Source organism: Gelidimonas denitrificans (genome assembly GCF_055694065.1).
Map to the genome: position 1 here is coordinate 285,412 of NZ_CM146350.1, position 56,392 is coordinate 341,803.

At 56.0% G+C, this 56,392-nt stretch carries 56 protein-coding genes and 1 tRNA gene (2 of these 57 running past the window's edge); 32 read left to right on the forward strand and 25 right to left on the reverse strand.

The features are described from left to right. From FKCLFG_RS01360 to FKCLFG_RS01380, 5 genes are all read left to right on the forward strand, one after another. Window positions 1–45, forward strand: the 3' portion of a protein-coding gene (locus tag FKCLFG_RS01360) for a DUF3025 domain-containing protein (protein WP_472614458.1). Its footprint begins 792 nt before the window's first position; 45 of the gene's 837 nt are visible here — the last part of the coding sequence; its start codon lies beyond the left edge, outside the window; its stop codon occupies window positions 43–45. 157 nt (window positions 46–202) lie between these two features. Then, entirely contained in the window at window positions 203–745 is a 543-nt protein-coding gene (locus tag FKCLFG_RS01365; RefSeq protein WP_472614459.1) for an iron transporter, read from the forward strand. Between the two features lie 59 nt (window positions 746–804). Continuing rightward, complete coding sequence (locus FKCLFG_RS01370; RefSeq protein ID WP_472614460.1) at window positions 805–1,137, forward strand: cupredoxin domain-containing protein; 333 nt, start codon at window positions 805–807, stop codon at window positions 1,135–1,137. A 30-nt stretch (window positions 1,138–1,167) separates the two neighbouring features. Beyond that, window positions 1,168–1,998, forward strand: a complete 831-nt coding sequence (locus FKCLFG_RS01375) for an FTR1 family iron permease (protein ID WP_472614461.1) — start codon at window positions 1,168–1,170, stop codon at window positions 1,996–1,998. Further along, window positions 1,995–3,368 (forward strand): 4Fe-4S binding protein, encoded by a 1,374-nt coding sequence (locus tag FKCLFG_RS01380; protein ID WP_472614462.1) that lies wholly within the window; start codon window positions 1,995–1,997, stop codon window positions 3,366–3,368. Before FKCLFG_RS01375 ends, FKCLFG_RS01380 begins: the two co-directional genes overlap by 4 nt. 101 nt (window positions 3,369–3,469) lie before the next feature. Here the strand turns inward: FKCLFG_RS01380 and FKCLFG_RS01385 are convergent, their stop codons facing one another. Then, window positions 3,470–3,973 (reverse strand): hypothetical protein, encoded by a 504-nt coding sequence (locus FKCLFG_RS01385; RefSeq protein ID WP_472614463.1) that lies wholly within the window; start codon window positions 3,971–3,973, stop codon window positions 3,470–3,472. Window positions 3,974–4,015: 42 nt separating this feature from the next. Here FKCLFG_RS01385 and FKCLFG_RS01390 point away from each other — a divergent pair, with 42 nt between their 5' ends. The 5 genes from FKCLFG_RS01390 to FKCLFG_RS01410 all read left to right on the forward strand — a co-directional run bounded on the left by FKCLFG_RS01390 (window position 4,016) and on the right by FKCLFG_RS01410 (window position 10,766). Beyond that, window positions 4,016–4,978, forward strand: a complete 963-nt coding sequence (locus FKCLFG_RS01390; protein WP_472614464.1) for a peptidoglycan DD-metalloendopeptidase family protein — start codon at window positions 4,016–4,018, stop codon at window positions 4,976–4,978. Window positions 4,979–5,173: 195 nt separating this feature from the next. Continuing rightward, on the forward strand, window positions 5,174–7,939 hold the full coding sequence (secA, locus tag FKCLFG_RS01395; RefSeq protein WP_472614465.1) for a preprotein translocase subunit SecA: 2,766 nt from the start codon (window positions 5,174–5,176) through the stop codon (window positions 7,937–7,939). Between the two features lie 173 nt (window positions 7,940–8,112). After that, window positions 8,113–9,351, forward strand: a complete 1,239-nt coding sequence (gene argJ / locus FKCLFG_RS01400) for a bifunctional glutamate N-acetyltransferase/amino-acid acetyltransferase ArgJ (protein WP_472614466.1) — start codon at window positions 8,113–8,115, stop codon at window positions 9,349–9,351. Between the two features lie 27 nt (window positions 9,352–9,378). Further along, the gene (locus FKCLFG_RS01405) at window positions 9,379–10,251 is read left to right on the forward strand and encodes an ATP-binding protein (RefSeq protein WP_472614467.1); all 873 of its coding nucleotides are present in this window, start codon (window positions 9,379–9,381) and stop codon (window positions 10,249–10,251) included. An 89-nt stretch (window positions 10,252–10,340) separates the two neighbouring features. Next, a complete protein-coding gene (locus FKCLFG_RS01410; protein ID WP_472614468.1) occupies window positions 10,341–10,766 on the forward strand; it encodes an NUDIX domain-containing protein in 426 nt (141 codons plus the stop codon). On the opposite strand, the gene FKCLFG_RS01415 is transcribed toward FKCLFG_RS01410, so the two are convergent. From FKCLFG_RS01415 to FKCLFG_RS01445, 7 genes are all read right to left on the reverse strand, one after another. Beyond that, the gene (locus FKCLFG_RS01415) at window positions 10,747–11,184 is read right to left on the reverse strand and encodes a methyltransferase family protein (protein ID WP_472614469.1); all 438 of its coding nucleotides are present in this window, start codon (window positions 11,182–11,184) and stop codon (window positions 10,747–10,749) included. The genes FKCLFG_RS01410 and FKCLFG_RS01415 overlap by 20 nt on opposite strands. Window positions 11,185–11,205: 21 nt before the next feature. Continuing rightward, complete coding sequence (gene yacG / locus FKCLFG_RS01420) at window positions 11,206–11,394, reverse strand: DNA gyrase inhibitor YacG (protein WP_472614470.1); 189 nt, start codon at window positions 11,392–11,394, stop codon at window positions 11,206–11,208. A gap of 12 nt (window positions 11,395–11,406) precedes the next feature. Further along, window positions 11,407–12,162 carry a cell division protein ZapD gene (zapD, locus tag FKCLFG_RS01425; RefSeq protein WP_472614471.1) on the reverse strand — a complete coding sequence of 252 codons (756 nt, stop codon included), beginning with the start codon at window positions 12,160–12,162 and terminating at the stop codon, window positions 11,407–11,409. Window positions 12,163–12,240: 78 nt separating this feature from the next. Next, entirely contained in the window at window positions 12,241–12,855 is a 615-nt protein-coding gene (gene coaE, locus FKCLFG_RS01430) for a dephospho-CoA kinase (RefSeq protein ID WP_472614472.1), read from the reverse strand. Window positions 12,856–12,882: 27 nt separating this feature from the next. Next, complete coding sequence (locus tag FKCLFG_RS01435; protein WP_472614473.1) at window positions 12,883–13,779, reverse strand: prepilin peptidase; 897 nt, start codon at window positions 13,777–13,779, stop codon at window positions 12,883–12,885. An 18-nt stretch (window positions 13,780–13,797) separates the two neighbouring features. Continuing rightward, a complete protein-coding gene (locus tag FKCLFG_RS01440; RefSeq protein ID WP_472614474.1) occupies window positions 13,798–13,950 on the reverse strand; it encodes a hypothetical protein in 153 nt (50 codons plus the stop codon). 207 nt (window positions 13,951–14,157) lie between these two features. After that, on the reverse strand, window positions 14,158–15,063 hold the full coding sequence (locus tag FKCLFG_RS01445) for a LysR family transcriptional regulator (RefSeq protein WP_472614475.1): 906 nt from the start codon (window positions 15,061–15,063) through the stop codon (window positions 14,158–14,160). A gap of 120 nt (window positions 15,064–15,183) precedes the next feature. Between FKCLFG_RS01445 and FKCLFG_RS01450 the strand changes: the two genes are divergently transcribed. The 3 genes from FKCLFG_RS01450 to FKCLFG_RS01460 are packed head-to-tail and all read left to right on the forward strand — an operon-like array spanning window position 15,184 to window position 18,158. After that, window positions 15,184–16,482 (forward strand): CitMHS family transporter, encoded by a 1,299-nt coding sequence (locus tag FKCLFG_RS01450; RefSeq protein WP_472614476.1) that lies wholly within the window; start codon window positions 15,184–15,186, stop codon window positions 16,480–16,482. A gap of 28 nt (window positions 16,483–16,510) precedes the next feature. Beyond that, a complete protein-coding gene (locus FKCLFG_RS01455; RefSeq protein ID WP_472614477.1) occupies window positions 16,511–17,848 on the forward strand; it encodes an acyclic terpene utilization AtuA family protein in 1,338 nt (445 codons plus the stop codon). Window position 17,849: 1 nt separating this feature from the next. Further along, window positions 17,850–18,158 carry an AtuA-related protein gene (locus FKCLFG_RS01460; RefSeq protein ID WP_472614478.1) on the forward strand — a complete coding sequence of 103 codons (309 nt, stop codon included), beginning with the start codon at window positions 17,850–17,852 and terminating at the stop codon, window positions 18,156–18,158. A gap of 240 nt (window positions 18,159–18,398) precedes the next feature. Here FKCLFG_RS01460 and FKCLFG_RS01465 read toward each other — a convergent pair whose 3' ends face one another. From FKCLFG_RS01465 to FKCLFG_RS01500, 8 genes are all read right to left on the reverse strand, one after another. Next, window positions 18,399–19,631 (reverse strand): type II secretion system F family protein, encoded by a 1,233-nt coding sequence (locus FKCLFG_RS01465; protein ID WP_472614479.1) that lies wholly within the window; start codon window positions 19,629–19,631, stop codon window positions 18,399–18,401. A gap of 15 nt (window positions 19,632–19,646) precedes the next feature. Beyond that, window positions 19,647–21,338 (reverse strand): type IV-A pilus assembly ATPase PilB, encoded by a 1,692-nt coding sequence (pilB, locus tag FKCLFG_RS01470; RefSeq protein WP_472614480.1) that lies wholly within the window; start codon window positions 21,336–21,338, stop codon window positions 19,647–19,649. A 175-nt stretch (window positions 21,339–21,513) separates the two neighbouring features. Further along, window positions 21,514–22,815, reverse strand: a complete 1,302-nt coding sequence (locus tag FKCLFG_RS01475) for an HlyC/CorC family transporter (protein ID WP_472614481.1) — start codon at window positions 22,813–22,815, stop codon at window positions 21,514–21,516. Between the two features lie 319 nt (window positions 22,816–23,134). After that, window positions 23,135–23,650, reverse strand: a complete 516-nt coding sequence (locus FKCLFG_RS01480; protein WP_472614482.1) for a DUF2062 domain-containing protein — start codon at window positions 23,648–23,650, stop codon at window positions 23,135–23,137. A gap of 476 nt (window positions 23,651–24,126) precedes the next feature. Next, window positions 24,127–24,807, reverse strand: a complete 681-nt coding sequence (locus tag FKCLFG_RS01485) for an HAD family hydrolase (protein WP_472614483.1) — start codon at window positions 24,805–24,807, stop codon at window positions 24,127–24,129. 59 nt (window positions 24,808–24,866) lie between these two features. Further along, window positions 24,867–25,562 (reverse strand): bifunctional 2-polyprenyl-6-hydroxyphenol methylase/3-demethylubiquinol 3-O-methyltransferase UbiG, encoded by a 696-nt coding sequence (ubiG, locus tag FKCLFG_RS01490; protein ID WP_472615896.1) that lies wholly within the window; start codon window positions 25,560–25,562, stop codon window positions 24,867–24,869. 138 nt (window positions 25,563–25,700) lie between these two features. Further along, window positions 25,701–26,345: an outer membrane protein OmpA gene (gene ompA / locus FKCLFG_RS01495; protein ID WP_472614484.1), complete on the reverse strand. Its 645-nt coding sequence runs from the start codon at window positions 26,343–26,345 to the stop codon at window positions 25,701–25,703. Window positions 26,346–26,631: 286 nt separating this feature from the next. Beyond that, window positions 26,632–27,312: an OmpA family protein gene (locus FKCLFG_RS01500; protein ID WP_472614485.1), complete on the reverse strand. Its 681-nt coding sequence runs from the start codon at window positions 27,310–27,312 to the stop codon at window positions 26,632–26,634. Window positions 27,313–27,557: 245 nt separating this feature from the next. On the opposite strand from FKCLFG_RS01500, the gene gyrA reads away from it, so the two are divergent. From gyrA to cysM, 15 genes are all read left to right on the forward strand, one after another. Further along, the gene (gyrA, locus tag FKCLFG_RS01505; RefSeq protein ID WP_472614486.1) at window positions 27,558–30,224 is read left to right on the forward strand and encodes a DNA gyrase subunit A; all 2,667 of its coding nucleotides are present in this window, start codon (window positions 27,558–27,560) and stop codon (window positions 30,222–30,224) included. Then, window positions 30,221–31,324 (forward strand): 3-phosphoserine/phosphohydroxythreonine transaminase, encoded by a 1,104-nt coding sequence (gene serC / locus FKCLFG_RS01510; RefSeq protein WP_472614487.1) that lies wholly within the window; start codon window positions 30,221–30,223, stop codon window positions 31,322–31,324. The genes gyrA and serC overlap by 4 nt, the downstream gene beginning before the upstream one ends. 52 nt (window positions 31,325–31,376) lie before the next feature. After that, window positions 31,377–32,450: a prephenate dehydratase gene (gene pheA / locus FKCLFG_RS01515; protein ID WP_472614488.1), complete on the forward strand. Its 1,074-nt coding sequence runs from the start codon at window positions 31,377–31,379 to the stop codon at window positions 32,448–32,450. Between the two features lie 23 nt (window positions 32,451–32,473). Next, a complete protein-coding gene (hisC, locus tag FKCLFG_RS01520; RefSeq protein WP_472614489.1) occupies window positions 32,474–33,598 on the forward strand; it encodes a histidinol-phosphate transaminase in 1,125 nt (374 codons plus the stop codon). 205 nt (window positions 33,599–33,803) lie between these two features. Then, window positions 33,804–34,715, forward strand: a complete 912-nt coding sequence (locus FKCLFG_RS01525; RefSeq protein ID WP_472614490.1) for a prephenate dehydrogenase — start codon at window positions 33,804–33,806, stop codon at window positions 34,713–34,715. 11 nt (window positions 34,716–34,726) lie between these two features. Further along, complete coding sequence (aroA, locus tag FKCLFG_RS01530; protein WP_472614491.1) at window positions 34,727–36,088, forward strand: 3-phosphoshikimate 1-carboxyvinyltransferase; 1,362 nt, start codon at window positions 34,727–34,729, stop codon at window positions 36,086–36,088. Window positions 36,089–36,202: 114 nt separating this feature from the next. Further along, on the forward strand, window positions 36,203–36,871 hold the full coding sequence (gene cmk, locus FKCLFG_RS01535) for a (d)CMP kinase (RefSeq protein WP_472614492.1): 669 nt from the start codon (window positions 36,203–36,205) through the stop codon (window positions 36,869–36,871). 200 nt (window positions 36,872–37,071) lie between these two features. Continuing rightward, on the forward strand, window positions 37,072–38,751 hold the full coding sequence (gene rpsA, locus FKCLFG_RS01540; protein ID WP_472615897.1) for a 30S ribosomal protein S1: 1,680 nt from the start codon (window positions 37,072–37,074) through the stop codon (window positions 38,749–38,751). A gap of 14 nt (window positions 38,752–38,765) precedes the next feature. Continuing rightward, window positions 38,766–39,071 (forward strand): integration host factor subunit beta, encoded by a 306-nt coding sequence (locus tag FKCLFG_RS01545; protein ID WP_472614493.1) that lies wholly within the window; start codon window positions 38,766–38,768, stop codon window positions 39,069–39,071. A gap of 121 nt (window positions 39,072–39,192) precedes the next feature. Next, a complete protein-coding gene (locus FKCLFG_RS01550) occupies window positions 39,193–39,507 on the forward strand; it encodes a LapA family protein (RefSeq protein ID WP_472614494.1) in 315 nt (104 codons plus the stop codon). A gap of 137 nt (window positions 39,508–39,644) precedes the next feature. Next, complete coding sequence (gene lapB / locus FKCLFG_RS01555) at window positions 39,645–40,820, forward strand: lipopolysaccharide assembly protein LapB (RefSeq protein WP_472614495.1); 1,176 nt, start codon at window positions 39,645–39,647, stop codon at window positions 40,818–40,820. Window positions 40,821–40,879: 59 nt separating this feature from the next. Then, window positions 40,880–41,077, forward strand: coding sequence for a hypothetical protein (locus FKCLFG_RS01560; protein ID WP_472614496.1), 198 nt, complete (start codon window positions 40,880–40,882; stop codon window positions 41,075–41,077). Next, window positions 41,074–42,015: a D-glycero-beta-D-manno-heptose-7-phosphate kinase gene (rfaE1, locus tag FKCLFG_RS01565; RefSeq protein ID WP_472614497.1), complete on the forward strand. Its 942-nt coding sequence runs from the start codon at window positions 41,074–41,076 to the stop codon at window positions 42,013–42,015. Before FKCLFG_RS01560 ends, rfaE1 begins: the two co-directional genes overlap by 4 nt. Before the next feature lie 117 nt (window positions 42,016–42,132). Then, window positions 42,133–42,567 carry a ComEA family DNA-binding protein gene (locus tag FKCLFG_RS01570; RefSeq protein ID WP_472614498.1) on the forward strand — a complete coding sequence of 145 codons (435 nt, stop codon included), beginning with the start codon at window positions 42,133–42,135 and terminating at the stop codon, window positions 42,565–42,567. Window positions 42,568–42,711: 144 nt separating this feature from the next. Next, window positions 42,712–43,614: a cysteine synthase CysM gene (gene cysM, locus FKCLFG_RS01575; protein ID WP_472614499.1), complete on the forward strand. Its 903-nt coding sequence runs from the start codon at window positions 42,712–42,714 to the stop codon at window positions 43,612–43,614. Between the two features lie 71 nt (window positions 43,615–43,685). On the opposite strand, the gene FKCLFG_RS01580 is transcribed toward cysM, so the two are convergent. Beyond that, window positions 43,686–44,009, reverse strand: coding sequence for a hypothetical protein (locus FKCLFG_RS01580; protein ID WP_472614500.1), 324 nt, complete (start codon window positions 44,007–44,009; stop codon window positions 43,686–43,688). A gap of 516 nt (window positions 44,010–44,525) precedes the next feature. Then, window positions 44,526–45,644, reverse strand: coding sequence for a lytic murein transglycosylase B (mltB, locus tag FKCLFG_RS01585; protein ID WP_472614501.1), 1,119 nt, complete (start codon window positions 45,642–45,644; stop codon window positions 44,526–44,528). 260 nt (window positions 45,645–45,904) lie between these two features. Here mltB and FKCLFG_RS01590 point away from each other — a divergent pair, with 260 nt between their 5' ends. The 3 genes from FKCLFG_RS01590 (at window position 45,905) to FKCLFG_RS01600 (ending at window position 48,750) form a co-directional block, all read left to right on the forward strand. Next, a complete protein-coding gene (locus tag FKCLFG_RS01590) occupies window positions 45,905–46,852 on the forward strand; it encodes a histone deacetylase family protein (RefSeq protein ID WP_472615898.1) in 948 nt (315 codons plus the stop codon). A gap of 57 nt (window positions 46,853–46,909) precedes the next feature. Continuing rightward, complete coding sequence (ylqF, locus tag FKCLFG_RS01595; RefSeq protein WP_472614502.1) at window positions 46,910–47,842, forward strand: ribosome biogenesis GTPase YlqF; 933 nt, start codon at window positions 46,910–46,912, stop codon at window positions 47,840–47,842. Window positions 47,843–47,958: 116 nt separating this feature from the next. Beyond that, window positions 47,959–48,750, forward strand: a complete 792-nt coding sequence (locus tag FKCLFG_RS01600) for an enoyl-CoA hydratase (protein WP_472614503.1) — start codon at window positions 47,959–47,961, stop codon at window positions 48,748–48,750. Between the two features lie 75 nt (window positions 48,751–48,825). Here the strand turns inward: FKCLFG_RS01600 and FKCLFG_RS01605 are convergent, their stop codons facing one another. The 5 genes from FKCLFG_RS01605 to groES all read right to left on the reverse strand — a co-directional run bounded on the left by FKCLFG_RS01605 (window position 48,826) and on the right by groES (window position 53,710). After that, complete coding sequence (locus tag FKCLFG_RS01605) at window positions 48,826–49,638, reverse strand: MetQ/NlpA family ABC transporter substrate-binding protein (RefSeq protein ID WP_472614504.1); 813 nt, start codon at window positions 49,636–49,638, stop codon at window positions 48,826–48,828. 58 nt (window positions 49,639–49,696) lie between these two features. Beyond that, a complete protein-coding gene (locus FKCLFG_RS01610; RefSeq protein ID WP_472614505.1) occupies window positions 49,697–50,350 on the reverse strand; it encodes a methionine ABC transporter permease in 654 nt (217 codons plus the stop codon). Continuing rightward, on the reverse strand, window positions 50,340–51,389 hold the full coding sequence (locus tag FKCLFG_RS01615) for a methionine ABC transporter ATP-binding protein (protein WP_472614506.1): 1,050 nt from the start codon (window positions 51,387–51,389) through the stop codon (window positions 50,340–50,342). The genes FKCLFG_RS01610 and FKCLFG_RS01615 overlap by 11 nt, the downstream gene beginning before the upstream one ends. 269 nt (window positions 51,390–51,658) lie before the next feature. Then, window positions 51,659–53,314: a chaperonin GroEL gene (groL, locus tag FKCLFG_RS01620; protein WP_472614507.1), complete on the reverse strand. Its 1,656-nt coding sequence runs from the start codon at window positions 53,312–53,314 to the stop codon at window positions 51,659–51,661. A gap of 105 nt (window positions 53,315–53,419) precedes the next feature. Beyond that, entirely contained in the window at window positions 53,420–53,710 is a 291-nt protein-coding gene (groES, locus tag FKCLFG_RS01625; RefSeq protein ID WP_472614508.1) for a co-chaperone GroES, read from the reverse strand. 316 nt (window positions 53,711–54,026) lie between these two features. Here groES and FKCLFG_RS01630 point away from each other — a divergent pair, with 316 nt between their 5' ends. Beyond that, the gene (locus tag FKCLFG_RS01630; protein WP_472614509.1) at window positions 54,027–55,394 is read left to right on the forward strand and encodes a sodium-dependent transporter; all 1,368 of its coding nucleotides are present in this window, start codon (window positions 54,027–54,029) and stop codon (window positions 55,392–55,394) included. A 109-nt stretch (window positions 55,395–55,503) separates the two neighbouring features. On the opposite strand, the gene FKCLFG_RS01635 is transcribed toward FKCLFG_RS01630, so the two are convergent. Together FKCLFG_RS01635 and FKCLFG_RS01640 are read right to left on the reverse strand one after the other, a co-directional pair. Then, window positions 55,504–55,580, reverse strand: a tRNA-Pro gene (locus tag FKCLFG_RS01635). Window positions 55,581–55,609: 29 nt separating this feature from the next. Then, window positions 55,610–56,392: the 3' portion of a polyprenyl synthetase family protein gene (locus tag FKCLFG_RS01640; RefSeq protein ID WP_472615899.1), read on the reverse strand. The gene runs 147 nt beyond the window's last position; only the last 783 of its 930 coding nucleotides appear in the window; its start codon lies off the right edge, out of view; its stop codon occupies window positions 55,610–55,612.

Here is a 56,392-nt window from a genome sequence, read left to right on the forward strand (position 1 = left end):
TTTTACGCCGATGCCAGCGTGTTTCGGCCTAAAAGACAACGCTGAATGTGTTTTGAGAGCATTGCAATTAACGCAAAATATTGTTGCGGCACTTAATCTTACGCAAGTTTTATGCATAAAAACATCAAATACAAATGAGAATGATTATCATTGTTGTGCTAGAATTCTCGCATTCGACCACCGCAATGAAAGCAAGCACCCTATGAAAAAATCCCTCGGCACTCTATTGTTCTCCAGTCTGGCATTGATCGTCAGCACCGCCCACGCGGCTGAAACACCGATTGGCAAGCACCAGATTCTGCACGGCATGGAAATCGGCGCAGTGTATTTGCAACCGATCAAGATGGATCCCGAGGGCATGATGGGCAAAGTCGAGGCTTCCGACATCCACCTCGAAGCCGATATCCATGCGGTCAAGGACAATCCGAACGCGTTTGCCGAAGGCGACTGGATGCCGTATCTGGTCGTGAAATACGAACTGAGCAAGGTCGGCAGCAACTTCAAGGCGGCTGGCGAAATGATGCCGATGCAGGCCAGCGACGGCCCGCACTACGGCGATAACGTGAAGCTGTCCGGCCCCGGCAAATACAAGCTGAAGCTGACCGTGTTGCCGCCTTCGGCCAATACCCACGCCCATTTCGGCCGCCATGTCGACAAGGAAACCGGCGTTGCGCCGTGGTTCAAGACCTTTGACCTGAATTACGATTTCACCTTTGCCGGCACCGGTAAAAAAGGCGGTTATTGATTCATCGATTGATCCATTCATGGCCGGATCGCTGACCCGGCCATGGTTGCGGGGGTGAGATGTTCAAAAAATTAAGTGTGTTTTGCTCGATCCTGTTGCTGGCAGGCGCGGCATCGGCAGGCGAGGATTTGCTGACTTTCGGTCTGAATTGCAACAACGGCGTTTTCACGCCGAAGGTGTTGCAGGTACCAGCCGGCAAGAAATTCAAGCTGGAAATTCATAACGTCGGCACCGAAGCGATCGAATTCGAGAGCAAGCAATTGCGCAAGGAAAAGGCGCTGAACCCGGGCGGAACCTCGTTTGTCGTGATTTACCCGCTGCAACCCGGCGAGTACAAGTATTTCGATGATTTTCATATCAGCGTGGGTCAGGGCAGCATCGTCGCAAAATAAGTTTTCCGATATTTATCCAATCCTCCAATCATGCAAAATTTTACGCAAATCCTGTTCGTGATGTGGCGCGAAACCGTCGAAGCGATGCTGGTGGTCGGCATCCTGTATGCGTGGCTGTCGCACAATCCAGCCGGCGCGCGCGGCCTGAAATATCTGTGGGGCGGCGTGCTGGCGGGTTTGGCCGGGGCTTTTTTGCTGGGGTTGGGGATCGGCGCGCTGGATGAAATCCTGTCGGATGAAGGGCATGCGTATTTCATGGCCGGCATGCTGCTGCTGGCGGCGGCGCTGATTGTCCAGATGGTGTTCTGGATGCGCCGCCATGGGCGACGTCTGAAGCGGGATATGGAGCAGGCGCTGGTTGCCAGCACGCAAACCGAAAACTGGTGGGGCGTGTTTTCGCTGGCGGCGATCGCGGTCGCGCGCGAGGGCAGCGAAGCGGTCGTGTTTGTATCGAGTCTGGCAATGGGCAGCAATGGCTTCGCCTCGGCCGCATTCTGGCTGGCGCTGGGTTTGGGCGCGGTGCTGGCGGGCGCCACCTTTGCGCTGCTGCAACTGGGCGGCAAGCTGATTTCATGGCGCGCATTTTTCCGCGTCACGGAAATCCTGTTGCTGCTGCTGGCATGCTCGCTGCTGTTGGGCGGGGTGGAAAAACTGATCGACGTGCAACTGCTGCCGGTGATCGTGGCGCAGGTCTGGGATACCAGCCGCTTGCTCGATGATGGCTCCATACTGGGCAGCCTGGTGTCGTCGTTCACCGGCTACCGGGCCCGTCCGGATTTGTTGAGCCTGCTCGTCTTCGCCGCTTACTGGCTGGCAATTCGCTGGATGCTGCGCGCCAGCCGTGGGGCGGCAACCGCATGAACGCCTTGGCGCTGGCCCCGCTGGGAAACTGGCTGCAAAGCCACGGTCGCCTGATCCGGCGCGTGCAGTGGGTGGTGGTGCTGTTTTACGTCGCGTTGCTGGTGGGGCCGGCGGTTTTGCCGCTGCCCGACGAGAGCGCGCACATCGTGAATAATCTGACTATTTTTGCCCAGTTCGTATTCTGGGGCATCTGGTGGCCGTTCGTGCTGCTCAGCATAGTGCTGGTCGGACGCGCCTGGTGCGGCGTGCTGTGCCCGGAGGGTTCCTTGACCGAATGGGCCAGCAGCAAAGGGCGCAACCGCGCCATTCCGCGCTGGATGCGCTGGGGCGGCTGGCCGTTCGTGGCGTTCAGCATGACCACGCTGTACGGCCAGATGGTCAGCGTGTATCAGTATCCGAAGGCGGTATTGCTGGTGCTGGGCGGCTCCACTGCGGCCGCCATCGTCATCGGTTATCTGTACGGACGCGAAAAGCGGGTTTGGTGCAAATACCTGTGTCCGGTCAATGGCGTGTTCGAGGTGCTCAGCAAGCTGGCGCCGATGCACAACAAGGTCGATGCCGAAGCATGGCGCAAGTCTTACCATAGCGTGACCAAGATTCCGCCGATCAATTGCGCGCCGCTGGTGGCAATGCGCCAGATGCAAGGTACCAGCGATTGCCACATGTGCGGGCGTTGCAGCGGTCATCGCGACGCCATTACGTTAAGCGCCCGGGCACCGAATCACGAGGTGGTCAAGCTGGGCGCGCAGCTGGCTACCGGCTGGCAAAGCGTGCTGATCCTGTTCGGGCTGCTCGGCATCGCGCTCGGAGCGTTCCAGTGGACAGTCAATCCGCATTTCATCCAGGTCAAGCAATTGGCCGCCGAATGGCTGATCGAGCGCGACATCCTGTGGCCGTTCGCCGAGAACGCGCCGTGGTGGCTGCTGACCAATTACCCGATGCAGCGCGACGTCTTTTCCTGGCTCGATGGCGCGCTGGTGACCGGCTACATTCTGGGCATGGGGGTGCTGATGGGTTGCGCGCTCTCTGCCATCGTCGGGCTGGCCAGCCGCCTGCTGGGGCCGTGGCAGCGCCAGCGTTTTTATCACTTGTGCCAGGCGCTGATTCCGCTGGCCGGTTGCGGCGTATTTCTCGGCCTGTCGGCGCTGACCGTCAACTTGCTCAAAAACGATGGCGTGCCGGTGTTCTGGATCAATGACCTGCGCTTGTTGCTGCTGATCGGCGCCAGCCTGTGGTCGTTCTGGCTGGCGATAGGGATTACCCGCCAGCACGCTGCTACCACGTCGCAGCGACTGGCGGCGCTGGGCGTCTTCGCACTGGCGCTGGCGCTGGTCGATATTAATTGGGTGCTGATGTTCTGGGTTTGGTAGTACTGGACGCCGTATTTTATTTTTTACCAATAAACATAGGCGGAAAACACGGCGTTTTTAGACATACCCGTCATATTTATTGATACTTGGCAAGGTGGCGATCAGTCGCGATTGCGCCGCGCCATGGCTTCGATGGCAGCTTTCAGAGCTGCGTTGCGGGGCGAATTTTCCAACGTATCGGCTAGCACCGCCAGCGCCGAACGGGCTGGTTCCGACAGTGTCGCTTGCTTGACCGGGGTGGCTTTTTCCAGACTTCTGACAACTTGCACTTTGAGGCGGATTGCGTTAACCTGCCAGCCGCGCTTTAGCAACAAAGCCTGTAGTTTCGGCAACTGTTGCTTGAGTTTTGCGGCCAGTGCGGCATTCGGCGTCGATAGCACCAACTGGCCGGATTCGAATTGCAGGATGGCGCAGGCTTCGAACATCGCCGGTAGCGCTGCTGCGCAATCTTTTTGCAGCGCCGCCATTCTGGTGGCGGTCGGCATCAGCGCGGCCATCTTGTCGTGCCCCCGCAAAAAGCCCATCGCATCTTGTGGCGCGCGCGTCGACTGCACCGGACGGGCGCTGCGCTGGTAAGGAGTATAGGAAGAGGAGGCTGACCGCATCCGCTGAACCTTACCATATCCGGCGCACCATAGAGGATCGATATGCAAGTCATTCTGTTGCACCCACGCCTGGCCCAGGCCAAATCCATTACCTTAACCAAAAAGCATTTGCTACTGGCAGTGTTGGGCTTTCTGACTGCCGTCGCAGTCGGTGCGGTTTTGCTGCAGGCGCTGACGTTGCGTTTGGCAGCCGATATTGCCTCCCCTTTTTTGCTGGGATTGACAGCGCAATCGGTGCCCGATCAGGCCAGCCGGCAAGACAAGTTTTTGAAGGAAAATCTGGCTTTCATGGCAGTACGGCTGGGCCAGATGCAGGCCCAGTTAGTGCGGCTCGATGCGCTCGGCGAGCGGGTGCAGGGCCTGGCCGGCGTCAAGCCGGAAGATTTCAACTTCAAGGCCTTGCCCGGTCGCGGCGGGGCGGCGCCGTCCAGCCTGGAACGGCAGGCCGGAGCGGATTTGAGCCTGACCGAATTCCAGAAATTGCTCGATGCGATGACAACCGACGTCGAGCATCGGGCCGATTACATGAATGTGCTGGAGTCGACCCTGATGGCCGACAAGATCCAGTCGAAACTGCTGCCCACCAACCAGCCAGTCAAGGTCAATTATGTCGCTTCCGGTTTCGGGGTGCGCTTCGATCCATTTAACGGGCGCAGCACCTTTCATGCGGGGATCGATTTCCCGGCCCCAACCGGCACGCCGATCGTGGCTGCGGCAGGCGGGGTGGTTATCGCTTCCGAGTTGCATAACGATTACGGCAATATGGTGGAGATCGACCACGGCAACGATATCGTCACCCGTTATGCGCATGCGTCGCGCCGCCTGGTGCAGATCGGCGACATCGTCAAGCGCGGCCAGCATGTGGCCGATATCGGCTCGACCGGCCGTTCTACCGGCGCCCATCTGCACTTCGAGGTGCGCGTCAAAGACGTGGCGCAAGACCCGAACAAGTTTCTGGCAGCCGGTGCCGATCTGGCGAAAGTGGTGGCGCTACGGGGGAAATGAGTTTGTGGTACCGATTTTCCTTTTGGACAAGGTCAATTGACCATTGTTTCCGCCCAGGTAAGCCCAATATGCGAAAAGTCGCATGCTAAAATCCGATGTTAAACATAGTCCGGCCCGATGCCAGCAGTTTTGCAGTGCCTATGCGCAGTGCAGATGCATCGAGTCATTTTTCCGGCGCTTTTTTAGAATCCAAGTATGTCATTACTGACCCAGATTTTCGGCAGTCGCAACCAGCGGCTGCTCAAGCAATACAAAAAAACCGTCCGTGAGATCAATGCGCTAGAAGCGGAGATGGAAAAACTCTCGGATGCGCAATTGCAAGCCAAGACCCCGGCCTTCAAAGAACGCATTGCCAGCGGCGAGAAAATCGACGCCCTGCTGCCGGAAGCGTTTGCGGTGTGCCGCGAAGCCAGCAAGCGGGTGCTCAAAATGCGCCATTTCGACGTCCAGTTGATCGGTGGGATGGTGATACACCAGGGCAAAATTGCAGAAATGGGCACCGGCGAGGGCAAAACCCTGATGTCGACTCTGGCGTCTTATCTCAACGGCTTGGACGGCAAAGGCGTGCATATCGTCACCGTCAACGATTATCTGGCGCAGCGTGACGCCAATAGTATGGGTCTGCTGTATGGCTGGCTCGGCCTTACCACCGGCGTGAACCTGTCGCAGATGGATCACGACAGCAAGCAGCTCGCCTATGCCGCGGATATCACTTACGGCACCAATAATGAGTTCGGTTTCGATTACCTGCGCGACAACATGGTGTTCGACGTAGCAGACCGGGTCCAGCGCGGCCTGCACTTCGCCATCGTCGATGAAGTCGATTCGATCCTGATCGATGAAGCGCGCACCCCGCTGATCATCTCGGGCCAGGCGGAAAACCACACCGAGCTGTATTACAAGCTCAATGAACTGCCCAAACGTCTGATCTTGCAGATCGGCGAAGAAACGCCGGACGGCAAAGGCAAGGTGGATGTGCCGGGCGATTACACCAAGGACGAAAAAGCGCACCAGGTGCTGCTGACCGAAGCCGGCCACGAAAAGGTCGAGCAGATTTTGACCGAGATGGGATTGCTGGCCGAAGGCGGTTCGCTCTACGATGCGACCCACATCGCGCTGGTGCACCATCTGTATGCGGCGCTGCGCGCCCATGCGCTGTATTTCAAGGACCAGCATTACGTGGTGCAAGACGGTGAAGTCGTTATCGTCGATGAATTCACCGGCCGGATGATGACCGGCCGGCGCTGGTCCGACGGCCTGCATCAGGCGGTCGAAGCCAAGGAAGGCGTCAAAATCCAGAACGAAAATCAGACTCTGGCGTCGATCACGTTCCAGAATTACTTCCGCATGTACGGCAAACTGGCCGGCATGACCGGTACCGCCGACACCGAAGCTTACGAATTCCAGTCGATTTACTCTCTTGAAACTGTGGTGATTCCGCAGAACAAGCCGAACCAGCGCAAGGATCGGCAGGATCAGGTCTACAAGACCAACGAAGAAAAATATCAGGCGATGCTGAAGGACATTCAGGATTGTTACGAGCGCGGTCAGCCGGTTTTGGTCGGCACCACCTCGATTGAAAATTCCGAATTGCTGTCCGGCATTCTGGATCAGGCCAAGTTGCCGCACAATGTGCTGAATGCGAAACAGCATGCGCGCGAAGCCGAGATCATCGCTCAGGCCGGCAGCCCCAACGCGATCACGATTGCGACCAATATGGCTGGCCGCGGGACCGATATCGTGCTGGGCGGCTATGTCGAAAATGCGATTCAAACCATCGAAGCCGATGCCAGCATATCGGACGCCGACCAGCAGGCGCAGGCACTGGCCTTGCGCAACGGTTGGCAGGCATTGCACGACCAGGTAGTTGCGGCCGGCGGCTTGCACATCATTGGCACCGAACGCCACGAATCGCGGCGGGTCGACAATCAGTTGCGCGGCCGTTCCGGCCGTCAGGGTGATCCCGGTTCCTCGCGGTTTTACCTGTCGCTGGATGATGCGCTGCTGCGCATCTTTGCCGGCGACCGGGTACGGGCAATCATGGACCGACTGAAAATGCCCGAAGGCGAGCCGATCGAAGCCGGCATCGTGTCGCGCTCGATCGAATCGGCGCAGCGCAAGGTCGAGGCGCGCAACTTCGACATCCGCAAGCAATTGCTGGAATACGATGATGTCTCCAACGATCAGCGCAAGGTGATTTATTCCCAGCGCAACGAACTGCTGGAGTCCGACAACGTATCCGCCCTGATCGCTTCGCTGCGCAATGGCGTGTTTACCGACCTGTTCCGCGCCTTTGTGCCGGCCGAGTCGATGGAAGAGCAGTGGGACATCAAGTCGCTGGAAACGGTATTGGCCGATGAATGGCAGCTTGAATTACCGCTGGCGCAGATGCTGGAAACCGAGCCGAATCTGACCGACGAAGAATTGCTGCAACGCACTCTGCAGGCTGCCACCGCGGCCTACGATGCCAAGATCGCCATCGTCGGGCGGGAATCGTTTGGCGGTTTCGAACGCAGTGTGATGCTGCAAAGCGTCGATTCGCACTGGCGCGAACATCTGGCCGCGCTGGATCACTTGCGCCAAGGCATCCACTTGCGCGGCTATGCGCAAAAGAATCCGAAGCAGGAATACAAGCGCGAAGCCTTCGACTTGTTCGGCCAGATGCTCGATCTGATCAAGAATGATGTGACCAAGGTCGTCATGACGGTGCATATCCAGTCGCGTGAAGAGATCGAAATGGCAGAGCAGGAACTGGCGCAATCGCATGTCGAGAACGTGCATTATCAGCATGCGGATTTCGACGCCGATGCGGAACCGGAAGACTTGCTGGCGCCCACCGTGCGGGCCGATTCAGACGCCCAGCGGCTGAATCCGAACGCGGTGGCAAAGGTCGGCCGCAACGACCTTTGCCCTTGCGGCAGCGGCAAGAAGTACAAGCAGTGTCACGGCAAGCTGGTATAAGCAGTTCGGACTGTGGCGCACCAAAAAAGACGGGCTTGCCCGTCTTTTTTTATTCGATCAGCATTAGCCGGCGTTGCCGCTGGATGGCATCCCGCTCTGCAGCCTTGCAGCATCGGCATTGGCGACATAACGATTACAATACGTTTTTCGTCCACTGCTAGAGCACGCACAACATGGCTGTCAATTCCCCTCTCCCGCTCGCCGCCGATCTCACACCCGTGGCTGGCATCTTGCTCGGCCATGCCGAAGCAGGCGTTAAAAAACCCAACCGCAAGGATTTGCTGGTGCTGCAGCTGGCCGAGAGCGCCACGGTGGCGGGCGTGTTCACCACCAACCGTTTTTGCGCCGCGCCGGTGCAAGTCGCGAAAGCCCATCTGGAAGCGGTGGCGCAATCCGGCCGCCGCATCCGCGCGCTGGTGATCAATACCGGCAACGCCAATGCCGGCACCGGCGCGCCGGGTCTGGCCGATGCCCATGCCACCTGCGCGGCGCTGGCCGGCTTGCTGGGTTGCGACACGACCCAAATCCTGCCGTTTTCCACCGGCGTGATTCTGGAGCCGCTGCCGCTCGACCGCATCAAAGGCGGCTTGCCGCAAGCGATCCAGAATCTGACGGAAAACAACTGGTTCAATGCCGCCGAAGCGATCATGACCACCGACACCCAGCCCAAGGCGGCCTCGCGTAGCGTGGTGATCAATGGCGTCACGATCACCCTGACCGGCATCAGCAAAGGCGCCGGCATGATCAGGCCGAACATGGCAACCATGCTGGGATTTCTGGCGTGCGACGCGAAAGTGGCGCAACCGGTGCTCGATCATCTGGTCAAACAGGCCGCCGATACCTCGTTCAATTGCATCACCATCGACGGCGACACCTCGACCAACGATTCCTTCATGCTGATCGCCACCGGCACTGCCGCGCTGGAAATCAACGATATCGGGTCCAGCGAATATGCAGCGCTGGCGCAGGCGGTGACCGGCATTTCGCAACAGTTGGCGCAGATGATCATCCGCGATGGCGAAGGCGCGACAAAATTCATCACGGTCACGGTGGAGCAAGGCAAAAACGCCGAGGAATGCCGCAAGATTGCCTACTCGATCGCCCATTCGCCGCTGGTGAAAACCGCGTTCTTCGCGTCCGACCCGAACCTGGGCCGGATTCTGGCCGCAATCGGTTATGCCGGCGTCGACGATCTCGATGTCAATCAGCTGAACCTGTATCTGGACGATGTCTGGGTTGCCAAAAATGGCGGCCGCAATCCGGATTATCAGGAGCAGGACGGCCAGCGCGTGATGCAGCAGAGCGAGATCACGGTGCGCGTCACACTGGCGCGCGGCGCTGCGACAGCCACGGTCTGGACCTGCGACCTGTCGCACGAATACGTGACCATCAATGCGGATTACCGCTCTTAATAATCGACACCGCACAAGCTTCCATTCATGACACAACTCGATCAATTTTTAGTACGCGCTGAAAGCTTACTGGCGCGCTTGGAATCCATTCTGCCGCCACCGGCACACGCTACCGACTGGGCCCGCGCCACCGCATTTCGCTGGCGCAAGCGGCCCGGCCAAGGCGTTGGGTTTCTGCAGCCAGTGGCGCATATCGCCAATATCAATTTGAATGATCTGCACAATATCGGGCCGCAAAAGCAGCAGATCGAACAAAATACGCAACAATTCGTGCAAGGCCGGCCAGCCAACAATGTGCTGCTGACCGGCGCTCGCGGCACCGGCAAGTCGTCGCTGATCAAGGCGTGCCTGAACCACTATGCGGCGCAGGGCTTGCGCCTGATCGAGGTCGACAAGGCCGACCTGGCCGACTTGCCGGATATCGTCGATTTGGTGGCCGAGCGGCCAGAACGCTTCATCATTTTTTGCGACGACCTGAGCTTTGAGGAAGGCGAGGGCGGTTACAAGGCGCTGAAAGTGGCGCTCGACGGCAGCATTGCCGCGCAATCCGACAACGTGCTGATTTACGCCACCTCCAACCGCCGCCATTTGCTGCCGGAACGCATGGCCGATAATGAAACCTACAAGCGCAGCGACGACGGCGATCTGCATCCGGGCGAGACGGTCGAAGAAAAAATCTCGCTGTCCGAGCGTTTCGGCCTGTGGGTATCGTTTTATCCGTTCAAGCAGGATGATTACCTCGATATCGTTGCGCACTGGCTGGGCTCGTTCGGCTGCGATGCCGGTCAGGTCGCAGCGGCCCGCGCCGATGCGCTGCGCTGGGCCTTGCAGCGCGGCTCGCGCTCCGGTCGCGTAGCCTGGCAATTCGCCCGGGATCATGCGGGGAAAATGAAGAACTAAGGGGTATGCCTTTAAATGCGATGTTTTCCGCATATATTCATTGTGGTACCATTAAATACAATAAGTAGTATTTATTTTAAGGTTATTCGATGTCTGAATCCAGTCCGGTTCCGGTTGCGGTTGCAGTCGGAATTCTGATGCAGTCGAATGGCGATGTTCTGCTGGCGCAACGCCCGACGGGCAAACCTTACGCCGGCTTTTGGGAATTTCCGGGCGGCAAGGTGGAGCCGGGCGAATCGATTCTGGATGCGCTAAAACGCGAATTCGTCGAAGAGTTGGGGATCGAGATAGTGACCGCCGAGCCTTGGTGCGGCGTCGAGTACATCTATCCGCATGCCCACGTGCGGCTGCACTTCTACCTGAGTCGCGCATGGCGCGGCGAACCGCAAAGCCTGGAAGGACAGGCGTTCGCATGGCAAGGCAAGGTCGGGGTTGCGCCGCTATTGCCGGCCACCATTCCTCTGCTGGAATGGCTGGACCGCTTGCGTTATCCGCTCACAGCAGATAGGGAATGATCGCCTTGGTCCGGCGTCGATAATCGGCGTAGTCAGAAAAACGGGCCAGCAGCAAGCGTTCTTCGCGCTGGATCTTGATGGTCAGCACGCCCGCCAGCAGCGCCAGCAAGCTCCATTTCCCCACCGATCCATACGCCACGCAGACGGCCAGGCCGCACAGCAGCACCGCCAGATACATCGGGTGCCGGATATGGCGGTAGATGCCGTTTGTCACCAGTTCGCCGCCGCTTCTGGGTTCCGGCAGCACGCTGAAAGTGTGCGCCGGCATCACGGCCAGTGCGGCGCCGGCTGCGATCAGGCCCAGAATGAACAGCGCTATGCTGATTACGGTGAATGCGGGAGCATGGCTGGAAATCGGGTTGGGAAGCGCGAGCAAGACGATCAGCAACAATTGCGCAGCAACCAGCAGACGTGACATCGCGACTCCCGCTATCGCCGATTAAGACTGCAATTTGCTGTCGTCGTCGATATCCTCGGCAGGATTGACGGCAGGGATAGTGTATTTTTCATCGGCCCAGGCGCCCAGGTCGATCTGCTTGCAGCGTTCCGAACAAAAAGGACGGAAGCGGTTTTTTTCAGCCCATTCGACCTTGTTGTTGCAAGTCGGGCAATGCACAAAAGTAGTCATTGTTTGTTTTACTCAAAAATTGCACAGAGTCAGCTCGAACGGCACGTCGCCATCGAACACTTTTGGCTTCATATTGCCGTCCGGACAAGTGAAGCGCACCCATAGCATGTATTTATTGGCGGAAATTTCGGGAATGCAGCCGAGTTCTTCATCAATCTCCAGGCGCAGCATCTGGTACACCTTGCCCTGCAGCATTTGCTGGTAAGTACCTGATTGCGCGATGATTTTGCTGGTGCTGCCCGATTCGCGCAACAGCCGCAGCACCATGGTCAGGGCCTCGAACAGCGGCAGCAAAGTCGAAAACCATCCCGTTATATCGTCAAAACGCTGTTGCGCCGGACGCTGTTGCCAGGCGTAATACGAAGGCAAATCGAATTCGCAAGCTCCGCCCGGAATGATGGTGCGACCGCGGATGCTCATCAGCCATTCATTGTCGCGCACGTTTTGCCCGGTTTTACCTTGCGCGGTCATCAGAGCTGTGCTGATGCGCTCCAGGTCGCGCAGGATTTCTTCAAGTCGATGGGCTTCCACATTGGGATTGCTTTTAAAGCCGAGCAGGGTCTGCTTCTGGCGTTCCAGTTCCTGCAGCAGATCCGATTTCAGGTCGGCGCGGCCGGCGACTTCGAGCATTTCAAAGATGGTGCAAAGAGCGACATGGTGTTGCAGCGCATGTTCCTGATGCAGGAAAAAAGTGAATTTTTCATACAGGTCTTCCAGTCGCAACAACGTGCGAATACGCTCGTTGAAAGGGTATTCGTAGACAATCAAAGCACAATCCCGGTAAAGGTTGATGATTTTGTAATTCTGAACGATGCTGGCTCAAATTACAATTGTTGCGACAATTTGTTATGACGATTGTGCTGCTAACGCCAGATACAACGCATGCAGGCGGTCGACTTGCGGCACCAGCGCGCTGGCGTCGGCATCATTGATAATTACGTCATCCGCCGCGGCCAGCCGCGCCGCGCGTGAAACCTGGTGTGCCATGATCGCGCGCACCTGCGCTTCGCTCAAGCCGTTGCGCTGCATGACGCGCTGGATTTGCAGCGCTTCCGGGCAATCGATGACCAGCACCCGCGCCACGCGCCGGGCCCAGTTGCCGGACTCGACCAGCAGCGGCACCACCGGCATCAGGTAGTCGCCCTCGGCCTGTTGCGCAGCGCGTTCGGTCTCGGCCCGTATTAGCGGGTGCAGAATTGCTTCGAGTCGTTGTTTGGCGGCCGGATCGGAAAATACCTTGTCGCGCATCGCGGCCCGGTTCATCGCTCCGTCGGCACCGATGAAGGCGGCGCCGAACTGGGTCCGAATGGCTTTGACGGCTGCGCCATCCGGCGCGCACAGGCGGTGCGCAATCAGATCGGTATCGATGATTGCCGCGCCGCGGGCAGCGAACAGGTCGGCAACCGTGCTTTTGCCGCTGCCGATACCGCCGGTTAAGCCGACTGAAAAACGATTCTTCATTGATTTCTCAATAGTTGCACATGTTGGCTACAGCAGAAAGTCGAGCGTATTGGCAGCGATGGATTTGCCAAAGAGTAGGGCGATCATCCCGGCAGCGGCCAGATAAGGGCCGAATGGAATCGGGTTGTCGCGGCCGCGCTTGGTGAAAACAATCAGGAAGATGCCGACTGTGGCACCGACCACAGACGACAGCAGGATTATCATCGGCAGCATGCTCCAGCCCAGCCATGCACCGAGTGCGGCCAGCAGTTTGAAGTCGCCGTAACCCATGCCTTCCTTGCCGGTGACGAGCTTGAACAGCCAGTAAATTGCCCACAGTATCAGATAGCCGGCTGCAGCGCCGAGCACAGCGTCCGGCAGCGGCGCGAAGGTGCCGTTCAGGTTGATCAGCAGGCCGGCCCACAGCAGCGGCAGCGTCAGGTCGTCGGGCAGCAGCTGGGTATCGGCATCGATGAATGTCATCGCAATCAGCAGATAGGCGAACAGCAGCGTCGACAGACCGGCCAGGCCGGCGCCGAAACGCCATATCAGCAGCGCCGACAAGGCTCCGGTCAGCAATTCAACAACCGGATAACGGGCTGAAATTGGCGCCTTGCAGGATGCACATTTGCCTCTTAGCGCCAGATAGCTGATGACCGGAATATTTTCCAGCGCGCCGATCCGGTGCCCGCAATGGGGGCAGGCCGACCGCGGCAGCGACAGGTCGAAACGGTCGGTATGCGGCAGACTCAGGCCGCTTTCGTGCGCCACGTAATTGTCCGATTCGCGCTGCATCATCTTCGGCAAGCGATAGACCACCACATTCAGGAAACTGCCGATCAGCAGGCCGAACAGCGCGGCCAGTGCGGCGCCCAATAGATTGCCGGGGGCGGCAAAGAAAGCAGGCTCCTGCACGATTTGGCCAAGCATTACAACAGTGTTCATCGATTATTCAGACCTTATTCAAGCCGCAATCATATAGGCTGCAGCGGATTGGCTCACTATGGTTGGGATATCCTGGTCCAGATCGAGGCAGGCCGCGCAGGGGATGGTGGAAACCGGATTTTTCTCGGGCGAACCGGTTCCGAGAAGCGCCTGCGACGCCAAATTTCGCATTATTCTACTTCCAAAAGAGCATGACGATAAGAAACAAAATGTCTGTAATCGCTGCAGGTAAAGCATCCCTGAATTAGCGGACGGCAATCCTTGGTTCGGCATCGAAGCCTGCAGTCTCCAGGAAAAGATACTGGCAACGTAAGCGTTCGGCTGCCTCGGCCATTTGCCGCGGCAGCTTGCGCGCAGTTTGTCTGCATGCTTGCCCATTTACACTTTGGCGTTCGAGCTCAAGCGCGTTTCGATTAGGTCGAACATGCCTTGAGCGGCGATCGATAGATTGCGATCCTTTTGTTTAACAAGGTAAATTGGGCGGACAAGATCATTGGCTTCGACCGGAATTGCGATCAGATCCATATTCCGAAACTGGAATAAAGTGAGTTCAGGCACCAGACTTACCCCCATGCCGTGCTCAATCAAGCCGGCCACCGTCGCCAGATGTTCCACCTCGAATCCGGCATTGTTTACCGGAATATTCCGTATCAGAAGCTCCACATGCTGCCTGACGCTGGTCGACTTCGCCAAATGAATCAAGTCGCAGCCGCTTAAGTCTGCCAGGGCGACGCTGGTTTTCTGTGCCAGACGATGATCGCGGCGACAAACCAGGTAGAAGGGATCGCTGCACAAGGTCCTGGTCTCGAATTCCGCCAAATTCGTCCCGAGCGCGGTCAGGGCCAGATCAACTTTGCCCAGCCGCAGCAAGCCCAGGCATTGATCGGAAAGCGCATCGAACAGTTGAACAGTTACTCCTGGAAACTGTTTTCTATACTGGGCGATGACGGCTGGCAGCCCATTGGCGGCCAGCGAGGGAAGTGCGGCGATCGACACCCGACCCTTGCGGCGCGCAACGTAGTCCGCCATGTTCGAAAACGCAGATTCGATATCCGTGACCAGGCTGCGTGCCACTTCCACGAACATTTCTCCTTCCGCCGTGAGGGTTACGTTGCGCGTATCGCGCTCGACAAGCTGCACGCCAACGGCCGTTTCCAACTTCTGAATCAGCACACTAAATGCGGACTGCGACAGGTGACATCGCTCGGCTGCACGCGTGAAGTGCCTGCATTCATTCAATGCCAGGAAGGCGTGCAACAATTTGGTGGAAATATTGGGCGGCATATTAATCTGAATATGTGATTAATCGATCGTAAAATACTATTTTACAAGATTAATTGTGTACTCCAGAATGAATTAACTGCTAAACAAATAAGCAGATTGATCAATATTCGGAGACAAAAAATGCTGGCTTTACTCGGCTTCATCACGATCGTAGTTTTACTCGCGGCCATCCTCACCAAGAAAATGTCACCCTTGGTGGCGCTCATCGCGATTCCCATCATCGCCGCCTTGATCGGCGGCTTCGGACTCGGCACCTCAAAATTCATCATCGCAGGCATCACCAATATCGCTCCGGTGGCCGGCATGTTCGTGTTCGCGATCCTGTTTTTCGGCATCGTCACCGATGCCGGCATGCTCGATCCGATCATCAGCGGCATCTTGCGCGTGGTCGGCAGTCGCCCGACGCGGATCGTGCCTGGCACCGCGCTGTTGGCGCTGCTGATTCATCTGGACGGTTCCGGCGCAGTCACTTTCCTGGTAACGATCCCCGCGATGCTGCCGCTCTACACCCGTCTCGGCATCGACAAGCGCATCCTCGCCTGCGTCGCCTCGCTGGCGGCCGGTGTGAATTTTCTGCCCTGGACCGGGCCGATGATTCGCGCCTCGGCTGCGCTGCATATCCCGGTGAGCGAAATTTTCATGCCCTTGATTCCGGTGCAGTTGATCGGCCTCGCGTTCGTCTTCGGAGTGTCATATTGGCTGGGACGAAAGGAGGAAATCCGTTTGGGCCTGACCAATGGCGCGCCGATCGGCTTTGTCCACACGCATGAATTGACCGAATTGGAACAGCAAATCCGCCGGCCCAAGAATTTCTGGATCAACATCGTTCTGACTGTCGTTGTCCTAGGCGTCATGATCAGCGGCAAGGTCGATCCGGTGGTGATGTTCATGACCGGTGTCGTGCTGGCGCTGATGATCAACTATCCGAACGTCGACATGCAGCGCGCCCGGGTCGATGCTCACGCCAAGGCAGCTTTATTGATGGCCAGCATTCTGTTTGCCGCCGGCGTGTTTACCGGCATCATGTCCAAATCGGGCATGCTTTCCGCCATGGCAAAGGCAGCTGTAGGCCTTGTGCCGCCGGAGATGGCGTCGCATATTCCCGTCGTGCTGGGATTGTTGTCGATGCCGCTGTCCTTGCTGTTCGACCCCGATTCATTCTATTTCGGCGTGCTGCCGGTGGTCGCCGAAGTCAGCCATATGCTGGGAGTGGCGCCGGTTCAGGTTGCGCAAGCAGCGCTACTGGGACAAATGACCACCGGATTCCCGATCAGTCCGCTGACGCCGGCAACCTTTCTGGTCGCAGGACTGGCCGGGATTGATCTGGCCGATCATCAGAAATACACGTTCAAATATTTATTCGCGGCGTCGATCCTGATGACCATCGCTTGCGTCATTCTCGGCATTTTTCCGCTGTGATGCCACCCATAACCGTTAGGAGAAGATCATGAAACATATCCGCATTGGGGCGGGCGCCGGCTACTCGGGCGACCGGATAGAGCCGGCAGTTGAACTGGCTGAAAAAGGCGATATCGACTACCTGATTTTCGAATGCCTGGCCGAGCGCACCATTGCCCTCGCCCAGCAATCGAAAATGAAAGACCCGGCGCTCGGTTACGATCCCCTGCTCGCGGACAGGATGCATGCGGTCTTGCGCATCTGCAGTGAAAAAGGCATTAAGATTATTACCAACATGGGAGCGGCAAACCCGCTTGCAGCAGCTGCCAAGATCAAGCAGATTGCGCAAACACTGGGCTTGTCCAAGCTGAAGATTGCCGCTGTTTCCGGCGATGACGTTCTGTCCGTTCTAAAGCAAGGCGACTACCTGGACGACAGCGGCACTGCGGTTAACGATTTGGGGGACAGGCTGCTTTCGGCGAATGCCTATCTGGGCGCGCAGCCATTGGTCGATGCGCTAGCGCAAGGCGCGGACGTGATCGTCACAGGCCGCGTGGCCGACCCGGCGCTGGTACTTGCGCCGCTGATCCATGAATTCGGCTGGGCGATGGACGACTGGCACCGGCTCGGCCAAGGCACCTTGGTCGGGCACCTGCTGGAATGCGCCGGACAGATTACCGGCGGCTATTTCGCCGACCCGGGTTTCAAGGACGTGGCCAACCTGGCGCGCCTGGGCTTTCCGATTGGCGAGGTCGCCGAAGACGGCAGCGTGATTATTACCAAGGTAGCTGGTTCCGGCGGCAGCGTCACCGCAGCCACGTGCAAGGAACAACTGCTGTATGAGATTCATGACCCGGCCGCCTATTTGACGCCCGATGTGGTGGCCGACTTCTCCCGTGTTACGGTCTCGGAAATCGGCACTGACCGGGTCGCCATCAGCGGCGCGACGGGCCACCCGAAGAGCGGAATGCTCAAAGTATCGATCGGTTATATCGACAGCTACATTGGAGAGGGGCAAATGTCTTACGCCGGCCCGGGCGCCTTGGCCCGCGCCCGCCTGGCGCTCGATATTGTCGCTGAGAGATTGAAACTCGCCGATGTGAAAGTCGGAGAAATTCGATATGACGTTATTGGCGTCAATGCCATTCATGGTGCCGCGTTGAGCGCGCAAAACCCGGAACCATACGAGGTCCGCATCCGCGTTGCGGGCCGCACAGAAAGCCTGAAAGAAGCCGTCCGCATTGGCAATGAGGTCGAAACGCTATATACCTGCGGCCCCGCAGGAGGTGGCGGCGCGGCAAAATCAGCAAAAGACGTGGTCGCCGTGCGCTCCACGTTATTGCCGCACGCTTTAGTCACAGCAACTGTCCATTGTGAGGAGATCTGAAATGCTACTTCGTGACATAGCGCATTCCCGCGCCGGCGATAAAGGCGATATCTCGAATATTTCGGTGATCGTCTATGACGCCAGGCACTATCCGCTGCTGGAAAAACACCTGACAGCGGAACGTGTGAAAGCGCATCTTTCCGATATTGCGCTTGGTGAAGTCGTTCGCTATGCGCTTCCCGGCCTTGGTGCGATGAATTTTGTATTGCAGAAGGCGCTCGGCGGGGGCGTCACGCGTTCGCTGGCTCTTGACGCGCACGGCAAATGCCTGAGTTCGGCATTGTTAAGTCTCGAAATCTCTGACAAATGACGGCCGCGGATACTGATAATCAGAGGGCAGGTAAGCGCGGTCGGGGTGGAGTCCCGGCTCGCAAAGACTGTGGCACATAGAAGGCAGACGCAAAAAATCATGGCTGTGGCATCCGCCGTCATCGGGAGTCGAGCCGACGGCAAGCCGATCTGGACACGTTAAGAAGCCCCGCAGAGACCAAATGCGGGGCTGTAATGTCGTGTGCTTAGGACATTTTTTCCATAAGCAAGAACTCACATTTCACACGACAGACCCCAGTTTAAAGATGGGCAGATACATTGCGATGACCAGGCCTCCGATCAGCACCCCCAGAATCACCATGATCAACGGTTCCATCAGGCTGGAAAGCGAAGCTACCGCGTCGTCGACTTCTTCCTCGTAGAAATCGGCGACCTTGCCCAGCATCATGTCGAGCGAACCGGATTCTTCGCCGATCGAAACCATTTGCGTGACCATGTTCGGAAACACCTCGGAATTTTGCATCGCAGCGGTCAGGCTGGTGCCGGTACTGACTTCAGTTTGGATTTTTTTGGTTGCATCCAGATACACCGCATTGCCGCAGGCGCCGCCGACCGAATCGAGCGACTCGACCAGCGGCACGCCGGCGGCAAACATGGTGGCCAGGGTGCGGGTCCAGCGCGCGATGGTGGCCTTGCGGATCACTGCGCCGAAAATCGGCGCTTTCAGCAACAGCCGGTCCATCGTCTGCTGCACCTTTAGCGAACGCTTCCAGGATTGAAAAAACAGATACAGGCTGCCGAAGGTCAGGCCGAAGATCAGATACCACCATTGTACGAAGAAATCTGAAATCGCCATCACGAACAGGGTCGGCGCCGGCAAGTCGGCGCCGAAACTCTTGAATACATCCTTGAAAGCCGGCACCACCCAGATCATGATCACTGCCGTCACCACGAAGGCCACCATCAGGATCGATACCGGATAGAACATGGCTGACTTGATTTTGGCCTTGATGGCGATGGTTTTTTCTTTGTACACCGCCAGCCGGGTCAGCAAGTCTTCCAGAATCCCGGCCTGTTCGCCGGCCCCCACCAGGTTGCAGAACAGCGGGTCGAAATACAGCGGAAATTTGCGGAATGCCTGATTCAGGCTTGAGCCGGTTTCAACGTCGGCGCGGATATCCTGCACCAGCTTGGATACCGATGGATTGGCGTTGCCTTTGGCGACGATGTCGAACGATTGCAGCAGCGGTACGCCAGCCTTCATCATGGTGGCTAGTTGGCGGGTGAACAGTGTGATGTCCTTGTCTGTGATCCGCTTGCCGCTGTGGAAGTTTTTTTTCTTGATTTTGGTGACCAGAATGCCCTGGCGCCGCAGCGTGACGCTAACCACGGCTTCACCGCCGGCGCGCAGCTCGCCGCGCACCAATTTGCCCGACTTGTCCTTGCCTTCCCAGGCAAAGATTGCATCCTTGTTCAGACGTGCGCTTGCGCTATTGCGTGATGCGGTTGCCATTTGCTGCCTCCTTCGTTATTCGTTGGTGCAACCGAGGACTTCTTCCAGGCTGGTCAAGCCCTGCCTGACTTTGATCAGCCCCGACTGGCGCAGGGATTTAACCCCTTCCAGCGCGGCCTGGCGTTCTATGTCGGGGGCGGAGCCTTGCGTCAGGATGATGCGTTCGATTTCTTCCGAAATCGGCATGATCTGATAGATTCCGACCCGGCCTTTGTAGCCGCTGCCGCTGCAGCGTTCGCAGCCGACCGGCTTGAAGGGTTGCCAGCTGCCATCGAGATCCTGCTGCTTGAAGCCGGCTTGCAACAGCACTTCATCCAGGATTGCCGCCGGTTGCTTGCAGTTGCACAGACGGCGCGCCAGCCGCTGGGCGGTAATCAGGATCACCGAAGAGGCGATATTGAATGGCGCCACACCCATATTCATCAACCGCGTCAGGGTCGATGGCGCATCGTTGGTGTGCAGCGTGGAAAACACCATGTGGCCGGTTTGCGCCGCCTTGATGGCGATGTCAGCGGTTTCCAGGTCGCGGATTTCGCCCACCATGATGACGTCCGGGTCCTGGCGCAGGAAGGATTTCAGGGCTACGGCAAAGCTCAGGCCCGCCTTTTCGTTGACGTTGACCTGATTGACCCCGGGCAGGTTGATTTCGGCCGGATCTTCCGCGGTCGAAATATTGATGCCAGGCTTGTTGATCACGTTCAGGCAGGTATACAGCGACACTGTCTTGCCGGAGCCGGTAGGTCCAGTCATCAGCACCATGCCGTAAGGACGCTGGATCGCGTTGAGCAGGGTTTCCTTCTGATCCGCATCGTAGCCAAGCGCGTCAATCCCCATCTGGGCCTGACTCGCATCCAGGATACGCATGACGATCTTTTCGCCGAACAGGGTCGGCAGGGTGCTGACCCGGAAATCGATGGTGCGCGTTGGGGAGATCACCAGCTTCATGCGGCCGTCTTGCGGCACACGCTTTTCCGAAATATCAAGTTTGGAAATGACCTTGATGCGCGAGGCCAGCTTTTCCTTGATCGCCAGAGGCGGTTGGGCGACTTCCCGCAAAATGCCATCGACGCGGAAGCGGATGCGGTAAAACTTTTCAAACGGTTCGAAGTGGATATCGGATGCGCCCAGATTGATCCCGTCCAGCAATATTTTTTGCAGAAACTTGACAATCGGGGCGTCGTCGATCTCGGCGCCAGCAGTATCGACTGCTGCGGGTGCTCCGCTGTCGTCTTCGATAAAATTGATATCGAGATCGTCGCCGATCAGCTCGTTCAGATTCTCCTCGGCGTTCCGTCCGAATTGCTCCAGCAGTTGCAGCAGCGTATCGTGTTGCACGATTACCGGTTCGACGATCAAACCGGTCTGAAACTTGATCTGGTCGAGTGCCTGCGTGTTGCTTGGGTCCGAGATCGCGACCGTGACCTTGTTGCCGCGTTTGGCCAGTGCGATTACGCGTTGCCCCTGCATCAGCCTGGCGTCGATGATTTTTTCCGGCAGCGCCGCGATATTAAGCGCGGACAGATCCAGCGCCGGATAACCAAAGGTTTCAGAGCAGAACAGGGCCAGTGCGCGTTTCTCGATATGGCCGCTCTGGAGCAGCGTGTCGATGAAAAAGGATTTTTCGGACAGGGCTTTTTTGTTTACGGCTTCGGCTTGAGATGCCGATAAATGCCCTGCCTGCACCAGTGCTCTGGCTAATCCTGACATCGGGAGGGTGGCTATGCTATTGGGAGACACTGCTGCCATAAATGATTCAGTCGAAAAATAACGCAAAAAAACCTCGGAATGGCGCTAGATAATGCCTCCAAGCATCTTACTTGTAAAGGCATTGCCATCACAGCGCTGCTGTTTACGCCTTCATCCGGCTTGTCCTGCCAAAGAATTATGTTTTGTTGGCCGCGCGGCTTTTTGGCATGCGGCGTATCAGTTTGACCACTTTGATCGCCTGATTCTGGACCTGGATGATTTCGATGATGCACTTTGGAAACTTGACGCTGACACTCGCCTCCGGAATATCCTGTAATAATTCCAGCAGCAAGCCGTTCAGCGTTTTCGGCCCATCCAGCGGCAGTTCCAGTCCAAGCCGTTTGTTAATGTCGCGCAGCGCAGTGATGCCTTCCAGCAGGCATTCGCCCTGCTCGTCCCACTTGAAGTTATCGGCGCGGCTGGCGCCCGGGGTGGAAGTCGTGAATTCGCCGATCATTTCTTCAATGATGTCTTCCAGCGTCACCAGGCCCTGCACTTCGCCGTACTCGTCGACGATGATGCCAAGGCGCTCATGGTTTTCCTGAAAATACTGCAGTTGTGTAAATGCGCTGGTATCTTGCGGGATGAAATAGGGCTCGGTCAGCAGCGCGCGAAAGTGCTCCACCGTCAACTCCTGTTCTTGGTTGAGCAAGGCCACCGCCTTGCGCATGTGCAGGATACCTAAGATTTTGTTGATTTCGCCCTCGTAGACCGGCAGCTTGTTGTGATAGCAGGTCACCAGCTGGTGCTTGATCTCTTCTATCGGAACCGACAGATTCAGAGCCTCGATCTGAGCGCGCGGCGTCATCACGTCTTCGACTGAAATGGTTTCCAGGTCGAACAGGTTGAGCAGGATGCTCTTGTGTTTCTGCGGGATGAAATTGCCGCCTTCCAGCACGATCGAGCGCAACTCTTCCGGCAACAATCGTTGCTCTTCTGCGTTGGCGCCGGTCTTGATGCGAAGCAGCCTGAATAACCCGGAGACCAACAGGTTGACGAACCAGACTACCGGCTTGCCTATTGCGAGCAAGATTTTGAGGGCGAAGCTGGCCGGCATGATGATGCGCTCGGGATAGGTTGCACCTATCACTTTAGGGACGATTTCGGCGAAGATGATCAACAGGAACGCCACCCCGCCGGTGGCGATGATGATGACCTTATCGTCATTGCCGAAGGCGCTAATCGCCATCACGATTACCAAGGCGGTCGCCAGCGCATTGATGACGGTATTACAGATTAGAATCAGCGACAGCACCTTGTCGATGCGTCCCAGCAACCATAGCGTGGTGCTGGCAAGCCTGCTGCCGCGTTTTGCCAGATGGCGCAGCCGATGGCGATTGGCCGCCAGCAGAGAAGTTTCGGAAATGGAAAAGAAGGCCGAGCAAAGTATCAGAAAAGCAAGCGCAAGCAACTGCACCCATAGGGGAACGGAATTCAATGGTTTGCCGTTAAAAAGAATTAAACAAGAAAAAGCCGCCCGATAACCTGGTCGGGATGAGAAGATTTTAACCCCCAGCCTCTAGGTCCAGAACGGCTACCAGTTTATTGTAGTAGCCGCTGATCAAAGGAATAATTTTACTTGCAATCAAGCACTTAGCGCAAGCTGCGCGTAACTGTGAGCAACCACCTGGAGCCAATGCGTCCTGAGATTCGACGTAGATTGCAGCCGACTTTCATTCCCATACGCAGACTTTCCCGCCGCGCCATATCTTCGGAAAATGCCGCAAGGGCCAGAAAAATCAAGCTGCGCCACGCACTCATGAGCGCCTCCTGTTGCGCCGTTTGGACAATGTCCGCAAGCGCCAGACCAGCGTGATCAGTCCGTAAGTCAGCAACCCCATCAGCGTGGACGTGATAGCCAGACCCACCAGCAGCGGTTTACCCAGAGTGGTAATGCGCTGCCACAGGCTGGCCTCGCCATTGATTTTACTTGTGATGGAGAGGCCGGCAGCATTCGCCGGCATGGCGCCACCGGTCACCCAGGCACCCAGTCGGTAAGCGCCGTAGTAGATCGGGCCGAAGGTGATCGGATTGGTGATGAGTGTGCTGGCGACGGCGGCTGGGACATTGGCGCGCAGTATCACAGCGGCGGTTACCGAGAGTGGAATTTGTGCGATGGGGACCAGCAGGCCGAAGAACATGCCCAGCGCTACGCCCAAGGCAACCCCGCGCCGCGACCAGTGCCAGAGTTTTGGCTGGTGCAGCCAGGGACCGAGCCAGGCGAGCCAGCGGTTGCCCTGAATCTGTTCCCGACTCGGTATATGGCGCCGCATACGCTCCTTTAAACCCATTCACGTCCTCTGTATATGTAAGCGCCGCCGCAGGTTTTGCTACTTCGACTGCCAGAAATATGGTCAGCCCGATTGTACGGGGCATCATCCAGTACGCAGCATTCAGCCCCGCGCTCTGGAGCAGTTGCTGCATGGCGGCGCGCAGGTAAGCAGGAGTTGGGAGTCAATCAGCGGTTAGGGGGGGGGCACTGCACGCGCCGATACGAGCGCCATCAAGACATCGTGACGGATAAGCTGCGTTCCTGATTTTTATTATATACGGTATGGTGTATTATTTTTTACCGCATATATGGTATACGGTGAGTGTGTATTTTTGTAAAATATCATGGGAGTATATATACTTTCGCATGAATTCTGAAAATCATCATAGCGATTTTTCAAGAAAACCCTGACAGCATTACATTCGTTGCGCAAAATGTGATGCCCAAGATCTTTCGTAACAGATTCTCCCTAGGCCTCTAGGCCAGACATCTGCTACGGATGCATTCCAATAACTGTAATGGTGTATTTATGATCAAATCGGCACCCCATGCACGGGGCGCAAGTTCGCCGCAATAACCCCACGCTGCCGCGACGGTATGCATACCGGCAGCATGCCCTGCCTGAATATCGCGAATGTCGTCGCCTACGTACCAACAATCCTGTGGAGATATGCCAAGACGCCTGGCGGCTTCGAATAGCGGCCCCGGATGTGGTTTTGCTTGTGGCATCGTATCGCCGGATACCACGCAACCTGCTTCGTGCAAGCCAATCTGGCGCACTAAAGGCTCGGTGAAACGCGCTGCCTTGTTGGTTACGATTCCCCACGCCAGGTCGTACTCACTTAATCCCTTGATCAGGTCGATTACGCCATCGAATAGTCGGGATTTCACTGTCAGCGCTGCGGCGTAGTTGTTCAGGAACGCGATTCGCAAGGTTTCATAGCCTTCATCTTCAGGTTGGAGCCCGAATGCCACGCCGATCAATCCTCTCGCGCCTGATGATGCCGCGGGGCGAAGTGATTCGTACGGAGTGGGTATTAAGCCTTGGGTTGTTCGCAACAAGTTCACAGCCGCCGCCAGATCAGGTGCAGTGTCGGCTAAGGTGCCGTCAAGGTCGAACAGGATGGCGCGGGGGATTGGGGGCGTATTGGCGGTCAAGGCAAGTCTATCTGCGATTTCGCATATTGGGGCGACAGTTGTCGATTAGTAAAATTATGTTACACAGTGCGCGTGCAGGCCATCATGTAATTGACGCTGGTGTCGTGATTGAGTGAATACAGTTGGGTCACAGGATTGTATGTCAGCCCTTTCATGACATCGACAGTCATGTTCGCATTGCGAATGTATTGCGATAACTCCGCCGGGGTAATGAATTTTGCATATTCATGCGTACCTTTTGGCAGCAGGCGCAGCAGGTATTCGGCTCCGATAATTGCGAACAGGTAGGATTTCAGGTTGCGATTGAGCGTGGAAAAAAATACGCGGCCGCCGGGTTTTACCAAAGTGGCACAGGCGCGAACGATGGAAGCTGGATCCGGCACATGTTCCAGCATTTCCATGCATGTCACTATGTCGTATGTGCCAGGTTCTCTTGCCGCCAGGTCTTCTGCGGCAATCAATTCGTAACGAACCTTTGCGCCGGATTCCAGGCTATGCAGGTCGGCAACCTTGAGAGCCTTTTCGGATAAATCGATTCCAGTCACATTCGCACCCTTGTTTGCCATTGATTCTGACAGGATGCCGCCGCCACAGCCTATATCGACAATGGTTTTGCCTGCTAATGGCACGCAGGCATTAATCCATTCCAGGCGGAGTGGATTAATTGCGTGCAAGGGACGAAATTCCGAGCTTGGATCCCACCACCGGTGAGCGAGATCACTGAATTTTTGTAGTTCAAGAGGGTCAGCATTCATAGGCGACATGATAGCTGTAAATGTGCCGATGCGCAGGTCTTGTAGAATAAATTTGAAGATTCCGACCAAGGCAATCTACGTGATTGTTTGCGCCAAAAAAAACCCCGCATTCGCGGGGTTTCACTCGAGCAAAATCGATTACTGGTTACGTGTACCAACAACTTCGATTTCTACGCGACGGTTTTTAGCACGGCCGGCAGCATTTTTGTTGCTCGCAACAGGTTGCTTCTCGCCCTTGCCTTCAGTGTATACGCGATTGGTTTCGATGCCTTTGGAAACCAAGTAAGCTTTAACTGCTTCAGCACGACGGATCGACAGTTTTTGGTTGTAAGCATCAGCTCCGATGGAGTCTGTGTGACCAACAGCAATGATAACTTCCAGATTGACGCCGCCCAGTTTCGAGGCCAGATCGTCCAACTTCGCTTTACCGTCGGCTTTCAGTACGGACTTGTCAAAATCAAAGAATGCATCCGCTGCAAAAGTGACTTTTTCTGATGTTGGTGCAACAACAACGGGAGCCGGTGCAGGTGCTGGTTCAGCAGCGGCTGGCGCTGGGGCGGCAGCTTTAACGATCTCACCATCGCAACCACCAACTGAGTCGGCAGGAGTCCAGTAACCGGCATGCCAGCACAAGCCGAATGGATTGCGTGCAATTACACCACGGCTGTCTTGTACGTATGCACTATTTGGTGTTTTAGCCTGAATATCTTGTGTGCCTTGTGCAGATGCCGAAATAGACAGGACTGCGGACGCAGCGAAGACGAGTTTTGCTAATTTTTTCATATTTTTTCCTCTCGGGTGAGATATCCGCAGATAAACTGCGCAACAAATTTACAACATCTAGAATTAAATTACTACTAGCAACAGGTTATCACAGTTATAAATTAGCCCTATGCAATAGTCCGGTTTTCATTTTGCCATAGGCTTTGACTTGCTGCTTTGTTTGTTAAATTGACTGCAGTGTAATTTTGGCCATTCGTTGCGATTTCACAACGATAAAATAAATGACTTTCATTTGGGAAATTATTTAAAACGCCGGTCAAAATGATCCGCTAAATTTGGTGCATTGTTATTTAACTGACAGCCCTTTAACTTCAATAATTAGTCGGCGGTTGGGCGCCAGACACTGAATAAGTTTTTTGCGAGGTAAATTGTTGCTGCAGGTTTTTACTGGCTGTGTCGCGCCTGCGCCCAATGTGTTGATACTGGAAACGATATTTTTGCTTTTCAGGTAAGCAGTCAGGTTCCCTGCGCGTTTTTCGGATAACAACTGATTATATTTTTTTGATCCGAGTAAGTCGGTATGGCCGGTTATGTGTATTGATTCAATATTCGTGCAATTTGCAAGTCTCGGTAGCACCTCATCGTCGACCCGTTTTTTGGCGGCCTTGGCTAAGGTGGCGCTATTGAATAGAAAAGTCTGGTCGTTTTCCAGTGTTGCGATGAAATCACACCTTTTAGGCTCTGGTGCGACCGCAGGCGTAATTGCTTGGCCGAGCGGTGCTGCAACGGCTGGGGCAGTGGGGTTCGCAATGGGGGAAGTTAGTTCGCCGTCGCATCCCAGGACTGCATCTGCAGCGACCCAATTGCCTGTGCGCCAGCAGAGGCCGTAGGCGCTACGCACCACTGTTCGATTGCTGTCTTGCAAGTATGCGCTGTCTGGTGTTTTTGCTTTGATGTCAGATGTCTGGGCGTTCGTGCCAAAGGCTGTTGCGCCAATCGCAAGGCCCATGGCCAGTTTTATGAGCATGCTGCTTCCTTTTTTGCGATTTTTAAGTATGTGCGGTTGAAATATCCGGCAGTATTTAAACATATTTTATAGATGAGGCCGTATTTTCTGGAAAATATCGCAGCGCCATTCTGGGTTTCTTAAACGCCATGATGAAACCGGCACATGATAAAATTATTCGTTTACAAGCTTCAACCAGTTGCTGTAACAATGCCTTAACGATAGGCATCGTACGTTAACCCAGTCAAAAAGTAGCCGAACAGCCAATGGATCAATTCGCCAAAGAAACAATCCCGATTTCCCTTGAAGAAGAAATGCGCAAGAGCTACCTCGATTACGCGATGAGCGTAATCGTCGGCCGTGCCTTGCCAGATGTGCGCGACGGCTTGAAACCGGTGCATCGCCGCGTCTTGTTCGCGATGCATGAAATGAACAATGTCTGGAACCGTCCGTATGTAAAATGCGCGCGCGTGGTCGGTGAAACCATGGGTAAATATCACCCGCACGGTGACGCCTCGATTTACGACACGCTGGTGCGGATGGCGCAGAGTTTTTCGCTACGTTACATGTTGGTTGATGGACAGGGCAATTTCGGTTCGGTCGATGGCGACAGCGCTGCGGCGATGCGTTACACCGAGTGCCGCCTGGGAAAGATTGCCAATGAATTGCTGGCTGATATCGACAAAGATACCGTTGATTTCGTGCCTAACTACGACGGCAAGGAAAAAGAGCCGTCGGTACTGCCGACCAAGATTCCCAATCTGCTGATTAACGGCTCTTCCGGGATCGCAGTCGGGATGGCAACCAATATCCCGCCGCACAATATTACAGAAGTCATCAAGGGCGCCTTGTACTTGCTGCGCAATGTCGATTGCACCATCGATGAACTGATCGAGATCATTCCGGCACCGGATTTTCCGACCGCCGGCATTATTTATGGTGTGTCCGGTGTGCGCGATGGCTACCGCACCGGCCGCGGCCGGGTTGTGATGCGCGCCAAGACGCACTTCGAAGAGTTCGGCCGGGAAGGTCGTACCGCGCTCATCATTGATGAACTGCCGTATCAGGTTAACAAAAAAACCTTGCTGGAGCGTATTGCGGAGCATGTGCGCGACAAGAAGCTTGACGGCATTTCCGATATTCGCGATGAGTCCGACAAATCCGGCATGCGCGTAGTGATCGAATTGAAACGCGGCGAAGTGCCGGAGGTTGTGTTGAACAATCTCTACAAGCAGACGCAATTGCAGGACACCTTCGGTATGAACATGGTGGCGCTGGTGGATGGTCAGCCGAAGCTGCTGAACCTGAAAGAGATGCTGCAGTGCTTCCTGTCGCATCGGCGCGAAGTCATCACCCGCCGTACCGTATTTGAGTTGCGCCGTGCGCGCGAACGCGGGCATGTGCTGGAAGGCTTGGCGGTTGCGCTGGCCAATATTGACGATTTCATTGCCATTATCAAGGCTGCGCCGACGCCGCCCATTGCAAAACTGGAATTGATGTCGCGCGCCTGGGATTCCTCGGTAGTGCGCGAAATGCTGGCGCGTACCGGGGCAGAGAATACCGGTGGCATCGAGGCTTTCCGTCCCGAAAATTTGCCGAAACACTACGGCATCCAGAAAGACGGCTTGTACAAGTTGTCGGATGACCAGGCCCAGGAAATTCTGCAGATGCGTCTGCAACGCTTGACTGGGCTGGAGCAGGACAAGATCGTCAATGAATACAAGGATGTGATGGCGCAGATCGCTGACTTGCTGGATATTCTGTCCAAGCCGGAACGCGTGACCGTCATCATCACCGATGAACTGAACCTGGCCATAAACGAATACGGCGAAGGCAACAAGGACGTGCGCCGTTCGCAAATTGAGCTCAATGCAACCGATCTTGGCACCGAAGACTTGATCACGCCGCAGGACATGGTAGTGACGTTGTCGCATACCGGTTACATGAAGTCGCAGCCGATGTCGGAATACCGGGCCCAGAAGCGCGGCGGTCGCGGCAAGCAGGCAATGGCAACCAAGGAAGACGACTGGATCGACCAGCTTTTCATCGCTAATACCCACGATTACATCTTGTGCTTCTCCAACCGCGGTCGCTTGTACTGGCTCAAGGTATGGGAGGTGCCGCAAGGTTCGCGCAATTCGCGCGGCAAGCCGATCGTCAACATGTTCCCGCTGCAGGAAGGCGAGAAGGTCACCGTGGTGTTGTCGGTGTCGGGCGAAAATCGGACTTTCCCGGAAGACCGTTATATCTTCATGGCAACCAGCCTTGGCACCGTCAAGAAGACCCCTTTGCAAGACTTTAAAAACCCGCGCAAGGCAGGCATCATCGCGGTTGACCTGGACGAGGGCGATTTCCTGATCGGCGCTGCGCTAACCGATGGTAAGCATGACGTGATGCTGTTCTCGGATTCAGGCAAGGCGGTGCGCTTCGACGAGAACGATGTGCGGCCGATGGGCCGCAATGCGCGCGGTGTGCGCGGCATGAATATGGAAGAAGGCCAGCAGGTGATTTCCTTGCTGGTGGCTGAAAACGACCAGCAAAGCGTCTTGACTGCCACCGAGAACGGCTTCGGCAAGCGGACTCCGATCCATGAATACACCCGTCATGGGCGCGGCACCAAAGGCATGATCGCGATCCAGACCAGTGAACGCAATGGTCGGGTCGTGGCTGCCACACTGGTCGAGTCCAGCGATGAAATTCTGCTCATTACTACCGGCGGTGTTTTGATCCGGACCCGTGTTTCCGAAATCCGTGAAATGGGCCGCGCTACACAGGGCGTAACACTGATCGCAGTCGAAGACGGCACCAGGCTAAGCGGCTTGCAACGCATAATCGAGCCGGATGTCGAAGTCGATGCCGAAATTGATGTTGAGGCCGGCGCCGATATCGAAATTGATACCGATACCGATAGTGGGGAGCCGGGCCAAGCATGACGCGTATCTACAATTTTTCCGCTGGGCCGGCAATGCTGCCCCAGGAAGTGTTGCAGCAGGCGGCTGCTGAAATGCTCGATTGGCATGGCAGCGGCATGTCCGTGATGGAGATGAGCCATCGCGGCAAGGAATTCATGTCCATCATCGAAGCGGCCGAGCGCAACCTGCGCGCATTGCTGGCGGTGCCTGACAATTATCGGATTCTCTTCATGCAGGGCGGGGCGATTGCCGAAAATGCGATCATTCCGATGAATCTGGTCGGCCGCAAGCCGCAGCCGGCGACTGCGGATTACATCAACAGCGGCTCCTGGTCGACCAAATCCATTAAGGAAGCGAAGAAGTATTGCAACGTCAACGTCGCGGCGTCCTCCGAAGATTCCCATTTTGCGGCGATTCCTGCACGCGAGGTCTGGCGCTTGTCGGAGAACGCTGCATACGTGCACATTTGTACCAATGAAACCATTGATGGGGTTGAATATCAGTTCGTGCCGGAGGTTGCGGCCGCCACCAACGACGCCCCATTGGTCGCCGACATGTCGTCCCACATCTTGTCGCGCGTGATCGATGTGTCGAAATATGGCGTTGTCTATGGCGGGGCGCAAAAGAATATCGGCCCAGCCGGATTGACCATCGTTATCGTGCGGGATGACTTGATCGGACATGCGCTGCCGTTTTGCCCTTCTGCGTTTGACTGGAAATTGGTAGCGGATAACCATTCGATGTACAACACGCCACCGACGTATGCGATTTACATCGCCGGTCTGGTGTTTCAGTGGCTGCTGCGCGAGGGCGGCGTGGCCGCAATTGAGCAGCGCAATATCGCCAAGGCCAAATTGTTGTACGACACCATCGATGCCAGCAGTTTTTACAGCAACAAAATCGCTCCCGATTGTCGTTCCAGGATGAATATCCCGTTTTCGCTGCGTGACGATACGCATAATGCAGCGTTTCTGGCGGGAGCCGAAGAGCGTGGTTTGTTGCAACTCAAGGGACATAAATCGGTTGGCGGCATGCGGGCTTCGATCTATAACGCGATGCCGATCGAGGGTGTGCAGGCGCTGGTGGACTACATGCAACAATTCGAGCGCCAGCACGCTTAGCTGCATTAGCTGCAATCGGGTTACAGGTAGCGGCCCACACAACAAAGAAAATATGAGCCAAGATAAACTCCAGCCCTTGCGGGTGCAAATCGATGCAATCGATCAGCAAATTCTGGAATTGCTGAATCAGCGCGCTCGCCTGGCGCAGCAAGTCGGTCATCTGAAAGCCGAAACCAATGCGCCGGTATTCCGCCCCGAGCGCGAGGCGCAAGTGCTGCGCCGGGTCGCCGAACGCAATCCTGGTCCCTTGTTTGGCCCCGACGTACAAACCATTTTTCGCGAAATCATGTCGTCCTGCCGGGCGCTGGAGAACCGGGTCACGGTCGCTTTTCTCGGCCCGGTTGGCACTTTTACCGAACAGGCGGTATACCAGCAGTTCGGCCGTGCGGTGGAAGGCATGCCGTGCCCCTCGATCGATGAAGTATTTCGCGCGGTGGAAGCAGGCACCGCCGATTTTGGCGTGGTGCCGGTGGAAAATTCGTCCGAGGGCGCGATCAACCGGACCCTCGATCTGCTGCTGCAAACCACGCTTTTGATCAGCGGCGAGGTGTCGATTCCAGTCCATCACAGCCTGATGTCCTTGAGCGGGACGATGGACGGCGTACTGCGGATTTGCGCCCACTCGCAGGCGCTGGCGCAGTGCCAAGCCTGGCTGAACCAGAATTATCCGAACATCGAACGCCATGCAGTCGCTTCCAACGGCGAAGCGGCGCGACTGGCGTCGGAACAGCCCGGCACGGCCGCCATCGCCAGCGAGATTGCAGGTCAGCAATATGGTTTGCAAATCATCAACGCGCACATCCAGGACGATCCGCACAATCGCACCCGCTTCGCGGTGATCGGCCGCTTGCAGACTAGCCCGAGTGGATGCGATCAGACCTCGCTGGTATTGTCGGTGCCGAACAAGGCGGGCGCTGTCTATAATTTGCTGGCGCCGCTGGCCAAACACGGCGTATCGATGACGCGCTTCGAATCGCGCCCGGCCCGCATGGGTACCTGGGAATATTATTTCTATGTCGATATCGAGGGCCATCTGCAAGACGACAAGGTGGCCCGGGCCTTGGCCGAGCTAAAACAGAACGCCGCCTTTTTCAAGGTGCTCGGTTCTTATCCTTTTTGCGCTTAATTTCATTCAACTCGGAGTCCAAGATGTCGATACAGTACGGTCCTGATTATGTGCGTGCAATTGCCCCTTACCAGAGCGGCAAGCCGATTGCGGAAGTCGCGCGCGAATTCGGTCTGGACCAGGCCACGATTGTCAAGCTTGCTTCCAATGAAAATCCGCGCGGCATGCCGGAATCTGCCCAGCAGGCGATGCTCGATGCGGTAGCCGATCTCGGTCGCTATCCGGATGCCAACGGTTTCGACTTGAAAGCGGCGATCACCGCAAAATACCGCGTGTCGCAAGAGTGGATCACGCTCGGCAACGGCAGCAACGACATTCTGGAGCTGGCCGCGCACGCGTTCGTGCAACCGGGCCAGGCAATAATGTATGCGCAGTATGCGTTTCTGGTCTACGCGCTGGCGACTCAGGCGGTGGGCGCGCGCGCCATCGAGGTGCCGGCCCAGGATTACGGCCATGATCTTGACGCAATGGCGCGCGCGATTACACCCGACACCAAACTGATCTATATCGCCAACCCGAATAATCCGACCGGCACCTTCCTGCCCGCCGCAGCCATCGAAGCGTTCCTGAAAAGTGTACCGCCGGAAATTGTGGTGGTGCTGGACGAAGCCTATAACGAATATCTGGCGCCGGAATTGCAATACGAATCGACCGAATGGGTCAGGACTTATCCGAATCTGCTGGTGTCGCGCACGCTCTCGAAGGCGTATGGACTGGCCGGTTTGCGAGTCGGGTTCGGGATTGCGCAACCGGCCGTCACCGATTTGCTCAATCGCATCCGGCAACCGTTCAATGTCAATTCGCTGGCGCAGGCGGCGGCTATTGCGGCGCTGGGCGATACGCCATTTCTGCAAAAAAGCGCGGCCCTGAATGCCGCCGGTTATCTGCAGCTGACAGAGTTTTTCGATGCGATCGACTTGCAATATGTGCCGTCCTTCGGCAACTTCGTGCTGGTCAAGGTCGGCCTTGACGACCATGCCGGCGCCCGCATCAACCTAGCGTTGCTGAAACGGGGCGTGATCGTGCGCCCGGTCGCCAATTACGGCTTGTCGCAATGGTTGCGCATCTCAATCGGCTTGCCGGAAGAAAACGCGATCTTTATCGATGCGCTGCGCACGGTGCTGAAAGCGGAAGTGAACGCGGCCTGAGTGCGCTTTAGTTCCTTTCACGGGACGGCACACTGAAAATATACTGTTTAGTGTATTTTTTAAAAGTGCAATATATCTATGCGGATAGTGTGGTGTTTTTTGTCATACTCCCGCTTTTTTGTAATTTTAAAGATATGGAAAGGGGAGGTCAGCGCTAACGCCGGCGCTCCTTCGTTGGCATAACCTCACCATTAGAGTCATTTCCTTGTTCAAAAAAATCGTTATTTTCGGTGTCGGGCTGATCGGCGGCTCATTTGCGCTGGCGCTCAAAAAGGCGGCTGCTGCGACGCAGATTGTCGGCGTCGGCCGCACTGTTGCGCCGCTGACGCGCGCCATCGAATTGGGCATCATCGATAGCGCCAGCAGCTCTGATTGCGACGCGCTGGCGATCTGCTTGCGGGACGCCGATCTGGTATTGATTGCAGCGCCGGTAGCGCAGACCGAGGCGATTCTGGAAGCCATCGCACCGCATTTGCAGGCCGGCACCATCGTCACCGACGCCGGCAGCACCAAGACCGATGTGGTGGCCGCCGCCCGCCGTGCGTTGGGCGCCAAGATCGCGCAGTTCGTGCCGGGCCATCCGATTGCCGGGCGCGCACTGAACGGGCCGGAAGCGGCGCTGGCCGATTTGTATGTCGACAAGAAAGTGGTGCTGACGCCGCTGCCTGAAAATGCGCCGGCCGACGTGGCCCGCGTAGCCGCCGTCTGGCAGCAATGCGGCGCGATCATCCATCGCCTCACGCCGGAGCAGCACGACCGCGTATTTGCTTCGGTCAGCCACTTGCCGCATCTGCTGGCGTATGCGCTGGTCGATGATATTGCGCGCAAACCGCATGCCGACCTGCTGTTCCAGTATGCGGCCAGCGGTTTTCGCGATTTCACCCGGATTGCCGGCTCCTCGCCTGAAATGTGGCGCGATATCGCGCTGTCCAATCAGACCGCGCTGCTGGGCGAGCTGGATGCCTATATGCTGCAATTGGCACAATTGCGCAGCGCGCTGGCAAGCGGCGACGGCGGCGCAATGGAAGCGATCTTTGCCAACGCGCAGCAAGCCCGGCAACGCTGGGAAATATCGATTGAAACGGCAGAAAAACACCATCAAGAAGGCGGCGACTAATGACGCGCAGCATGAAACCAACCAGCATCCAAGCGCAAGCGCAGCATCCGAAACATTATCCGGATCATCTCGATCTGGCGCCCGCGATGCGCGCGCAGGGCACGGTGCAACTGCCCGGCTCGAAGAGTATTTCCAATCGCACCTTGTTGTTGGCGGCGCTGGCCGGCGGCACCACCCAGATCTTGGATTTGCTGGCGTCGGACGATACTTTCGTAATGCTGAACGCGCTGCAACTGCTGGGAGTGCGCTGGGAGCAGCAGGACACGACGCAGAATTACACCGTGTTTGGCGTCGATGGCAATCCTCCTGTGCATCAGGCCGATTTGTTCATGGGCAATGCCGGCACCGCGATTCGCCCGCTGACCGCAGCGCTGGCTGTGATCGGCGGCGATTACACGCTGCACGGCGTGGCGCGCATGCATGAGCGCCCGATCGGGGATCTGGTCGATGCGCTGAACGCGATCGGGGCCCGGATCGTATATACCGGCGTCGCAGGCTTTCCACCGCTGCACATCCAGCGCGGCCATGTCGAGGCCCAGCACATGCGCGTGCGCGGCAACGTTTCGAGCCAGTTCCTGACCGCATTGCTGATGGCATCGCCCTTCATCGCGCGCACGCATGCGCTTACCATCGACGTCATCGGCGAGCTGATTTCCAGGCCGTATATCGAGATTACTTTGAACCTGATGCGGCGCTTCGGCGTGGCGGTTGAGCGCGACGGCTGGCAATCGTTCGTGATTGCGGCAGGGCAGCATTACCAGAGTCCGGGCATGATTCAGGTCGAAGGCGACGCCTCTTCGGCCTCGTATTTTCTGGCGGCGGGCGCGATTGCAGGCGGCCCGGTACGGGTCGAAGGCGTCGGCAGCGCCAGCATCCAGGGCGATGTGCGCTTTGTCGAAGCGCTGCAGCAAATGGGCGCGACTATCACCATGGGCGAAAACTGGATCGAAGCGCAATCGAATGGCGTATTAAAAGCGATTAATGCCGATTTCAACCACATACCGGACGCCGCAATGACCATCGCAGTCGCGGCACTGTACGCAGACGGCCCCAGCATGCTGCGCAACATCGGCAGCTGGCGGGTCAAGGAAACCGATCGCATTAGCGCGATGGCGGCCGAGTTGCGCAAGGTCGGCGCGCTGGTGGAAGAGGGCGCGGATTATTTGCGGGTGACGCCGCCGGCGCAGATTTGCGCCGCCACCATTGATACCTACGACGACCATCGGATGGCGATGTGCTTTTCGCTGGCGACGCTGGGCGGCGCGGCGCGCAATGGCGCCGCGATGCGCATCAACAACCCCAAATGCGTGGCCAAAACTTTCCCCGATTATTTCGAAACGTTCGCCAGCATCGCGCGCAATGAGTTGTTTTGACGCGGCTGTTGTATGAATTATTATCAATAAATGGCCAGTATAAATAGTGGCGCCATGTTTATATGCGGCAATAGCACTATTTTTTCATATACTCCAACCAAGTCAGGAATTGTAATGCATCAGATCCGTGTTCCAGTGATTGCCATCGACGGCCCTACCGCCTCCGGAAAAGGCACTGTCGCGCAGCGCGTGGCGCAGCAGCTCGGCTGGCATTATCTGGATTCCGGCGCGCTGTACCGGCTCACCGCGTTGTCTGCAATGCGCAGCAACACGCCGCTGTCGGATCAGGAGCGCATAGCTGCGCTGGCGGCGGCGCTGCCGTGCAGTTTCGACGGCGCTGCGGTGCGGCTGTCCGGTGTCGACGTCACTGACGCGATCCGGGCCGAGGATATCGGCAATGCCGCGTCAAAAATTGCCGCCCTGCCTGCAGTGCGGCAGGCGCTGATCGGCCTGCAACTGGGATTTCGGCGGGCTCCCGGGCTGGTGGCGGACGGGCGCGACATGGGCACCGTCATTTTCCCGGATGCATCATTAAAGATATTCCTGACCGCCAGCGTCGAGGCGCGCGCGCAAAGAAGGTATAAGCAATTGATTGACAAGGGTTTTTCTGCTAGTATTACCGACCTTTCGCGGGATTTGAATGAGCGTGATGCGCGTGACGTACAGCGTGCTACCGCCCCGTTAAAGCCCGCCGAGGATGCATATTTGCTCGATACTTCCGAGCTGAACGCGGATCAGGCGGTGTCGCAAGTGCTGCGCTGGTATGCGCAAATGCATGTTTAAAGTTTGTTTTTTGTAATTTTGTAGTGCCGTTGTTGCCGTACATGACACATAACGTGGTCTAGTGCGGTGTTGATAAACCTAACCCAGTTTAAGTCGCCTGTCGCGTCCCCTGCTGGATAACATGTAAAAAACCTATGACTACTGCTACAACCGCCATCGAATCTACTGGAATGGCACCCATCGTTACCGAATCTACAGGAATGGAAAGTTTTGCCGCCCTGTTTGAGGAATCGTTGTCCCGTCAGGACATGCGTTCCGGTGAAGTGATTTCTGCTGAAGTCGTGCGCCTTGACCATAATTTCGTCATCGTCAACGCCGGCCTGAAATCCGAAGCCTTCATCCCTGTTGAAGAATTCAAAAACGATCAAGGCGAACTCGAAGTCAAGGTTGGCGACTTCGTTTCAGTTGCGATCGAATCGCTCGAAAACGGCTTTGGCGATACCATCCTGTCGCGCGACAAGGCGAAACGTCTGGCCTCGTGGCTGGCGCTTGAAAAAGCGATGGAATCCGGCGAAATCGTCATTGGTACGGTTAATGGCAAGGTTAAGGGCGGCCTGACCGTTCTGACCAATGGCATTCGTGCTTTCCTGCCTGGTTCGCTGGTGGATACCCGCCCAGTCAAGGACACTACCCCGTTCGAAGGCAAAACGCTCGAATTCAAGGTCATCAAGCTTGATCGCAAACGCAATAACGTCGTGCTGTCACGTCGTGCGGTAATCGAAGCGTCGATGGGCGAAGAGCGCCAGAAATTGATGGAAACCCTGCAAGAAGGCTCCATCGTCAACGGCGTGGTCAAGAACATCACCGACTATGGCGCATTCGTGGATCTGGGCGGCATCGATGGCTTGCTGCACATCACCGACTTGGCATGGCGTCGTGTGCGTCACCCATCCGAAGTGCTGACAGTGGGTCAGGAAATCACTGCCAAAATTCTGAAATACGACAAAGAAAAAAATCGTGTTTCGCTGGGCGTCAAGCAATTGGGTGACGATCCATGGACTGGCCTGTCACGTCGCTATCCGCAAAGCACCCGCTTGTTCGGTAAAGTTACCAATCTGACTGACTACGGCGCATTCGTTGAAGTCGAACAAGGTATCGAAGGTTTGGTCCATGTGTCCGAAATGGACTGGACTAACAAGAACGTGGCGCCAAACAAAGTTGTCCAATTGGGCGATGAAGTTGAAGTCATGGTGTTGGAAATCGACGAAGAACGTCGCCGCATCAGCCTCGGTATGAAGCAATGCAAGTCCAATCCTTGGGATGATTTCGCAATCACCCACAAGAAGGGCGATAAAGTCCGCGGCGCGATCAAATCGATCACCGACTTTGGCGTATTCATCGGCTTGGCTGGCAACATCGACGGTCTGGTGCATTTGTCCGACTTGTCTTGGACTGAAACCGGCGAAGAAGCAGTACGCCGCTTCAAGAAAGGCGACGAACTGGAAGCTATCGTATTGGCGATTGACGTCGAACGCGAGCGCGTTTCCCTGGGCGTTAAACAACTCGAAGGCGATCCATTCAACAACTTCGCTGCAATGAACGACAAGGGCGCCCTGGTAACGGGTACCGTCAAATCGGTCGAGCCTAAAGGCGCAGTGATCCAGTTGTCCGAAGAAGTCGAAGGCTATCTGCGGGCTTCCGAAATCTCGCGCGATCGCGTTGAAGATGCCGGTACTCACCTGAAAGTTGGCGACACCGTTGAAGCAATGGTGTTGAACATCGACCGCAAAGCACGTGGCATCCAATTGTCGATCAAGGCAAAAGACAATGTCGAAACACAAGAAGCGATGCACAAGATGGCAGCCACCGACAACAATGCAGCTTCAGGCACCACTAGCCTGGGCGCACTGTTGAAGGCCAAGTTCGATAACAAGAACTGATTGTCGGTCGGTAAATGACTAAGTCGGAGTTGATTGCCCGTTTGGCCGAGCATTATTCGCAACTGGTAGCCAAAGATGCGGATTACGCAGTCAAAACAATTCTGGACGCAATGATTGATGCCTTGGCAACTGGTCAGCGCATCGAGATTCGGGGCTTCGGCAGCTTTGCGCTGAATAGCCGGCCGCCGCGCATCGGGCGCAATCCGAAGTCGGGCGACCAGGTGATGGTGCCCGAAAAACGGGTGCCGCACTTCAAGCCGGGCAAGCAATTGCGCGAACGCGTGGATGCGATGGTGGGACAGCCGATCAGGGAAGACTGAGTCATTTACAGATAAATCGAAACGGCATCTACGGATGCCGTTTTTTTTCACGTACAATTTCGCATGGTCTTGCTGGCTGCACGATTCCCGCGCAGCCAGCCATGTATTGGAGAGCCGTGCAATGAAGCTCATTTTCAGAATAATTGCAGGTCTGCTGTTTATTGTTTTTTTTGGATTCGCCCTCAAGAATACGCAGGAAGTCGCATTGCAATTCTTTTTAGGTTATGAAATACGGGCGCCTTTGGTATTGATGCTGCTGGCTTTTTTCGTCAGCGGCGCCATTTTCGGCGTGCTGGCCATGATGTCCACGGTATTGCGCCAGCGCCGCGATTTGAACCGGCACAAGAAAATTATCGCCAAAATGGAAAAAGAGAGCGCCGCGCGTGATCTGTCGCGCAGCCAGCCGCCGCAACCAGACGGTGTGCTGGAGCGGTGATTCTATTTTCACATCAACCATGCACTTTATCGGCTTCGCGTGGCCGTGTCTGCGTACCGCCTGCGTATTGTCTGTGTTGGCCTTCGCGTTCACGATTGATGTGAAAACGGAATAAGTTATGACAAGATTGAACCTACATGGAATTTGAAATTTGGTGGTTACTCGGGATACCGATTTTTTTCGGACTGGGTTGGATCGCAGCGCGCGTGGATATCAAACAATTGTTATCGGAGTCGCGCAGTTTGCCCCGCGGTTATTTCAAGGGCTTGAATTTTCTGCTCAACGAGCAACCGGACAAGGCCATCGATGCATTCATTGAAATTGTCAAACTCGATCCGGAAACTGTTGAACTGCATTTTGCGCTTGGCAGCCTGTTTCGCCGCCGCGGCGAAACTGAAAGAGCGATTCGCGTGCACCAGAATTTGCTGGCGCGACCGGATCTGCCGCAGGAACATCGCTTGCAGGCACTGTTTGAACTGGGCCAGGATTATCTGAAAGCGGGCTTGCTGGATCGGGCCGAAGAAACCTTCAATCAATTGCTGAAAACTCCCTACGGCGCGCAAGCGCAGCGTGCCTTGCTGGAAATTTTTCAGCGCGAAAAGGAATGGCCGCGCGCGATTGAAGCGGCGCAAGGATTGCAGCAATCCGGCGCTGGCGGACTGCAAAAGGAAATCGCCCAGTTCTACTGTGAAATGGCGCAAGACGAGTTGGTGCATACCCATCCGGATGCCGCGCTGGCCTTGCTGGAAAAAGCCCTGGCTGCCGACCGCAAAAGCGTGCGTGCTACTTTGCTGATCGGCGACGTGGCGCAGGCCAAAGGCGACCTCGAAGGCGCATTGCTGGCCTGGCGCCGGGTCGAACAGCAGAGCGTGCCGCATGTGGCGCTGGCGGCGCAGCGCCTGATGGATGGTTATCGCAGTGTCGGGCGGGCCGAGGAAGGCATCAATTTATTGAAGTTTTATCTGGCCGAAGCGCCGTCCATCGATTTGCTGGAAGTGGTTTTCAAGGCGGTATTCGAACTCCATGGGGTGGACGCCGCCAAGCAACTGGCCAGCGATGAATTGCGTCGTACGCCAACCTTGCTCGGTTTGGACAAGTTGCTCGATGCCCGGCTGATGGATGCCAGGCCGGAAATCCGGCCCGAACTATCGATGGTCAAGCATCTGGTGCACAGCTATGCGCAAAAGCTGGCGCGTTATCAATGCAGTCATTGCGGTTTCAAGGCGCGCCAATTCTATTGGCAGTGCCCCGGTTGCAATCTCTGGGAAACATATCCGCCGCGCCGCACCGAAGAACTCAACGTGATGAATTAGGTTGCTGCGCCACTGGCTGACCCCATCCATCGTCCGATTGCAACCTACCTGCTAAGTTTATGAAAATACCAATTATCGGCACCGGCCATGTTGGCTTGGTCACCGCAGCCTGTCTGACTGAACTCGGCAGTAATGTTTTTTCCGGGTCTGGTTGCCGACCAGGCTGCCATCCTGGACAGCTGCAGGATTCCTACCCACGCACTGGGGGCGGCGGAAATTGCCACGCGGCTCTGACCGGCAAAGGAAATACGCTATGAAACTGCCGATACTGAATACGACACGAATTTTGGTGGCAGGCGATGTGATGCTGGACCGTTACTGGTTCGGCGACGTCAACCGGATATCGCCCGAAGCGCCGGTGCCGGTGGTGCATGTGGCGAAAAGCGAAGAGCGCCTGGGCGGCGCGGCCAACGTGGCCCGTAATGTATCTGCTTTGGGCGCACACGCCGGTTTGTTGGGCGTGGTGGGACAGGACGAAGCAGGCGACGCGATTGCACGCCTGCTGGATGAATCCACAATTCGCAACTACCTGCAGCGCGACGCTGCTACTTCGACCATCATCAAATTGCGCGTGATCGGCCGCCAGCAGCAATTACTGCGGATCGATTTCGAGCAAGCGCCGGCCGATGACGCGTTGCGCGACAAACTGGCCCAGTTCGATGCCCTGCTGCCAGATTACGACGTGGTGGTGTTGTCCGATTATGCCAAGGGCGGCTTGGTCAATGTGGCCGCCATGATCCAGTTGGCGCGGCAGGCCAGCAAAATGGTCCTGGTCGACCCGAAGGGGGAGGATTTCAGCTGCTATGCCGGGGCTTCGATATTGACTCCCAACAAGGCAGAGTTCCGTGCCATCGTTGGCGCCTGGCACAGCGAGGCCGAGCTGACTGCCAAAGCCCAGCAACTGCGTACCGGGCTGCAACTGGAAGCGCTGTTGCTGACCCGTTCCGAAGAAGGCATGACGCTGTATTCGGCGCAGGGCGTCTCGCATGTGCCGGCAGTGACGCGCGAAGTGTATGACGTCTCGGGAGCCGGAGACACAGTAATCGCCACGCTGGCCGTGATGCTGGGCGCCGGGCTGCCGCTGGCGCAGGCGGTGTCCTACGCCAATCGTGCCGGCGGCATCGTGGTGGGGAAACTGGGCACGGCCACCGTTTCCCTGGATGAATTGCAGGATCAAAATCAGCGGCTGGTGTGATCCATTTGCTATTTCTGAATCGACTTGTTGTATAGTCTGCAATGCCACTTGCGAGTGCATTTCGCCAGTGCTATTTCGACTGTTTTAACAATCATCAACCTACTAAAGAGGAATGAAATGTTCAAAAAATTATTGCTGGGCGTGCTCGCTTTAATCGCAACTATGGGATTTGCATTCGCACAAGTCGATGTCAACAAGGCTGATCAGGCGGCATTGGACGGCATTAAAGGTATTGGACCAGCCAAATCCAAAACCATTATTGAGGAGCGCAAAAAGGGCGGCGACTTCAAGGATTGGCCAGATTTTGAAAAACGGGTCAAAGGTATTGGCGACAAAAATTCCGCCAAACTGTCAGAAGCGGGTCTGACCATCAATGGCAAGAACAGGCCGAATGCTCCCGCCAAAGCGTCTGCAGCTGCCACAGATAAAAAGGTGAAGGCTGCCACTGCGGAGCCGAAGGCCGCAACATCGGAAAAAGCGATGCCAAGTACAACGGCCCCGGCCAGCAAGGATAAGAAAGCCAAGCCAGAAGCTGCGCCATCTAAATATTAAATTAACTAACCGCAGATTTTCCCTGAAACCCCGCATGCGCAAGTTGCGGGGTTTTTTATTGCCGCACGATTTGGCGAGCAGTCAGCGCGAACTGGCTTGACTCGGACTAAAATACAGCTTTGTTAATCCGACAGACCGGACACCATGCGTTATCAGACAATAGAAAACACGATAGGCAATACCCCTTTGGTTGAACTGAAACGGATCGCGGGCGCTGATACTGCCAGTAGAAATAACGTTATCCTCGGCAAGATGGAAGGCAATAATCCGGCTGGCTCGGTCAAGGATCGGGCCGCCTTGTCGATGATCAAATGTGCCGAAGAACGCGGCGAGATCAAGCTTGGCGACACCCTGATTGAAGCCACCAGCGGCAATACCGGCATTGCGCTTGCGATGGTGGCGGCCCTCCGCGGCTACAAGATGGTTTTACTGATGCCGGAAAACCTCAGCATGGAACGGCGTCAAAGCATGTCTGCTTATGGTGCGCAATTGGTGCTCACGCCCAAGATCGGCGGCATGGAATATGCCAGGGATCTGGCGCTGCAGATGCAGAAAGACGGCAAGGGCATTATCCTTGACCAGTTTTCCAATCCGGACAACCCGCGCGCCCATTATGAAACTACCGGGCCCGAAATATGGCGCGACACCAATGGACGCGTGACGCATTTTGTGAGCGCGATGGGCACCACCGGCACCATCATGGGCGTGTCGCAGTATTTGAAGGAACAAAGCGGCGCAGTGCGCATTATTGGCGCACAGCCGGAAGAGGGTTCGCAGATTCCCGGCATCCGTAAATGGCCGGAAGCCTATCTGCCAAAAATCTATGACAAGTCCAGAGTCGACCAGATTGAAGCGGTAAGCCAGGCCGCATCGGAACACATGGCTAGACGGCTAGCGGTCGAAGAGGGGATCTTCTGCGGCATCTCCGCTGCTGGTGCTTGCGAAGTTGCGCTACGGGTTTCTCAAACGATAGAGAATGCCACCATCGTTTTTATCGTATGCGATCGCGGTGACCGCTACCTCTCAACCGGGGTTTTTCCCGCCTGAACTTCCCGGTCGCAGAACTGATAAGACGTCAGTCCTGCGATCAAATGCATTCCGCTACGCGCGGCCGTGGATTATGCTGTTGCCGCTTCTTTTGGCTTGAACTGCTTGTCGCTGATCCTGAACTTGTTGCGACGATCGCCCATCAGGTAACGCAGATCGCGGATGCTCAAATCACTCACTTCGTGCATCCGGATCAGGAGAGACGCGCCGACCGGCAATCTGCGGTGACGAATCTTGCTGATGACAGGTGGTGCAACTTCCAGCGCCCTGGAAAGTGCGGCATCGTTTTTCAGATGCAGTTTTTCGATCAGCGTATCCAGGAGACGGTTCGGATTGTATTCAAATTGGTCCATAAGTGCGGTGCTACCGGTGTCATTGTCTGTTTGAGTGCTCATGATCTTGGTCTTTCATTTTTTAAATTTTATGGAGATGGAAGCGCAACAAAGAATCTGCTTATTCATGCATCGCGGTGTAGTAATACCGTGAAACGGCGTAAGACCGTAAGCAAATTTACATTTAAAAACAAATCCTTAGATCCAGATAGATAGGCTGTACCAATTGCTTTTCATGCTCTTATAGTTGCTTCCACAGCAATACAAATATCACGCATAACGATGCGATGCTTTGAAATACCTGGTTAAATTTATTGCCCTAAAAGTAATGCAGCAATAAAAATCCCCAATTGCAATTGCTTTGATGCGCCAACAATTAATGCCGTGCGGCAAAAATGAACGTGATAGTAATCTCATTTCGAGAGAAATATCTGTAAAACAAGTGTCAGACTATTAAAAAATATAAAAATTCCCTCCACTCAAGAAATATTTTGTCAGATTAATAATAATTAGAGTTGATTGTTGTCAACATTGCATTAAGTATGCGCAATATCCCGAATGACGCTAATGGCTGCGCAACTATCGGGTGCGCATGGCGCTGATTGTGCGGCCAAGTTCGATGACCGACATCGCGTAAAAGAAGCTGCGGTTATACAGGGTGATGACGAAAAAATTATCGGTACCCAGCCAGTATTCGGTCGCTTCGATACCGTTTTGCAAATCAACCAGGCCGTATAGTAAATCGGTTGGTGCCTGCGGACTTGGCACTACACCTGCGCTTGCCAATGCATCGAACGTATATTTTGCCTCCAAGCCCTGGCCGAGGAATGATGCCCAAGGCTTGTCATGGTCGTCCGATGGGGGAATGGTCGCAGGGAAGACGATAGGATGGCCGCGTCTCCATCCATGCATCGTCAGGAAATGGGCCACACTGCCAATTGCATCTGCTGGCGAATTGCGCAAATCGATCTTGCCGTCCTGATCGAAATCAACCGCATAGGCGCGAATACTGCTGGGCATGAACTGCGGCCAGCCTATCGCTCCTGCGTACGATCCGGTCAGGGACCATGGGTCGATGCCGGATTCGCGCGCGTATAACAGGACATTTTCAAGTTCACCGCGGAAGAACTCCATTCTTGCCATGCGTGTCGGGGTATTCGGGTAGTCGAAAGCCAGGGTGGTCAGCGCATCGAGCACACGAAAATTTCCCATGTTGCGGCCATATACGGTTTCCACGCCGATGATGCCGACGATGATTTCCGCCGGAACGCCGTATTGTATTTCGGCACGTTCCAGTTCGCTGGCGTAGTCGTTCCAGAATTGCACGCCGGCATTGACGCGTATCGGCTCCACGAAACGTGCGCGGTAGGCTTGCCAGTTCTTTGGGCGTCCCGGCGGCGCCGGTTTCATCAGCTGGATTGCGGTTTCGGAATATTTAACCTGGGCCAGGATTGCTTGCAGTTCGGTCTTGTCGAAATGGTGTTTTTCAACCATTTTATCAATGAAGCTTGCGACTTCTTCCCACTGCCCAAAATTGACGAATTCCCCCTGATTTTCTTGCATAAAGGCGAGCTTACGCGCGGCACCGGGTTGGCCAGCCTGCGCTGCGGTGTGTGGCCCCAATCCCAGTGCGAGCAACAAGGGCAGGGTGGAAAGGAAAGTCGGACGCTGCGGTGTTTTGGGAAATTTTATCGACATTGTGCAAAAGTGGATTGTGGTTCTGAGGCGACGGCTGCAACAGCGCCGTCGGTGACTGCCTGGCGTTGGGGATACATGCGGCCCAGCCTGAAAGCGTAAGATAGTGAGTGTATGCAGTATGACGGGTTTGCGTTAGCGTCAGTTGTGTTGGACGGCTTTCAGCCGCTTTTTGCCGCTCTTTTTGCCATTTATCTATCCATGATTTCAACCCGATTTAATTCAAGAAGGTCATGCCCGCAGCAGCGGGCGATCATGCATCCATGACGACAGCTTTTTATACCCATCCCGATTGCATGCTCCATGAAATGGGCAGTTGGCATCCGGAGTCGCCGGCCCGGCTGCAGGCGATTGAAGATCAGTTGATTTCCAGCCGGATTGGCACTTATCTGGAGCATCGCCAGGCGCCGGCTGCCGATCTGGCTGACATCGCCCGCGTCCATACGCCGGCGGCCATCGCGCTGGTGCGCGACAACGTGCCGCAGGCGCACAGCGGCCAGTCCAGCTATTACCCGCTGGATGGCGATACTTCGCTCAATGCGTTCAGCTGGAAAGCGGCGCTGGCCGCTGCCGGTGCTGCGGTGGCGGCCACCGATGCTGTCATCAAAGGCGAAATTGAAAACGCCTTCTGCTCGATTCGCCCGCCCGGCCACCATGCGCGGCCGACGGAGCCGATGGGTTTTTGCCTGTTCAATAACGTCGCCATCGCGGTGCGGCACGCGCTGGAAGTGCATGGACTGCAACGGGTAGCGATCGTCGATTTCGATGTCCATCATGGCAACGGCACCGAAGAAGCATTCGCCAACGAGTCAAGAGTGCTGATGGCGAGTTTCTTCCAGCATCCGCTGTATCCGTACAGCGGGACCGACCGCAGCATCACGAATGCGATCAACATCGCGCTGCCGGCCTACACCGGAGGCGCAGTGGTGCGTCAGCAAATTACCGAAAAATGGTTGCCAGCGCTGCACGCATACCGGCCGCAAATGATCTTTATTTCGGCCGGTTTCGATGCCCACCGGGAAGATGATATTGGCCAGATGGATCTGGTCGAAGCCGATTTCGCATGGATTACTCAGCAGGTCATGGATGTCGCCAAACTGCATGCAGGCGGGCGCATCGTCAGTTGCCTCGAAGGCGGCTACAACCTGTCTGCGCTGGGGCGCAGCGTGGTCGCGCATTTGCAGGTGCTGGCCGGGCTGGACGGATTTTAGATGGTGCGCGCCACAACTCCGTACAATAGCGTTTTATCCCGCAAGAATTGATTCCGCATGTCGATACAATGGTTCCCCGGCCACATGAACGCCGCCCGCAAGAAAGCTGCGGAAACCATGGAAGCTACCGATCTGGTCATCGAAGTGCTCGATGCCCGCATCCCGCAAGCCAGTTGCAATCCAATGGTCGAAGAGTTGCGCCTGTTCCGGCAACGCCCTTGCCTGAAAATCCTGAACAAGAGCGATCTGGCCGACCCGGTGGCGACGCAAGCCTGGCTGGCTTTTTACAATAGCCAGAAAAACGTGCGCGCGGTTGCGCTGTCCTGCAAGAAACCGTCCGATGTCTTGAAAATCCCCGCCTTATGCTTGGAGCAGGCACCGCATCGCGGCGTGCCGACCAAGGCGCTGCGGATGATGATCATGGGCATCCCGAACGTCGGCAAATCGACGCTGATGAACGCCTTGCTCAAAAGACGCGTGGCCAAGGTTGGCGACGAGCCGGCGGTGACCAAGGTGCAACAGCGCTTGTACCTGAACAAGAACATGATCCTGATCGATACGCCCGGCTTGTTGTGGCCGAAAATCGCCCATCCGACCGACGGCCTGATGCTGGCCGCCAGCCACGCGATCGGCGTCAACGCCTTGATCGAGGAAGAAATCGCCACTTTCCTGGCCGAGATTCTGCTGCAGCGCTATCCGCAATTATTGGCAACGCGCTACAACATGAAAACCGAAGGCATGGATGCGGTCAGCGTAGTCGAAGGCGTTGCGCTGCGGCGCGGTTACCGCCTGAAAGGCGGCGACTGGGATTACGAAAAAGCCGCCAATACCCTGCTGCAGGATTACCGCACCGGCGCGCTGGGCCGCATCAGCCTGGAGACGCCGGACAGCCGCGCCGCGCTGCTCGCGAGCTACGTGCCGCCAGTATTGCTGGGCTTGTCGCAACAGATAATGCCGCCTGAAGATATCGAAGAAGAGCCCAAGAATTAAAAAATAATAGGGGAGTATGGTTAAAAATCATGCTTTATACGCATATATTAATTGCGGAATTAAATAATACGCTGCATAGTATATAAAAATATCAACATAATAAAGGCGGAGACAAAATGGGCCAGTCAGCAACAGATCAAGCGATTCCGATGGTATTGCACAGCCGTAGCGGCGGCATTGTTACCCTGACCTTGAACCGTGCGGCGCAATTCAATGCGCTCTCAGAACAGATGATGGACGCACTGCAGGCCGAACTGGATGCGCTCGCCCAAGACGCCACCGTGCGGGTGGTGGTGCTGGCCGCCGCAGGCCGCGCGTTCTGCGCCGGACACGACCTCAAACAGATGCGCGCCACGCCCGAACTGGCTTATTACCAAACCCTGTTCACGCAATGCAGCAAGCTGATGCTGACCATCCAGCAAATGCCGCAGCCGGTGATTGCGCGGGTGCAGGGCATCGCCACCGCGGCTGGCTGCCAGTTGATCGCCATGTGCGATCTGGCGGTGGCTTCCAGCACGGCCCGGTTCGCGGTGTCGGGCATCAATTTCGGACTGTTTTGCGCCACGCCATCGGTCGCCCTGTCGCGCAACGTATCGCGCAAGCAGGCCATGGAAATGCTGCTGACCGGCGACTTCATCGACGCTCAGACCGCAATGGCGCGCGGCCTGGTCAATCGGGTGGCGGAGCCGGAGCAACTCGATGCCGAAGTCGCCGCGCTGACTGCCAGCATCCTGAGCAAACCCGCAGTCGCGGTCGCGATGGGCAAGCAACTGTTTTACCAGCAATTGGAAATGGGCATCGATGCCGCGTATCAGTTGGCCGGCCAAACCATGGCCTGCAACATGATGGATGCAGCGGCGCTGGAAGGGGTGCAGGCGTTCATCGAGAAGCGCGCGCCGCAGTGGTAAAAAAACGACCGCAATAAAAAACGGGAGAGATGCGATATCTCTCCCGTTTTTTATTGCGCGGTTACTCGACCTGATTTACCAGGACACGATGACCGAGCTCTTGTACTGCTTCAGCACGAACTGTTTGACTTCCGGGCTGTGGTACGCCTTGAGCAGCTTCGCCACCCAGGGCTTGGCCTTGTCTTGATCGCGCACTGCGATCACGTTGGCGTACGGGCCTTTCGGGCCTTCGATGGCGATGGAGTCGGTGACCGGATTCAAACCGGCCGATTCGGCGTAATTGCCATTGATGACGGCAGCGTCGAGGTCAGCCAGAGAGCGCGGCAATTGCGCTGCATCGAGTTCGACAATCTTGATTTTTTTCGGATTGCTGATGATGTCGAGCGGGGTCGCTTTCAGGCCGGCATTGGCTTTCAGCTTGAACAGTCCCTGGGTTTGCAGCAGCAACAGCGCACGGCCGCCATTGGTAGGATCGTTCGGAATCCCGACCCGGGCACCCGCTTTCAAGCTGGCCAGCGATTTCACGCTTTTCGAGTACGCGCCCATCGGGAAAGTGATGGTGTACCCGACATTGGCGAACTTGTAGCCGCGATCCTTGATTTGCGCTTCCAGGTAAGGCAGATGCTGGTAACTGTTGGCATCGAGGTCGCCGGAAGCCAGCGCGGCGTTCGGTTGGATGTAATCGCTGAACTCGACGACTTGAATTTTCAAGCCATCCTTCGCGGCGATTTTCTTGACAAATTCCATGATTTCCGCGTGCGGGCCGCCGGTCACGCCGATCTTGATCGGTTTGTCCTGTGCCTGTGCTGGCGCGATGGCGAGGCTGGCGAACAAGCCCAGGGCGCTGAAAAATTGCAATGTATGACGCAAAAGAGGACGGCGTTGCATGATGTTCCTTTTCGAGATTAAAAACGGTGTTGAAAAAGCAAAAAATGAAAGCAAAAAATTAACGATGGCTGAGTCGGCGCACCAGCAGGTCGCCCAGCGATTGCACAATTTGCACGAATATGATCAAAATCAGCACCACCGCCAGCATGACCTCCGGCAGGAAGCGTTGATAGCCGTAGCGAATCCCGAGGTCGCCCAAGCCGCCGCCGCCAATTGCACCGGCCATCGCCGAATAACCGACCAGGCTGATGAAGGTGATGGTCAGGCCGGCCACGATGCCGGAAAATGCTTCCGGCACCAGCACCTTGAAGACGATTTGGGAAGTGGTCGCACCCATCGCCTGCGCCGCCTCGATCAGGCCGGGATCGACTTCGCGCAGCGCGGTTTCCACCAGGCGGGCGACAAAGGGCGCCGCCGCCAGCGTCAGCGGCACGATCGCCGCTGCAGTGCCGATCGAAGAGCCGACGAAGAAGCGCGTCAGCGGAATCACCGCCACCAGCAAAATGATGAACGGCGTCGAACGCACCGCATTGACCAGCAGCCCGGCCACGCGATTGAAAATCGGACTGGGCAATATGCCCTTGCGGTCGGTCAGGTGCAGGGCGATGCCGAGCGGCACTCCGAGCAGCGCTCCCAAAACGCCGGAAACCGCGACCATCAACAGCGTTTCGCCAAAGGAAGAAATGAATAAATCGAACAATTCAGATGACATGATTTAACTCCTCAACGATTACACCTTGCGCGCGCAGGTAAGTTATTGCTGCAGTGATATCGTCTGCAGCGCCGCTGGCCAGTACCGCCAGCGAGCCGAATGCCTGGCCCTGGATCTCGTCGATCTGGCCGTGCAGGATGGTGAAATCCATGCCGTAGCGGCGAATCGCTTCCGACAGCAGCGGCTGGTCCACGCTGGCGCCGGAAAATGCAAACCGGAACAAATGATCCTGGCCGCTGCCGGCCTGGGTTTGCGCCAGCTTGGCGCGCACCCGCTGCAGCACGCCTTGCGGCAATTCCTGTGCAATCACGTCGCCGATCAAGGCTTTGGTGACGTCATGCTTGGGTTCTCGGAAAACGTCGATGACTTCGCCTTGTTCGATGATTTGTCCGGCTTCCATCACGGCGACGCGGTCGCAGATGACCTTGATGACTTCCATCTGATGCGTGATCAGCACAATCGTCAGGCCAAGTTCGCGGTTGATGCGACGCAGCAATTCAAGGATCGAGCGGGTGGTTTCCGGGTCGAGCGCCGAGGTGGCTTCGTCCGACAACAATATTTTCGGGTCGTTCGCCAGTGCGCGCGCAATGCCGACGCGCTGCTTCTGGCCGCCGCTGATATGGGCCGGATAGCGCTTTTTCAATTCGGTCAGCCCCACCAGTTCCAATAGCGGCATGACTTTTTTGTGGATCTCGGCTTTTGACAGGCCGGCCAGTTCCAGCGGCAGGGCGACGTTGTCATACACGGTGCGCGAGGTCAGCAAATTGAAGTGCTGAAAAATCATGCCGATGTCATGCCGCGCAGTGCGCAGTTCTTTGGCGCCCAGGCCGGTCAGGTCGCGGCCATCGACCAGCACCCGGCCCGAGGTTGGGCGGTTCAACAGGTTGATGGTGCGCACCAGCGAGCTTTTGCCGGCGCCGCTGCGGCCGATGATGCCGAAAATCTCGCCTTTGCGAATCGACAGGCTGACGTCGCGTACCGCATCGACGTCGCCGTTTGCGCCTCTGAAACGCTGGTGGATTGCTTGTAGTTCTATCATCTGAATCGTGTATTTCTGCAAATAAAAAAGCGACAGGCTGTATCGTTATCGACACTCTGTCGCTGTATTTTTTCTCAAGGGAGTAATTCTACGGGAGCCGCTTTATAAGCGAAACGATTTGTATTGTATGTCGATATTACTTTTTGGTATATTTCGGCGACGCGCGCACACTCCTAAGCCCCATGAAAAAACCCGCACGGCGCAAACCGAGCGGGTTTTTTCGTTAGCAGCAGTTTAGCTTGCTTGTATCTAATAACCGAAAACGGTTATTACATCATGCCGCCCATGCCGCCCATGCCGCCCATACCACCCATGCCGCCCATATCAGGCATGCCACCGGCTGCTTTGTCATCAGCCGACTCAGCGATCATGCAGTCTGTAGTCAACATCAGGGAAGCGATCGAGGCTGCGTTTTGCAGAGCTGAACGGGTTACTTTTGCTGGATCCAGCACGCCCATTTCAACCATGTCGCCGTAAGTACCGTTAGCAGCGTTGTAACCGAAGTTACCTGTGCCAGCCAATACTTTAGCTACTACAACCGAAGCTTCTTCGCCGGCGTTTTGGACGATCATGCGCAGCGGCTCTTCCATTGCGCGCATAACGATCTTGATGCCAGCTTCCTGATCAGGATTGTCACCAGTGACCTTGATGTTGGCGCGAGCGCGCAACAGTGCAACACCGCCGCCAGGAACGATGCCTTCTTCGACTGCAGCGCGAGTTGCGTGCAATGCATCTTCAACGCGGGCTTTTTTCTCTTTCATTTCAACTTCGGTAGCAGCGCCAACCTTGATCACAGCAACACCGCCTGCCAATTTGGCAACGCGTTCTTGCAGCTTCTCACGGTCGTAGTCGGAAGTCGCTTCTTCGATTTGTACGCGTACTTGCTTGACGCGTGCTTCGATTGCAGCATGTTGACCAGCACCGTCGATAACGATGGTGTTTTCCTTGCCGATTTCAATCCGCTTGGCCTGGCCCAATTCTTCCAGCGTGACTTTTTCCAGTGTCATGCCAACTTCTTCAGCAACAACTTGTCCACCGGTCAGGATTGCGATGTCTTCCAGCATTGCTTTGCGACGGTCGCCGAAGCCTGGCGCTTTAACTGCGCAGGTTTTCAGAATGCCGCGAATGTTGTTGACTACCAGAGTTGCCAGCGCTTCGCCTTCGACGTCTTCTGCGATGATCAGCAGTGGACGGCCAGCCTTGGCGACTTGTTCCAGAATCGGCAGCAGGTCGCGGATGTTGGAGATTTTCTTGTCGCACAGCAGGATGAACGGATCTTCCAGCAATACAACTTGTTTTTCCGGGTTGTTGATGAAATACGGTGACAGATAGCCACGGTCGAACTGCATGCCTTCAACGATATCGAGTTCGTCGTTCAAGGATTTGCCGTCTTCAACAGTGATCACGCCTTCTTTGCCGACTTTGTCCATCGCTTCAGCGATACGCTCGCCGATCGATGCATCGCTGTTGGCAGAGATTGAGCCGACTTGAGCGATTTCTTTGGTAGTGGTGCATGGCTTGGCGATTTTTGCCAGCTCAACGATAGTTGCTGCAACTGCCTTGTCGATACCGCGCTTCAAGTCCATTGGGTTCATGCCGGCAGCAACGTATTTCATGCCTTCACGCACAATGGCCTGGGTCAATACGGTTGCAGTCGTGGTACCGTCGCCAGCGTTGTCGCTGGTGCGGGATGCAACTTCTTTCACCATCTGCGCGCCCATGTTCATGAGCTTGTCTTTGAGTTCGATTTCCTTGGCAACCGATACACCGTCTTTGGTGATGGTTGGCGCGCCGTATGAGCGTTCGATTACGACGTTGCGGCCTTTAGGGCCCAGAGTAACTTTAACCGCGTTGGCGAGAATGTTGACGCCTTCGACCATCTTGGAACGGGCTGAATCGCCAAATACTACGTCTTTAGCTGCCATGTGAATCTCCTAAACTGATTTTCGGGGCTGGCACTGCTTGAAAAGCTTGCCAGCCTGAGAATGTGATACGACTAAATTATTGATGCCTGACTGATGGCGTGTTGATTACTTCTCAACTACGGCCATGATGTCTTCTTCGCGCATGACGAGCAATTCATCGCCGTCAACCTTGACCGTTTGGCCGGAGTATTTGCCGAACAAAACACGATCGCCGACTTTTACAGCCAACGCACGGACCGAACCGTCTTCCAGAATCTTGCCATTACCTATTGCCAGAACTTCACCTTGATCCGGCTTTTCAGCTGCTGCTTCAGGCAGAACGATGCCGGATGCGGTTTTTGTTTCCTGATCCAGACGCTTTACGATAACGCGGTCATGCAAAGGACGAAGATTCATAAAAACTCCTTAGTATTCAATAGGTTTATGTTTTTTTGCGGCATATTTGCCACAAAGCATTCTTACTGCGCAGCCTTGTATTGGAAACAGGCTTTGCCGCAAAATTTTAAGGCCAGGAGAAACTATTAGCACTCTCCCCTAACGAGTGCTAATTATATGGGGGCTTATTGGCTTTTTCAAGGCGTCAAAAATAACAGTTATGAATTAACTTTCTGATCCAGTTTATGCTTTCGCATATCTGGTTTTCCAGTGCAAACGAAATGCTACAATCCGGCCCTTTCGCCATCCAGGCGTCTGTAATGGAAGAAGAAATGTCATGGGGCAACGCAAATACAGCGTGAAGCGGGACGGCTTCACTTCCAGTTTTGGTGTGCTGGCAGCCACCCTCGGTTCTGCTGTCGGTCTGGGCAATATCTGGAAATTTCCCTACCTGACCGGCGCCAATGGCGGCGCAGGCTTCCTGCTGGTTTACTTGCTGGCGACCCTGTTGATCGGGCTGCCGGTGATGATTGCCGAGATTACCCTGGGGCGTCAGGCCAAGGCTAATCCGATTACCACCTTGCAAACGCTGGCCCCCAAGGGGCAACCCTGGTGGCTGATCGGGGCTTTCGGCATGCTGGCCGCCTTTCTGATTCTGTCTTTTTATTCTGAAGTGGTGGCCTGGGTCTTCGCCTATGTGTTCAAGGCGATCGGCGGCTCCATCCTGAGTAGCGACCGGAGCGTAACCGAAGCTGCCTTTGGCGCGCTGATCAGCGATCCCTGGCAATCGGTGTTCTGGCAGTGGGGCGTGCTGTCTCTCATGGGCGGCATCCTGCTGCTGGGCGTGACCAAGGGCATTGAAGCGCTGACCAAGAAGCTGATGCCGCTGCTCTTTCTGTTGTTGTTGCTGCTGTGCATGGTCAGTCTGACTCTGGACAAGGCTGCTGAAGGTCTGGCATTCCTGTTTAATCCCGACTTCAGCAAAATCACGACTTCCGTGGTACTGACGGCGATGGGGTTGGCGTTTTTCAAGCTGTCGATTGGCATGGGAACCATGATGACCTATGGCAGCTATTTCCGCGACGATCAGAATATACCGGTGACGACTTTCCGCGTGATGAGCGCCGATCTGTGCGTTTCGATGCTGGCAGGCATTGCAATTTTCCCTGCGGTATTCACCTTTGGCTTCACGCCGGCAGCGGGGCCAGCGTTGGTATTCATTACCATTCCAGCGGTGTTTTCCCAGATTCCGATGGGGCAAATTTTGATGGTGGTTTTCTTCGTTCTGACTGCCGTGGCGGCAACCGGCGCCATGCTTTCTTTGCTGGAAGTGCCGGTGGTTATTTTTCACGAGCGCTTTAACTTGTCGCGCTCGAAATCTACTCTGCTGACTCTTGCGCTACTGGCGTTGCCGGCGTCGGGTGCCGCACTGACCAATAGCCTGCTGGCCGACTTCAAACCGTTCGGCCGCAACATGTTTGATCTGTTTGACTTTCTCTCATCCAACATCATCCTGCCGGCAGGTGGCATCGCCATCGCCATCTTTGTCGGCTGGTTTTGGGGTTTGGATAAGTTTAGTGGAGCGCTTTCCAATCGTGGTCAGTTACACAACCAAAGATTGGTGCGCACTGTTTTCTTTCTGTTACGTTATGTCTCGCCGCTGCTGATCCTGGTCGTGATGCTCAAAGGGTTGGGTATTTTCTAGTTGTTTTCGGGCGGGAGCCCGTGAACATGCCGAGTGACACGGAATTTGCGACGAGTGATTTTTTAGGGAAGAAAAATGGCGCTAAATTTTTTGCTTATAGGGCGAAGCCTGGTCGGGGTGAGAGGATTCGAACCTCCGGCCTCTACGTCCCGAACGTAGCGCTCTACCGGACTAAGCTACACCCCGACTGCGATGCAGGCGCAATCTTCGCTATTTCAGTGATTGCGTTTGACTGCAAAGCTGCACAATTCTAGCAAGGAATCCTTGAATCGATTGTCAGGCAAGTGCGCCAAAGCCGCTGCCGCTCTGCCGGCGGCCTGCTGCGCCTGGCTGGTGGTGTATTCGAGTGCGCCGGAGGTCGTGATGGCCGCCAGTATTTGGTCAAAATGCTGCTCATCGCCGTTCTCGATGCAGGCGCGCACCAGTTCGCGTTGTGTCGGCGTGCCATGTTGCATCAGATAAATTAACGGCAGCGTCGGCTTGCCTTCGCGCAGGTCGTCGCCGACATTCTTGCCGATTTCAGCAGCGTTGCCGGAGTAGTCCAGCACGTCGTCGATCAACTGGAAGGCGGTGCCGAGGGAGCGGCCGTATTCGGCAGCGGCCTCAATGGCGTCTTCTGGAGCGCCAGCAACGCGCGCCCCGAGTTGCGCTGCTGCTTCGAATAATTTGGCCGTCTTGGAACGAATGACCTGCAAATAGCGCTCTTCTGTCAGGTCCGAATCGTGCATATTGAGCAATTGCAGTACTTCACCTTCGGCCAGCACGTTGGTGGCATCGGCCAGAATCCGCATGACCTGAATATCGTCGATTGCGACCATCATCTGGAAAGCGCGCGAATGCAGGAAGTCGCCCACTAATACAGAGGCCGCATTGCCGAATAGCGCATTGGCAGTTTTTCGTCCGCGCCGCATCGAGGATTCATCCACCACATCGTCGTGCAGCAAGGTGGCGGTGTGGATCAGTTCGACCACGGCAGCGAGTTCGTGATGGTGCGTGCC

Bases quoted from the DNA above. Each gene is read 5' to 3' on its own strand.
- secA (WP_472614465.1), top strand. From the start codon at position 5,174: ATGTCATTACTGACCCAGATTTTCGGCAGTCGCAACCAGCGGCTGCTC.
- FKCLFG_RS01545 (WP_472614493.1), top strand. From the start codon at position 38,766: ATGACTAAGTCGGAGTTGATTGCCCGTTTGGCCGAGCATTATTCGCAA.
- FKCLFG_RS01435 (WP_472614473.1), bottom strand. From the start codon at position 13,779: ATGAACACTGTTGTAATGCTTGGCCAAATCGTGCAGGAGCCTGCTTTC.
- FKCLFG_RS01610 (WP_472614505.1), bottom strand. From the start codon at position 50,350: ATGTCATCTGAATTGTTCGATTTATTCATTTCTTCCTTTGGCGAAACG.
- ompA (WP_472614484.1), bottom strand. From the start codon at position 26,345: ATGAAAAAATTAGCAAAACTCGTCTTCGCTGCGTCCGCAGTCCTGTCT.
- argJ (WP_472614466.1), top strand. From the start codon at position 8,113: ATGGCTGTCAATTCCCCTCTCCCGCTCGCCGCCGATCTCACACCCGTG.
- FKCLFG_RS01580 (WP_472614500.1), bottom strand. From the start codon at position 44,009: ATGAGCACTCAAACAGACAATGACACCGGTAGCACCGCACTTATGGAC.
- FKCLFG_RS01385 (WP_472614463.1), bottom strand. From the start codon at position 3,973: ATGCGGTCAGCCTCCTCTTCCTATACTCCTTACCAGCGCAGCGCCCGT.
- FKCLFG_RS01375 (WP_472614461.1), top strand. From the start codon at position 1,168: ATGCAAAATTTTACGCAAATCCTGTTCGTGATGTGGCGCGAAACCGTC.
- FKCLFG_RS01455 (WP_472614477.1), top strand. From the start codon at position 16,511: ATGAAACATATCCGCATTGGGGCGGGCGCCGGCTACTCGGGCGACCGG.
- FKCLFG_RS01460 (WP_472614478.1), top strand. From the start codon at position 17,850: ATGCTACTTCGTGACATAGCGCATTCCCGCGCCGGCGATAAAGGCGAT.
- FKCLFG_RS01450 (WP_472614476.1), top strand. From the start codon at position 15,184: ATGCTGGCTTTACTCGGCTTCATCACGATCGTAGTTTTACTCGCGGCC.
- FKCLFG_RS01480 (WP_472614482.1), bottom strand. From the start codon at position 23,650: ATGCGGCGCCATATACCGAGTCGGGAACAGATTCAGGGCAACCGCTGG.
- cmk (WP_472614492.1), top strand. From the start codon at position 36,203: ATGCATCAGATCCGTGTTCCAGTGATTGCCATCGACGGCCCTACCGCC.
- FKCLFG_RS01445 (WP_472614475.1), bottom strand. From the start codon at position 15,063: ATGCCGCCCAATATTTCCACCAAATTGTTGCACGCCTTCCTGGCATTG.
- FKCLFG_RS01500 (WP_472614485.1), bottom strand. From the start codon at position 27,312: ATGCTCATAAAACTGGCCATGGGCCTTGCGATTGGCGCAACAGCCTTT.
- serC (WP_472614487.1), top strand. From the start codon at position 30,221: ATGACGCGTATCTACAATTTTTCCGCTGGGCCGGCAATGCTGCCCCAG.
- ylqF (WP_472614502.1), top strand. From the start codon at position 46,910: ATGTCGATACAATGGTTCCCCGGCCACATGAACGCCGCCCGCAAGAAA.
- FKCLFG_RS01465 (WP_472614479.1), bottom strand. From the start codon at position 19,631: ATGGCAACCGCATCACGCAATAGCGCAAGCGCACGTCTGAACAAGGAT.
- aroA (WP_472614491.1), top strand. From the start codon at position 34,727: ATGAAACCAACCAGCATCCAAGCGCAAGCGCAGCATCCGAAACATTAT.
- FKCLFG_RS01630 (WP_472614509.1), top strand. From the start codon at position 54,027: ATGGGGCAACGCAAATACAGCGTGAAGCGGGACGGCTTCACTTCCAGT.
- gyrA (WP_472614486.1), top strand. From the start codon at position 27,558: ATGGATCAATTCGCCAAAGAAACAATCCCGATTTCCCTTGAAGAAGAA.
- groES (WP_472614508.1), bottom strand. From the start codon at position 53,710: ATGAATCTTCGTCCTTTGCATGACCGCGTTATCGTAAAGCGTCTGGAT.
- rpsA (WP_472615897.1), top strand. From the start codon at position 37,072: ATGGAAAGTTTTGCCGCCCTGTTTGAGGAATCGTTGTCCCGTCAGGAC.
- FKCLFG_RS01380 (WP_472614462.1), top strand. From the start codon at position 1,995: ATGAACGCCTTGGCGCTGGCCCCGCTGGGAAACTGGCTGCAAAGCCAC.
- FKCLFG_RS01440 (WP_472614474.1), bottom strand. From the start codon at position 13,950: ATGCGAAATTTGGCGTCGCAGGCGCTTCTCGGAACCGGTTCGCCCGAG.
- pilB (WP_472614480.1), bottom strand. From the start codon at position 21,338: ATGTCAGGATTAGCCAGAGCACTGGTGCAGGCAGGGCATTTATCGGCA.
- cysM (WP_472614499.1), top strand. From the start codon at position 42,712: ATGCGTTATCAGACAATAGAAAACACGATAGGCAATACCCCTTTGGTT.
- FKCLFG_RS01615 (WP_472614506.1), bottom strand. From the start codon at position 51,389: ATGATAGAACTACAAGCAATCCACCAGCGTTTCAGAGGCGCAAACGGC.
- groL (WP_472614507.1), bottom strand. From the start codon at position 53,314: ATGGCAGCTAAAGACGTAGTATTTGGCGATTCAGCCCGTTCCAAGATG.
- FKCLFG_RS01570 (WP_472614498.1), top strand. From the start codon at position 42,133: ATGTTCAAAAAATTATTGCTGGGCGTGCTCGCTTTAATCGCAACTATG.
- lapB (WP_472614495.1), top strand. From the start codon at position 39,645: ATGGAATTTGAAATTTGGTGGTTACTCGGGATACCGATTTTTTTCGGA.
- rfaE1 (WP_472614497.1), top strand. From the start codon at position 41,074: ATGAAACTGCCGATACTGAATACGACACGAATTTTGGTGGCAGGCGAT.
- pheA (WP_472614488.1), top strand. From the start codon at position 31,377: ATGAGCCAAGATAAACTCCAGCCCTTGCGGGTGCAAATCGATGCAATC.
- hisC (WP_472614489.1), top strand. From the start codon at position 32,474: ATGTCGATACAGTACGGTCCTGATTATGTGCGTGCAATTGCCCCTTAC.
- FKCLFG_RS01370 (WP_472614460.1), top strand. From the start codon at position 805: ATGTTCAAAAAATTAAGTGTGTTTTGCTCGATCCTGTTGCTGGCAGGC.
- FKCLFG_RS01600 (WP_472614503.1), top strand. From the start codon at position 47,959: ATGGGCCAGTCAGCAACAGATCAAGCGATTCCGATGGTATTGCACAGC.
- FKCLFG_RS01415 (WP_472614469.1), bottom strand. From the start codon at position 11,184: ATGTCACGTCTGCTGGTTGCTGCGCAATTGTTGCTGATCGTCTTGCTC.
- yacG (WP_472614470.1), bottom strand. From the start codon at position 11,394: ATGACTACTTTTGTGCATTGCCCGACTTGCAACAACAAGGTCGAATGG.
- mltB (WP_472614501.1), bottom strand. From the start codon at position 45,644: ATGTCGATAAAATTTCCCAAAACACCGCAGCGTCCGACTTTCCTTTCC.
- FKCLFG_RS01590 (WP_472615898.1), top strand. From the start codon at position 45,905: ATGACGACAGCTTTTTATACCCATCCCGATTGCATGCTCCATGAAATG.
- FKCLFG_RS01390 (WP_472614464.1), top strand. From the start codon at position 4,016: ATGCAAGTCATTCTGTTGCACCCACGCCTGGCCCAGGCCAAATCCATT.
- FKCLFG_RS01405 (WP_472614467.1), top strand. From the start codon at position 9,379: ATGACACAACTCGATCAATTTTTAGTACGCGCTGAAAGCTTACTGGCG.
- FKCLFG_RS01560 (WP_472614496.1), top strand. From the start codon at position 40,880: ATGAAAATACCAATTATCGGCACCGGCCATGTTGGCTTGGTCACCGCA.
- FKCLFG_RS01605 (WP_472614504.1), bottom strand. From the start codon at position 49,638: ATGCAACGCCGTCCTCTTTTGCGTCATACATTGCAATTTTTCAGCGCC.
- FKCLFG_RS01550 (WP_472614494.1), top strand. From the start codon at position 39,193: ATGAAGCTCATTTTCAGAATAATTGCAGGTCTGCTGTTTATTGTTTTT.
- FKCLFG_RS01410 (WP_472614468.1), top strand. From the start codon at position 10,341: ATGTCTGAATCCAGTCCGGTTCCGGTTGCGGTTGCAGTCGGAATTCTG.
- coaE (WP_472614472.1), bottom strand. From the start codon at position 12,855: ATGAAGAATCGTTTTTCAGTCGGCTTAACCGGCGGTATCGGCAGCGGC.
- ubiG (WP_472615896.1), bottom strand. From the start codon at position 25,562: ATGAATGCTGACCCTCTTGAACTACAAAAATTCAGTGATCTCGCTCAC.
- FKCLFG_RS01365 (WP_472614459.1), top strand. From the start codon at position 203: ATGAAAAAATCCCTCGGCACTCTATTGTTCTCCAGTCTGGCATTGATC.